Source organism: Mycobacterium sp. NPDC050853, assembly GCF_040653875.1.
Taxonomy (GTDB): Bacteria; Actinomycetota; Actinomycetes; order Mycobacteriales; family Mycobacteriaceae; genus Mycobacterium.
In genome coordinates this window covers 743,877-795,810 of record NZ_JBFAGW010000001.1, presented here as the reverse complement: position 1 = coordinate 795,810, position 51,934 = coordinate 743,877, and the positions used below count along the sequence as shown (strand labels likewise).

General features: G+C 63.2%; 76 protein-coding genes (2 of these 76 only partly in view). 64 read left to right on the top strand and 12 right to left on the bottom strand.

The genetic code is table 11. The annotated features are described in order from the left end of the window. Positions 1–3,354, top strand: the 3' portion of a protein-coding gene (locus AB0H22_RS03960) for an SDR family NAD(P)-dependent oxidoreductase (protein ID WP_358144932.1). It extends 3,114 nt beyond the left edge of the window; only the last 3,354 of its 6,468 coding nucleotides appear in the window; the start codon falls outside the window, past its left edge; it ends in the stop codon at positions 3,352–3,354. A gap of 9 nt (positions 3,355–3,363) precedes the next feature. Continuing rightward, a complete protein-coding gene (locus AB0H22_RS03955) occupies positions 3,364–4,146 on the top strand; it encodes an alpha/beta fold hydrolase (RefSeq protein ID WP_180748783.1) in 783 nt (260 codons plus the stop codon). 20 nt (positions 4,147–4,166) lie between these two features. Here the strand turns inward: AB0H22_RS03955 and AB0H22_RS03950 are convergent, their stop codons facing one another. Then, positions 4,167–4,532 (bottom strand): hypothetical protein, encoded by a 366-nt coding sequence (locus AB0H22_RS03950; protein ID WP_180748782.1) that lies wholly within the window; start codon positions 4,530–4,532, stop codon positions 4,167–4,169. A 325-nt stretch (positions 4,533–4,857) separates the two neighbouring features. Between AB0H22_RS03950 and AB0H22_RS03945 the strand changes: the two genes are divergently transcribed. Together AB0H22_RS03945 and AB0H22_RS03940 are read left to right on the top strand one after the other, a co-directional pair. Beyond that, on the top strand, positions 4,858–5,667 hold the full coding sequence (locus AB0H22_RS03945) for an SAM-dependent methyltransferase (protein ID WP_180748781.1): 810 nt from the start codon (positions 4,858–4,860) through the stop codon (positions 5,665–5,667). Positions 5,668–5,756: 89 nt separating this feature from the next. Beyond that, the gene (locus AB0H22_RS03940; RefSeq protein WP_180748780.1) at positions 5,757–6,440 is read left to right on the top strand and encodes a demethylmenaquinone methyltransferase; all 684 of its coding nucleotides are present in this window, start codon (positions 5,757–5,759) and stop codon (positions 6,438–6,440) included. A 16-nt stretch (positions 6,441–6,456) separates the two neighbouring features. Here AB0H22_RS03940 and menJ read toward each other — a convergent pair whose 3' ends face one another. Further along, positions 6,457–7,686, bottom strand: a complete 1,230-nt coding sequence (menJ, locus tag AB0H22_RS03935) for a menaquinone reductase (RefSeq protein ID WP_358144929.1) — start codon at positions 7,684–7,686, stop codon at positions 6,457–6,459. A 38-nt stretch (positions 7,687–7,724) separates the two neighbouring features. Between menJ and AB0H22_RS03930 the strand changes: the two genes are divergently transcribed. After that, positions 7,725–8,711, top strand: a complete 987-nt coding sequence (locus tag AB0H22_RS03930; RefSeq protein ID WP_358146045.1) for a polyprenyl synthetase family protein — start codon at positions 7,725–7,727, stop codon at positions 8,709–8,711. Between the two features lie 68 nt (positions 8,712–8,779). Next, the gene (gene htpX / locus AB0H22_RS03925) at positions 8,780–9,652 is read left to right on the top strand and encodes a zinc metalloprotease HtpX (RefSeq protein WP_180748778.1); all 873 of its coding nucleotides are present in this window, start codon (positions 8,780–8,782) and stop codon (positions 9,650–9,652) included. Positions 9,653–9,724: 72 nt separating this feature from the next. Here the strand turns inward: htpX and AB0H22_RS03920 are convergent, their stop codons facing one another. Continuing rightward, entirely contained in the window at positions 9,725–10,270 is a 546-nt protein-coding gene (locus AB0H22_RS03920; RefSeq protein ID WP_358144927.1) for a TIGR03086 family metal-binding protein, read from the bottom strand. Continuing rightward, positions 10,270–10,710 carry a PaaI family thioesterase gene (locus AB0H22_RS03915; RefSeq protein WP_180748776.1) on the bottom strand — a complete coding sequence of 147 codons (441 nt, stop codon included), beginning with the start codon at positions 10,708–10,710 and terminating at the stop codon, positions 10,270–10,272. The genes AB0H22_RS03920 and AB0H22_RS03915 overlap by 1 nt, the downstream gene beginning before the upstream one ends. Positions 10,711–10,763: 53 nt before the next feature. On the opposite strand from AB0H22_RS03915, the gene AB0H22_RS03910 reads away from it, so the two are divergent. After that, a complete protein-coding gene (locus AB0H22_RS03910) occupies positions 10,764–11,360 on the top strand; it encodes a helix-turn-helix domain-containing protein (RefSeq protein ID WP_358146043.1) in 597 nt (198 codons plus the stop codon). A 12-nt stretch (positions 11,361–11,372) separates the two neighbouring features. Here the strand turns inward: AB0H22_RS03910 and AB0H22_RS03905 are convergent, their stop codons facing one another. After that, positions 11,373–11,738: a DUF4873 domain-containing protein gene (locus AB0H22_RS03905; protein ID WP_180748775.1), complete on the bottom strand. Its 366-nt coding sequence runs from the start codon at positions 11,736–11,738 to the stop codon at positions 11,373–11,375. 174 nt (positions 11,739–11,912) lie between these two features. On the opposite strand from AB0H22_RS03905, the gene AB0H22_RS03900 reads away from it, so the two are divergent. The 7 genes from AB0H22_RS03900 (at position 11,913) to AB0H22_RS03870 (ending at position 19,084) form a co-directional block, all read left to right on the top strand. Continuing rightward, the gene (locus AB0H22_RS03900; RefSeq protein ID WP_358144924.1) at positions 11,913–12,896 is read left to right on the top strand and encodes a diiron oxygenase; all 984 of its coding nucleotides are present in this window, start codon (positions 11,913–11,915) and stop codon (positions 12,894–12,896) included. A gap of 107 nt (positions 12,897–13,003) precedes the next feature. Next, on the top strand, positions 13,004–13,987 hold the full coding sequence (locus AB0H22_RS03895; RefSeq protein WP_358144922.1) for a diiron oxygenase: 984 nt from the start codon (positions 13,004–13,006) through the stop codon (positions 13,985–13,987). A gap of 123 nt (positions 13,988–14,110) precedes the next feature. Beyond that, positions 14,111–15,715, top strand: a complete 1,605-nt coding sequence (locus tag AB0H22_RS03890) for an NAD(P)/FAD-dependent oxidoreductase (RefSeq protein WP_358144920.1) — start codon at positions 14,111–14,113, stop codon at positions 15,713–15,715. Positions 15,716–15,748: 33 nt separating this feature from the next. Continuing rightward, on the top strand, positions 15,749–16,612 hold the full coding sequence (locus tag AB0H22_RS03885) for an SDR family NAD(P)-dependent oxidoreductase (RefSeq protein WP_358144918.1): 864 nt from the start codon (positions 15,749–15,751) through the stop codon (positions 16,610–16,612). 10 nt (positions 16,613–16,622) lie between these two features. Next, entirely contained in the window at positions 16,623–17,693 is a 1,071-nt protein-coding gene (locus tag AB0H22_RS03880) for a ferredoxin--NADP reductase (RefSeq protein WP_180748770.1), read from the top strand. A 37-nt stretch (positions 17,694–17,730) separates the two neighbouring features. Next, positions 17,731–18,234, top strand: a complete 504-nt coding sequence (locus tag AB0H22_RS03875; protein WP_358144914.1) for a hypothetical protein — start codon at positions 17,731–17,733, stop codon at positions 18,232–18,234. 31 nt (positions 18,235–18,265) lie between these two features. Then, positions 18,266–19,084 (top strand): DUF3298 domain-containing protein, encoded by an 819-nt coding sequence (locus AB0H22_RS03870; protein WP_358144912.1) that lies wholly within the window; start codon positions 18,266–18,268, stop codon positions 19,082–19,084. On the opposite strand, the gene AB0H22_RS03865 is transcribed toward AB0H22_RS03870, so the two are convergent. Next, positions 19,085–20,107: an NAD(P)H-dependent glycerol-3-phosphate dehydrogenase gene (locus AB0H22_RS03865; RefSeq protein WP_358144910.1), complete on the bottom strand. Its 1,023-nt coding sequence runs from the start codon at positions 20,105–20,107 to the stop codon at positions 19,085–19,087. A 34-nt stretch (positions 20,108–20,141) separates the two neighbouring features. Here AB0H22_RS03865 and AB0H22_RS03860 point away from each other — a divergent pair, with 34 nt between their 5' ends. Further along, positions 20,142–21,200 (top strand): TIGR03617 family F420-dependent LLM class oxidoreductase, encoded by a 1,059-nt coding sequence (locus tag AB0H22_RS03860; RefSeq protein ID WP_358146041.1) that lies wholly within the window; start codon positions 20,142–20,144, stop codon positions 21,198–21,200. On the opposite strand, the gene AB0H22_RS03855 is transcribed toward AB0H22_RS03860, so the two are convergent. After that, positions 21,197–21,835: a LysE family translocator gene (locus AB0H22_RS03855; RefSeq protein WP_180748766.1), complete on the bottom strand. Its 639-nt coding sequence runs from the start codon at positions 21,833–21,835 to the stop codon at positions 21,197–21,199. The two genes, AB0H22_RS03860 and AB0H22_RS03855, sit on opposite strands and share 4 nt — an antisense overlap. A 12-nt stretch (positions 21,836–21,847) precedes the next feature. Continuing rightward, positions 21,848–22,339, bottom strand: coding sequence for a YajQ family cyclic di-GMP-binding protein (locus AB0H22_RS03850; protein WP_180748765.1), 492 nt, complete (start codon positions 22,337–22,339; stop codon positions 21,848–21,850). A 268-nt stretch (positions 22,340–22,607) separates the two neighbouring features. Here AB0H22_RS03850 and AB0H22_RS03845 point away from each other — a divergent pair, with 268 nt between their 5' ends. After that, positions 22,608–23,744 (top strand): tyrosine-type recombinase/integrase, encoded by a 1,137-nt coding sequence (locus AB0H22_RS03845; protein WP_358144907.1) that lies wholly within the window; start codon positions 22,608–22,610, stop codon positions 23,742–23,744. Here the strand turns inward: AB0H22_RS03845 and AB0H22_RS03840 are convergent. After that, positions 23,741–24,289: a pentapeptide repeat-containing protein gene (locus tag AB0H22_RS03840; protein ID WP_358144905.1), complete on the bottom strand. Its 549-nt coding sequence runs from the start codon at positions 24,287–24,289 to the stop codon at positions 23,741–23,743. The genes AB0H22_RS03845 and AB0H22_RS03840 overlap by 4 nt on opposite strands. 551 nt (positions 24,290–24,840) lie before the next feature. On the opposite strand from AB0H22_RS03840, the gene AB0H22_RS03835 reads away from it, so the two are divergent. Continuing rightward, on the top strand, positions 24,841–25,617 hold the full coding sequence (locus AB0H22_RS03835) for an alpha/beta hydrolase (protein ID WP_358144903.1): 777 nt from the start codon (positions 24,841–24,843) through the stop codon (positions 25,615–25,617). Here the strand turns inward: AB0H22_RS03835 and AB0H22_RS03830 are convergent. Next, the gene (locus tag AB0H22_RS03830; RefSeq protein ID WP_358144901.1) at positions 25,595–26,308 is read right to left on the bottom strand and encodes a helix-turn-helix domain-containing protein; all 714 of its coding nucleotides are present in this window, start codon (positions 26,306–26,308) and stop codon (positions 25,595–25,597) included. The two genes, AB0H22_RS03835 and AB0H22_RS03830, sit on opposite strands and share 23 nt — an antisense overlap. A gap of 198 nt (positions 26,309–26,506) precedes the next feature. Here AB0H22_RS03830 and AB0H22_RS03825 point away from each other — a divergent pair, with 198 nt between their 5' ends. Next, the gene (locus AB0H22_RS03825; RefSeq protein WP_358146039.1) at positions 26,507–27,241 is read left to right on the top strand and encodes a hypothetical protein; all 735 of its coding nucleotides are present in this window, start codon (positions 26,507–26,509) and stop codon (positions 27,239–27,241) included. Here the strand turns inward: AB0H22_RS03825 and AB0H22_RS03820 are convergent. After that, positions 27,219–27,620, bottom strand: a complete 402-nt coding sequence (locus AB0H22_RS03820; protein ID WP_358144899.1) for a hypothetical protein — start codon at positions 27,618–27,620, stop codon at positions 27,219–27,221. The genes AB0H22_RS03825 and AB0H22_RS03820 overlap by 23 nt on opposite strands. Positions 27,621–27,756: 136 nt before the next feature. Between AB0H22_RS03820 and AB0H22_RS03815 the strand changes: the two genes are divergently transcribed. From AB0H22_RS03815 to AB0H22_RS03660, 32 genes are all read left to right on the top strand, one after another. Beyond that, positions 27,757–28,065, top strand: coding sequence for a Cro/Cl family transcriptional regulator (locus AB0H22_RS03815; RefSeq protein ID WP_358144897.1), 309 nt, complete (start codon positions 27,757–27,759; stop codon positions 28,063–28,065). Positions 28,066–28,255: 190 nt separating this feature from the next. Then, positions 28,256–29,017 carry a phage antirepressor KilAC domain-containing protein gene (locus tag AB0H22_RS03810; protein WP_358144895.1) on the top strand — a complete coding sequence of 254 codons (762 nt, stop codon included), beginning with the start codon at positions 28,256–28,258 and terminating at the stop codon, positions 29,015–29,017. Between the two features lie 104 nt (positions 29,018–29,121). Next, the gene (locus AB0H22_RS03805) at positions 29,122–29,394 is read left to right on the top strand and encodes a hypothetical protein (protein ID WP_358144893.1); all 273 of its coding nucleotides are present in this window, start codon (positions 29,122–29,124) and stop codon (positions 29,392–29,394) included. Next, positions 29,391–29,684 (top strand): hypothetical protein, encoded by a 294-nt coding sequence (locus AB0H22_RS03800; protein ID WP_358144891.1) that lies wholly within the window; start codon positions 29,391–29,393, stop codon positions 29,682–29,684. The genes AB0H22_RS03805 and AB0H22_RS03800 overlap by 4 nt, the downstream gene beginning before the upstream one ends. Beyond that, on the top strand, positions 29,684–30,007 hold the full coding sequence (locus tag AB0H22_RS03795) for a hypothetical protein (protein WP_358144889.1): 324 nt from the start codon (positions 29,684–29,686) through the stop codon (positions 30,005–30,007). Before AB0H22_RS03800 ends, AB0H22_RS03795 begins: the two co-directional genes overlap by 1 nt. Beyond that, complete coding sequence (locus tag AB0H22_RS03790) at positions 30,007–30,264, top strand: hypothetical protein (protein WP_358144887.1); 258 nt, start codon at positions 30,007–30,009, stop codon at positions 30,262–30,264. The genes AB0H22_RS03795 and AB0H22_RS03790 overlap by 1 nt, the downstream gene beginning before the upstream one ends. Then, positions 30,261–30,470, top strand: a complete 210-nt coding sequence (locus AB0H22_RS03785) for a hypothetical protein (protein WP_358144885.1) — start codon at positions 30,261–30,263, stop codon at positions 30,468–30,470. The genes AB0H22_RS03790 and AB0H22_RS03785 overlap by 4 nt, the downstream gene beginning before the upstream one ends. Continuing rightward, positions 30,467–30,616, top strand: coding sequence for a hypothetical protein (locus AB0H22_RS03780; protein WP_358144883.1), 150 nt, complete (start codon positions 30,467–30,469; stop codon positions 30,614–30,616). The genes AB0H22_RS03785 and AB0H22_RS03780 overlap by 4 nt, the downstream gene beginning before the upstream one ends. After that, entirely contained in the window at positions 30,613–31,506 is an 894-nt protein-coding gene (locus AB0H22_RS03775; protein ID WP_358144881.1) for a YqaJ viral recombinase family protein, read from the top strand. The genes AB0H22_RS03780 and AB0H22_RS03775 overlap by 4 nt, the downstream gene beginning before the upstream one ends. A gap of 13 nt (positions 31,507–31,519) precedes the next feature. Then, entirely contained in the window at positions 31,520–32,425 is a 906-nt protein-coding gene (locus tag AB0H22_RS03770; protein ID WP_358144879.1) for a hypothetical protein, read from the top strand. A gap of 28 nt (positions 32,426–32,453) precedes the next feature. Continuing rightward, positions 32,454–32,807, top strand: a complete 354-nt coding sequence (locus tag AB0H22_RS03765; protein ID WP_358144877.1) for a hypothetical protein — start codon at positions 32,454–32,456, stop codon at positions 32,805–32,807. Between the two features lie 27 nt (positions 32,808–32,834). After that, positions 32,835–33,671, top strand: a complete 837-nt coding sequence (locus AB0H22_RS03760; RefSeq protein ID WP_358144875.1) for a DUF2303 family protein — start codon at positions 32,835–32,837, stop codon at positions 33,669–33,671. Between the two features lie 323 nt (positions 33,672–33,994). Beyond that, entirely contained in the window at positions 33,995–34,732 is a 738-nt protein-coding gene (locus AB0H22_RS03755; RefSeq protein WP_358144872.1) for a DNA cytosine methyltransferase, read from the top strand. 169 nt (positions 34,733–34,901) lie between these two features. Then, a complete protein-coding gene (locus AB0H22_RS03750; protein WP_358144870.1) occupies positions 34,902–35,135 on the top strand; it encodes a hypothetical protein in 234 nt (77 codons plus the stop codon). Beyond that, the gene (locus AB0H22_RS03745; RefSeq protein ID WP_358144868.1) at positions 35,135–35,257 is read left to right on the top strand and encodes a hypothetical protein; all 123 of its coding nucleotides are present in this window, start codon (positions 35,135–35,137) and stop codon (positions 35,255–35,257) included. The genes AB0H22_RS03750 and AB0H22_RS03745 overlap by 1 nt, the downstream gene beginning before the upstream one ends. Beyond that, a complete protein-coding gene (locus AB0H22_RS03740) occupies positions 35,257–35,394 on the top strand; it encodes a hypothetical protein (protein ID WP_358144866.1) in 138 nt (45 codons plus the stop codon). Before AB0H22_RS03745 ends, AB0H22_RS03740 begins: the two co-directional genes overlap by 1 nt. Next, positions 35,394–35,585 (top strand): hypothetical protein, encoded by a 192-nt coding sequence (locus AB0H22_RS03735; RefSeq protein WP_358144864.1) that lies wholly within the window; start codon positions 35,394–35,396, stop codon positions 35,583–35,585. Before AB0H22_RS03740 ends, AB0H22_RS03735 begins: the two co-directional genes overlap by 1 nt. Next, positions 35,585–35,743: a hypothetical protein gene (locus AB0H22_RS03730; RefSeq protein ID WP_358144862.1), complete on the top strand. Its 159-nt coding sequence runs from the start codon at positions 35,585–35,587 to the stop codon at positions 35,741–35,743. The genes AB0H22_RS03735 and AB0H22_RS03730 overlap by 1 nt, the downstream gene beginning before the upstream one ends. Before the next feature lie 4 nt (positions 35,744–35,747). After that, positions 35,748–36,164, top strand: coding sequence for a DUF4326 domain-containing protein (locus AB0H22_RS03725; protein ID WP_358144860.1), 417 nt, complete (start codon positions 35,748–35,750; stop codon positions 36,162–36,164). Beyond that, on the top strand, positions 36,154–36,522 hold the full coding sequence (locus tag AB0H22_RS03720) for a hypothetical protein (RefSeq protein ID WP_358144858.1): 369 nt from the start codon (positions 36,154–36,156) through the stop codon (positions 36,520–36,522). Before AB0H22_RS03725 ends, AB0H22_RS03720 begins: the two co-directional genes overlap by 11 nt. After that, complete coding sequence (locus tag AB0H22_RS03715) at positions 36,522–37,343, top strand: hypothetical protein (RefSeq protein ID WP_358144856.1); 822 nt, start codon at positions 36,522–36,524, stop codon at positions 37,341–37,343. Before AB0H22_RS03720 ends, AB0H22_RS03715 begins: the two co-directional genes overlap by 1 nt. Further along, the gene (locus AB0H22_RS03710) at positions 37,336–37,605 is read left to right on the top strand and encodes a hypothetical protein (RefSeq protein WP_358144854.1); all 270 of its coding nucleotides are present in this window, start codon (positions 37,336–37,338) and stop codon (positions 37,603–37,605) included. The genes AB0H22_RS03715 and AB0H22_RS03710 overlap by 8 nt, the downstream gene beginning before the upstream one ends. Continuing rightward, a complete protein-coding gene (locus tag AB0H22_RS03705; RefSeq protein ID WP_358144852.1) occupies positions 37,605–37,796 on the top strand; it encodes a hypothetical protein in 192 nt (63 codons plus the stop codon). Before AB0H22_RS03710 ends, AB0H22_RS03705 begins: the two co-directional genes overlap by 1 nt. Beyond that, positions 37,796–38,077: a WhiB family transcriptional regulator gene (locus AB0H22_RS03700; protein WP_358144850.1), complete on the top strand. Its 282-nt coding sequence runs from the start codon at positions 37,796–37,798 to the stop codon at positions 38,075–38,077. Before AB0H22_RS03705 ends, AB0H22_RS03700 begins: the two co-directional genes overlap by 1 nt. 2 nt (positions 38,078–38,079) lie before the next feature. Next, entirely contained in the window at positions 38,080–38,736 is a 657-nt protein-coding gene (locus tag AB0H22_RS03695) for a hypothetical protein (protein WP_358144848.1), read from the top strand. Then, positions 38,733–38,864: a hypothetical protein gene (locus tag AB0H22_RS03690; protein ID WP_358144846.1), complete on the top strand. Its 132-nt coding sequence runs from the start codon at positions 38,733–38,735 to the stop codon at positions 38,862–38,864. The genes AB0H22_RS03695 and AB0H22_RS03690 overlap by 4 nt, the downstream gene beginning before the upstream one ends. A gap of 32 nt (positions 38,865–38,896) precedes the next feature. Then, positions 38,897–39,244 (top strand): hypothetical protein, encoded by a 348-nt coding sequence (locus AB0H22_RS03685; protein WP_358144844.1) that lies wholly within the window; start codon positions 38,897–38,899, stop codon positions 39,242–39,244. Between the two features lie 81 nt (positions 39,245–39,325). Beyond that, complete coding sequence (locus tag AB0H22_RS03680; RefSeq protein WP_358144842.1) at positions 39,326–39,586, top strand: hypothetical protein; 261 nt, start codon at positions 39,326–39,328, stop codon at positions 39,584–39,586. Between the two features lie 210 nt (positions 39,587–39,796). After that, on the top strand, positions 39,797–40,195 hold the full coding sequence (locus tag AB0H22_RS03675; RefSeq protein WP_358144840.1) for a hypothetical protein: 399 nt from the start codon (positions 39,797–39,799) through the stop codon (positions 40,193–40,195). A gap of 200 nt (positions 40,196–40,395) precedes the next feature. Next, the gene (locus AB0H22_RS03670) at positions 40,396–40,521 is read left to right on the top strand and encodes a hypothetical protein (RefSeq protein ID WP_358144838.1); all 126 of its coding nucleotides are present in this window, start codon (positions 40,396–40,398) and stop codon (positions 40,519–40,521) included. After that, positions 40,521–40,889 carry a hypothetical protein gene (locus AB0H22_RS03665; protein ID WP_358144836.1) on the top strand — a complete coding sequence of 123 codons (369 nt, stop codon included), beginning with the start codon at positions 40,521–40,523 and terminating at the stop codon, positions 40,887–40,889. The genes AB0H22_RS03670 and AB0H22_RS03665 overlap by 1 nt, the downstream gene beginning before the upstream one ends. Continuing rightward, the gene (locus tag AB0H22_RS03660) at positions 40,882–41,088 is read left to right on the top strand and encodes a hypothetical protein (protein WP_358144833.1); all 207 of its coding nucleotides are present in this window, start codon (positions 40,882–40,884) and stop codon (positions 41,086–41,088) included. The genes AB0H22_RS03665 and AB0H22_RS03660 overlap by 8 nt, the downstream gene beginning before the upstream one ends. A gap of 86 nt (positions 41,089–41,174) precedes the next feature. Here the strand turns inward: AB0H22_RS03660 and AB0H22_RS03655 are convergent, their stop codons facing one another. After that, positions 41,175–41,306, bottom strand: coding sequence for a hypothetical protein (locus AB0H22_RS03655; RefSeq protein ID WP_358144831.1), 132 nt, complete (start codon positions 41,304–41,306; stop codon positions 41,175–41,177). 294 nt (positions 41,307–41,600) lie between these two features. Between AB0H22_RS03655 and AB0H22_RS03650 the strand changes: the two genes are divergently transcribed. The 14 genes from AB0H22_RS03650 to AB0H22_RS03585 all read left to right on the top strand — a co-directional run. Next, entirely contained in the window at positions 41,601–41,855 is a 255-nt protein-coding gene (locus AB0H22_RS03650; RefSeq protein WP_358144829.1) for a hypothetical protein, read from the top strand. Further along, positions 41,791–43,338 carry a hypothetical protein gene (locus AB0H22_RS03645; protein ID WP_358144827.1) on the top strand — a complete coding sequence of 516 codons (1,548 nt, stop codon included), beginning with the start codon at positions 41,791–41,793 and terminating at the stop codon, positions 43,336–43,338. Before AB0H22_RS03650 ends, AB0H22_RS03645 begins: the two co-directional genes overlap by 65 nt. A 17-nt stretch (positions 43,339–43,355) precedes the next feature. Next, entirely contained in the window at positions 43,356–44,777 is a 1,422-nt protein-coding gene (locus AB0H22_RS03640; RefSeq protein WP_358144825.1) for a hypothetical protein, read from the top strand. After that, positions 44,771–46,012, top strand: a complete 1,242-nt coding sequence (locus AB0H22_RS03635; protein WP_358144822.1) for a head maturation protease, ClpP-related — start codon at positions 44,771–44,773, stop codon at positions 46,010–46,012. The genes AB0H22_RS03640 and AB0H22_RS03635 overlap by 7 nt, the downstream gene beginning before the upstream one ends. Positions 46,013–46,015: 3 nt before the next feature. Further along, positions 46,016–46,378: a capsid cement protein gene (locus AB0H22_RS03630; RefSeq protein ID WP_358144820.1), complete on the top strand. Its 363-nt coding sequence runs from the start codon at positions 46,016–46,018 to the stop codon at positions 46,376–46,378. A 34-nt stretch (positions 46,379–46,412) separates the two neighbouring features. Further along, a complete protein-coding gene (locus tag AB0H22_RS03625) occupies positions 46,413–47,369 on the top strand; it encodes a hypothetical protein (protein WP_358144818.1) in 957 nt (318 codons plus the stop codon). Further along, a complete protein-coding gene (locus AB0H22_RS03620) occupies positions 47,366–47,704 on the top strand; it encodes a hypothetical protein (RefSeq protein ID WP_358144816.1) in 339 nt (112 codons plus the stop codon). Before AB0H22_RS03625 ends, AB0H22_RS03620 begins: the two co-directional genes overlap by 4 nt. Positions 47,705–47,706: 2 nt before the next feature. Beyond that, on the top strand, positions 47,707–48,153 hold the full coding sequence (locus AB0H22_RS03615; protein ID WP_358144814.1) for a hypothetical protein: 447 nt from the start codon (positions 47,707–47,709) through the stop codon (positions 48,151–48,153). Further along, on the top strand, positions 48,153–48,542 hold the full coding sequence (locus AB0H22_RS03610) for a hypothetical protein (RefSeq protein WP_358144812.1): 390 nt from the start codon (positions 48,153–48,155) through the stop codon (positions 48,540–48,542). Before AB0H22_RS03615 ends, AB0H22_RS03610 begins: the two co-directional genes overlap by 1 nt. Then, on the top strand, positions 48,539–49,015 hold the full coding sequence (locus AB0H22_RS03605) for a hypothetical protein (RefSeq protein WP_358144810.1): 477 nt from the start codon (positions 48,539–48,541) through the stop codon (positions 49,013–49,015). Before AB0H22_RS03610 ends, AB0H22_RS03605 begins: the two co-directional genes overlap by 4 nt. Before the next feature lie 41 nt (positions 49,016–49,056). Beyond that, entirely contained in the window at positions 49,057–49,431 is a 375-nt protein-coding gene (locus AB0H22_RS03600; RefSeq protein ID WP_358144808.1) for a hypothetical protein, read from the top strand. A gap of 96 nt (positions 49,432–49,527) precedes the next feature. Then, positions 49,528–51,207: a hypothetical protein gene (locus AB0H22_RS03595; protein ID WP_358144806.1), complete on the top strand. Its 1,680-nt coding sequence runs from the start codon at positions 49,528–49,530 to the stop codon at positions 51,205–51,207. A gap of 98 nt (positions 51,208–51,305) precedes the next feature. Then, on the top strand, positions 51,306–51,743 hold the full coding sequence (locus AB0H22_RS03590; protein ID WP_358144804.1) for a hypothetical protein: 438 nt from the start codon (positions 51,306–51,308) through the stop codon (positions 51,741–51,743). A 97-nt stretch (positions 51,744–51,840) separates the two neighbouring features. Then, a protein-coding gene (locus AB0H22_RS03585; protein WP_358144802.1) for a hypothetical protein crosses the window boundary here: on the top strand, positions 51,841–51,934 show its beginning. The gene runs 227 nt beyond the window's last position; the window shows 94 of its 321 coding nt (coding positions 1–94); its start codon is at positions 51,841–51,843; its stop codon lies off the right edge, out of view.

Genomic DNA, 51,934 nt, shown 5'->3' with positions numbered 1-51,934 from the left:
TCCGAGCACGACAGGATCTTCGACGGTGTAGACGTCTATAAGGGGCTGGCCGCGGTCGGACTGTCCTATGGTCCCGCCTTTCAGCGAATCCAGAGCGTGCGGATCGGCTCGGCCGGCTGCGTGGCGCAGCTGGCGAGCCCGCTGAGCCGCAGCGCCGGCGACATTGCGTCCGAGTCGGGGGTCACACCCAGGCACGCTGTCCATCCCGCACTCGCTGACGCGGCCCTGCAGTGCATCGCGGTCCTCTTGGCAGCGCGTCCGGAGCTGGACATACCTCCGACGGCGCATATCCCGGCTTCGGTCGACAGGGTGCGGCTGTACGGCGAGGTTCCCGAGGACCCGATCGCGGTGGTCGAGATCACCAGCACGCTGCCGCTGCGGGCGAACGCCTATCTCGCTTCGCAGGATGGCGAAGTCGCGCTGGCTATGACCGGAGTGACGCTGCGACCGGTGGGAGCCGCATCTGACCCGCTGGCCGAGCTTGATCAGTACTTCTACGAGCCTCGTTGGGAGCCTCTGGAGGAGGAAACGGAGGGGCCAGAAGGACAACGCGCGCCTGTGCCCGCTGCCTCGGTGTCCGCGGCCCATCCGGCGAACGCGGTCGTCGAGATCGGGGATGTATCTGCCGCTGTCGCTGAGGGCGCCCGCCGCGCGGCCCGCGCCGGTGCCGCAGTCCTGAACGCCGAAGCCGAGCAGGCAACAGATCTCGCCGAGACGTTCGCGGCAGCGTTGCACACAGACACGTTCTTGCGTGTCCTGGTGACCGTCGGCTCCGGGAAGTCCTCGGTTGAGAACCTCCACCAACTTGTCACGGTCGCGCAGGCATTGCGGACGGTCTTGGAGGCCGAGACCGAGCGCGGCGTCGTGAATCCGGACGTGCAGGTTGTCGTCGTGAGCAACCGAGCCTTCCTCGCGCCCGGCGACCAGCTCAGAGAACATGGCCTGGTCCTCGACCAGGCCGCGCTCGTGGGGGCACGCCGTGTGTTGGCGAACGAGCAGCACCCCGCCAAATGGTCTCTGGTGGACCTGCCTGATTCAGTCACGGCCGACGAGGTGGCCGCAGAGATCAGCGCGATGAATCGAGCGGAAGAAGTCGCGGTACGCGCAGGGGAGCGGTGGACCCAGCGGATGCGCCGGTCACTGTCCGAACTCGTCGCGCCATGGGAAGAACCATTCGAGCCCACGGATTCGGAGGTGGCCTACGAGGTACAGATCCCGGATACGCGGACGCTCAAGGACATCGCGCTCCGAGCATGCGATCGCGTCGAGCCGGGACCTCGACAAGTGGAGGTCCGCGTCGAGACCGTCGGACTCAACTACAAGGACCCGCTGAAGGTCCTCGGAATCCTGACAGAGCGCGAGCTCGGCGAGACATATTTCAAGCTGGAGCCCGGTATGGAGGGTTTCGGCGTCGTCACGCGGGTGGGCTCCGCGGTCAACGAGCTCCGGATCGGCGAAAGCATCGCGGTCGCGGAGCGGGGTCTCCTGCGCCGCTACCTGACCTTCGACCTCGACGGTGGCGCGGCTTGGGAGCGGATAGAAGAAGAGCATCTCCAGCGTGAGGACTTCGATCCGCTCGCGGTGGGTTCCGGTGTCCCGTTCTTCACGGCGGGCTATGCCTTCTACAAGCTCGCCGATCTGCAGCCCGGCGAGACGGTCCTTATCCACGGCGCGGCGGGCGGCATGGGAATGGGCGCGGTGCAGATCGCGGTCAACATGGGCGCGGTCGTGTACGCGACGGCCGGTAGCGAGGAGCGCCGGCGTGCGGCGCTGGAGCTCGGCGCTGCCGCGGCCTTCGACTCGCGGTCGGTCGGGTTCGTCGACGACATACTGAGAGTGACGCAGGGACGTGGAGTAGACGTCATCTACAACTCGCTGCCCGGCGAGATGATCGCCCAGAACTTTGCGGTCGCCGGAGAGTTCTGCCGGATTATCGAAATCGGGAAGGCGGATATCTACTTCGGCGGAGCGATGGATCTCAAGCCGTTCAGCGGCAACCTGTCGTTCCACGCGATCGACATGGACCGCATGCTGCGGTTGCGTCCGGAAACATTCCGCGAGCTCCGGCGCGAGTGCACCGAGATGCTCACCTCGGGCAAGCTCACCCCGCTCCCGTTCACGAGGTTCCCGATCGAAGAGGTCGTGGGGGCGTTCGAGGCGGTGTTCCGGGCGGCGCACATGGGCCGGATCGTGCTGGATCTGCGCGATCAGACACCCAAGCTGCTGCCCCGCAAGCCAGATCCGGCTCCGGTGCGTCCCGGCCACTCCTACCTCATCAGCGGTGGATTCGGCGGATTCGGATTGGCCACTGCGCGCTCGCTGGCCAGGGCCGGGGCGACCCATCTCATCCTTGCGGGCCGCAGCGGCGCCACGACGGAGGTAGCGCGGGCGCAGATCGAGGCGCTGCGGGCCGCCGACGTCGACGTCTGGGAAGAGCGGATCGATATCAGCGACTACGACCAGGTCTCGGATCTGATCGGGAAGGTGGAAGCCTCAGGGCATCCACTGCGCGGCGTGTTCCATGCCGCCGCGGTGGCTCATGACGAGGTGGTCGCGGATATCAGCGCGGAGTCGCTGTACAAGGTTTTCGGGCCGAAGGTCGACGGTGCGCTGAACCTCGACAGGGCCACGCGCGAGCACAATGTGCCACTCGATCACTTCGTGCTGTACTCCTCCATCAGTGGCCTCATCGGCATTGTTCCGCAGCTGACGTATGCGGCGGCGAACAGCATGTTGGACGGCCTCGCTCAGTCGCGGCACGCGGCCGGGCTGCCCGCCCTGTCGGTGAGCTGGGGTGCGATGAGCGGTGGTGGCATGGCCGAGATAGAGGCCATCGTGAAGTTCCTCGACTCGGTCGGGTTGCGCCGCCTCAACATGGATCTCGGGGCGACGCTCATGCACGAGTGTTCCCGTTTCCAGCTTCCGCATGTCGCCATCGCGGGCGTCGATTGGGGGGTCCTGCGCACTCCGCTGCCCTCGACCGCCAAGAGCACACGTTTCGCGCATCTATCCGCAGAAGCTGCCGCAGTGTCGAACGAACAGGCCGCCTTCCGTGCGACGGTGTTGGCGCTGCCGGAGGAGGAGCGCGGCCCGATGGTCACCAAAGAGCTGGCCAAGGAGCTCGCCAATGTCCTCAAGGTCGACGTGGAGAGCATCGACCCCACCGGGCCGATCGCCGACCTGGGGATCGACTCCCTCATGGCGGTGGAGTTCGCCGCCCGCGCTGGCAAACAATTGAACATCCAGATAAGTGCCTTCCAGTTCACCCCGGACCTCACTCTCGAGGCGGTCGGTGCCCGAGTCGCACTACTCATTGCTCAAGGGGTCGGCGATCCCGAGCACGACGCGATATAGAGGATCTGAGTGACTGTTCCGTCTCCGCTTGAGTGCTGGTGGTGGCCCAGGGCCTATCAGCCGTCATTGCCCACCGTGCTGTTTTTCCCCGGCGCGGGGGCCAACCACGCCGGCGAGCAACACCTTGTCCCGTTCCTGGCGGGGGTGAACTTCGGGGTGTGGCGGATGCCGGGGCGCAGCACCCGGTCGAAGGAGCCGTCACCGGAGAATCTGCGCGCGCTCGCGGAGGACTGCGCGTCGGCGGTCATCGGACTCGGTTGCCGTCGGCCGGTCATCGCTGGGAAGAGTTTCGGCGGATTGTTCGGATACGCGGTGTGCCAGGCATTGGAGTCACGCGACTTCGCAGTGGGCCGGTTTGTTCCGGTGGTGAGTGGGCATCCGTCCCTTTGGCGAATGGACGCCGTCTACGCCAAGACCCGGGGCCACGACCCGAAGCAACACGCGCTCTGGAGGCTCACCAATGACGAGCAGCGCGGCGCCTGGCCGCCGCAGAAGATAGCGGATGAGTCGCTGCTGGAGCAGGCGCGTCTCAATGCGGTGACCGATTTCAGTCTTGGCCTGCAATCGATCTCGCGCCGCCGGATCAAGACTGCGATCACTGAGGTGAGTGCGAAGGACGACCAGGTGCTGCCGAGGTTCGCGCCGCCACGCCGATGGGCTCCGTACACGAAGGGGGATTTCACGAGCATTCTCGTGAAGGGCGGGCACTACTTCTACTGGTCGAATCCGCAGGCCTTGGCGACCATCTTGACGAACGAAGCAGAATTCGCCCTCAGCGGCTCCTACTCCTAGCCGCTGAGGTTGCCCCCTGATTAGGGGTTATCGCGCTGGCAGTCCGGGCCTGTGTACTGCCAGTTCGGGTTGCTTGAGTACTCGCAGCCAGGGCCGACGTACTTCCAGTTCGGGGCCGGGGCAGGTAGACGCCCGCCTTCGCCACGCCAGTCGCGGCCTCCGTACCGCCAGCCCCAGTTGTCGAACCAACTGTCGGGGTTGACGCAGCCGTCGACGGTTCCCGGTCCCCAGGGGGGCGGGGGAGATGGGTACGGTCCGTTGAAGCACACATCCGCGGGGGCGGGTGTCGGCTGCGCCGACGCTATCCCGGCGTTCATTACGGCGACCGGAGCGGCGATAAAGCCCGCCGCCAACACGGCCTGTCCAACCATGATGATCTTGTTCATGGGACAACCTCCGACGTTGGATGCTGCTGTGATTCCGCAAGATTAGCGCACTACATACCCGTTTTCCTTGAATTTCGGTAATTGCGCTAATCGGCATAACGTCGTACGAACCGACGTATATCGAGCCTCCAATATGTCGGAGATCAGCGGTCCGCTGACGGGACGGGCGTACCAATTTTTCGCCTTCGCTATCCGCGTCGAATCAATGGTGTTGGCTCCGCTGCCGCAATGGTCATGACACCCCGGCCGTGATCGTGAATGAATGAGCGGCAGATTGCCTCTAGTGCCAACCGCATCGCGGCGACGCCGACTACCATCACGCCTCGTGAACGCCATATCCAAGACAGCCTTCATCTGCTGCGGCATCCGCGCTGAAGATGCGAAGTCGCGGGGCCCGATCTGCGCAGACACCTATGCCGAAGATTTCATGACCGACGAAGGCAGATCCATTTGGCAGCGCTTCGCCAGTAGCGCTCGTGGCAGTGCTATCAACGTGGCGCGAGCGCGCATGGTTCAGGACGAGATCAGCAGACACATTAAGCAGAACAAAGACCTGCAAATCGTCAATATCGGCGCGGGCTTCGACAGTCGTGCCTACAGGCTGGCAGGCGGGCGGTGGTTTGAGTTCGATGAGCCCGCCATCATCGAGCATAAGAACGATCGCCTACCTGCCCGTCTCTGTCCAAATCCGTTGCAACGCATTGCGGTTGACTTCGAGGCTGGCGAGCTGGCGGCCGCATTGCGCCAGTGTGACCGCCAAGCCGAAACTGTCGTGGTTATTGAGGGTGTCTTCCAGTATCTCGATAAGGCGCAGATTCTCGGCCTGCTCGATACGCTGTCCGAGGGATTTCCCCGGCATACGTTGATCTGCGACTTGATGACCAAGACCTTCTTCGACAGATACATAGGGAAGAAGCACGACCAGATACGCGCCCTTGGTAGTGAGTTCAAGTTCTTCGAGGCAAAGCCCGAGCAGCTTTTCCTCAACCATGGTTATGCGCGGCAACACAAGCCACGTTCGATCGTGGGCCAAGCGCGCGACTTCAAGGCCATCTTCGTGCCGGCCATACTGTTCCACACCGCGCTGATGAGCCTCCGCGACGGATACCGCATACACAACTTCAGCAGATCGTAGTTTCGACGACCTGGGATCGGTAACCATCGATCCTCGGGGCCAGTCACGCCAGGTCGGTGTCGAAATGTACTCCCCTGTACCGTCACGGTATGAACCGCGCCACCCTGCAAAAGGACCCGCACGAGGTCGCGTCGATGTTCGACGGGGTGGCCCGCCGGTACGACATCACCAACACCGTGCTGTCCTTCGGCCAGGATCGCTTCTGGCGCCGCGCCACCCGCGAGTCGCTGAAGCTCAAGCCCGGAGACAAGGTGCTCGATATTGCCGCCGGGACAGCGGTATCGACGGTCGAGCTCACCCAATCCGGAGCATGGTGTGTGGCGGCGGATTTCTCGGTCGGCATGCTCAAGGCGGGTGCGCATCGCAATGTGCCGAAGGTTGCCGGGGATGCGACGCGGTTACCGTTCGCGGATCACTCGTTTGACGCGGTGACCATCAGCTTCGGGCTGCGCAATGTCGTCGATCACGTCGAAGGATTGCGAGAGATGGCCCGCGTCACCAAACCCGGTGGCCGCCTTGCGGTATGCGAATTCTCGACACCCGTCTACCGGCCCTTCCGCACGCTGTACATGGAGTACCTGATGAAGACGCTGCCGGAAGTGGCGCGGGCCGTCAGCAGTAATCCTGATGCCTATGTCTACCTGGCGGAGTCGATCCGGGCTTGGCCCGATCAGGAGGCGCTGGCTCAGCAAATCACCTCGGCCGGATGGTCGAATGTGCGGTGGCGCAACCTCACTGGCGGCGTCGTCGCCCTGCACGTGGCTTCCCTTTAGCCGCTCGCTGGTGAGGTCAGGAAAACGGCGGGCGCGCGTCGAGACGGCGTGAGCCGCCGCCGGCCACCCGCCAGGCGCGTGCGATCACGTCGTGGTCCTCATCGGTCACCAAATTTCCCATGAGCCGCACCGCGATTCGCATCATCACCTGCGAGCGCATGCCGACCGGCCCCATGGTGGGTAAGAAGCGCGGCAAGGTCAGCAGCGCCCCCAGTCGGCGTGCGATCGAGAACGATCGCCCGTAGCGTTCCCGCAACAGCTCCGGCCACAGCAGCGAGTAGTCATCGGCGTCGAGCACCTCGGCGGCCAGGTGGCCGGTCTCCAGTCCGTAGTCGATGCCCTCGCCGTTGAGTGGATTGACACATGCCGCCGCGTCGCCGATCAGCATCCAGTTGGGGCCCGCCACCCCGGACACCGCACCGCCCATGGGCAGCAATGCCGACGAGATGGACTGCAGCCGCCCGCTGAGCCCGAAGTCCTCGCGCCGCAGCTCGGTGTAGTAGTCGATGAGCGGCCGTAACGCCGCGTCGGCGGGACGTTTCGAGGTGGCGAGCGCGCCGACGCCGATGTTGATCTGCCCACCGCCCAACGGGAAGATCCAGCCGTACCCGGGTAGGACTGCACCCTCGGGGGAGCGCAGCTCCAGATGCGACGTCATCCATTCCTCGTCGCCGCGGTCCGAGTCGATGTAGGCACGCCCCGCGACGGCATACACGGTGTCCTTGTGCCATTCGCGCCCAAGAACCTTCCCGAGCGTGGAGCGCACTCCGTCGGCGACGATGACGGCCTTGCAAGTGATCTCGCCGGGCCCGCTGTTGTCGAGTACGCGGATGGAGGTGACGCGGCCCGCCGAGTCACGTTCCACGTCAACGGCCTTGGTGGATTCGGCCATCTTGGCACCGGACTCCACTGCAACCTGCCGGATCTTGTCGTCGAGCTCGGTGCGGCGTACTGCGCTTCCGGTGCCACCGAAAGACGGTCCGGGCCAAGGTACTTCGAGGTTGCCGCCAAATCCGTGGAGTCGCAGACCTTGGTATCGGATGTGCTCGTCGAGCCATGGTCCGAGACCGAGTAACTCAAGTTGTTCGACGGCTCGCGGGGTCAGTCCGTCACCGCAGGTCTTGTCGCGGGGAAACACCGCCGAATCGACCAGAACCACCTCACGCCCGGAGCGTGCCGCCCATGCCGCGGCCGCCGATCCGGCTGGTCCGGCACCGACGACGACCAGGTCCGCTGACGTTTGCACCTTCCCAGTATGTTGGACCGGTGAGTAACTCGACCACGGTGGCCGGAGTTGATATCGGTGATCCCGTATTCGCCGCAAAGGTGCGCGACCATTTGGCCGCCATCGAATCCCTCATCGTGACCGAGCTGGGGCAGGCCGACCCGCTGTTGACGGAGTCTGTGCTGCACCTTTTCCATGCCGGCGGTAAGCGCTTCCGCCCGCTGTTCACGGTGCTTTCCGCGCAGACCGGCCCGGATCCGGACAATGACGAGGTGATCCTCGCCGGCGCGGTTTGCGAGCTCATCCATCTGGCCACGCTGTACCACGACGACGTCATGGACGAGGCGCAGAAGCGCCGCGGAGTTCCCAGTGCCAATGCCCGGTGGGGTAACAACGTGGCGATCCTCGCGGGGGACTATCTGCTGGCCACGGCGTCACGGCTGGTGTCCCAGCTGGGTCCGGCGGCTGTGCGGATCGTCGCCGAGACCTTCGCCGAGCTGGTCACCGGTCAGATGCGGGAGACCGTCGGGGTGCCCGAGGGTGGCGACGAAACCGAGCACTACCTCAAGGTGATCCACGAGAAGACCGGCTCGCTCATCGCCGCAACCGGCCGGTTCGGCGCGATGATGTCCCGCTGCGATGACGAGCAGATCGAACGGATGAGCCGCCTCGGCGGGATCGTCGGAACCGCCTTCCAGATCTCCGACGACATCATCGATATCGAGAGCCTCACCGACGAGTCGGGCAAGACCCCCGGCACCGACCTGCGCGAGGGTGTGCACACCCTGCCCATGCTTTACGCATTGCGCGAAACCGGATCCGACGCCGACCGGCTGCGTACCCTGCTGGCAGCACCTATCACCGATGATGCCGAGGTGGAGGAGGCGTTGACGCTGCTGCGCGCCTCCCATGGGCTCGTACAGGCCAAGTCCGTCGTCATCGACTATGCCGACCGCGCCAAGGCCGAGCTGGTGGAGCTGCCACCGGGCGATGCCCGCGATGCGCTGGGTGTGCTCATCGAATACACCGTCCGTCGCCACGGGTAGGCGCCCGGAACCCGAGCGCGCCCTGCTTCGTTAGCTTGAGTGAACCCGAGTAGACGGAAGGGAAGCTCATGTCGACGGCAGGACCGAGCCACGTCAACGGTCTAAAGACAGTGCTGCTCCTGGGTGGTATGTCGGCGATGATCGTGTTCATCGGATCGCTATTCCACAGCAAGTCCATCTTGCTGCTGGCCGTTCTGTTCGCTGTCGGCATGAACGCGTTCGCGTACTTCAAGAGCGACACCCTGGCGTTGCGTGCGATGCACGCCCAGCCGGTGACAGAGCTGCAGCAGCCCGCCATGTACCGGATCGTCCGGGAGCTGGCGACCGTCGCGCGCCAGCCGATGCCACGGCTCTACATCAGCGACACCAATGCGCCTAATGCCTTTGCGACGGGTCGTAATCCGCGTAACGCGGCGGTCTGTTGCACGACCGGCATTCTCGACCTGCTCAGTGAGCGTGAGCTGCGCGCGGTGCTGGGCCACGAGCTCTCGCACGTCTACAACCGCGACATCCTGATCTCGAGTGTGGCGGGCACGCTGGCGGCCGTCATCTCGGGGCTGGCCAATATGGCGATGTTCATGAACTTCTTCGGTGGCGGCGGCGAGAACCGCCCGAACCCCTTTGCCCTGTTCCTGGTTTCGATGCTGGGGCCGATCGCCGCCACCGTGGTGAAGATGGCGGTGTCGCGTTCGCGCGAGTACCAGGCCGACAAGTCCGGTGCCGAGCTCACCGGCGACCCGCTGGCGCTGGCCTCGGCGTTGCGCAAGATCTCCGGCGGAGTACAGGCCGCGCCATTGCCGCCGGAACCGCAGCTGGCCAGCCAGTCGCATCTGATGATCGCCAACCCGTTCCGGGCCGGTGACAGAATGGCGTCGCTGTTCTCCACACACCCGCCGATGGCCGATCGCATTGCGCGCCTTGAGGATATGGCCCGATTCTGAGGTTCCGCCGAGCGTGAAGCTATGGCGAGAAATCGGCAGAATTTCCGCCATGGGTGCACGCTCGGCGGACAGCTAGCCGACCTGCCGCCCCGTCAGTGCCGCCAGCCGGTCGATGGCAGGGGCATCGCCCACGATGGGCTGCGGGGTGCCGAACTTTCCCGACCGCGCGAACGCCCCGGCGAGCTTCTCGACAAATGTCACGGCGTTTTCGACGAGATCGACTGGCAGATCAGCGGTACGGCCGGTGGCCTGCGCCAGATCCCAGCCGTGGGTCAACAGGTCGGCCATCCGGACCTGCAGCTGGTTATCCCCGGTTGTGGTGGCGAACGGACCTTGGTAGTTCGCGTCGAGTACGCCCGGTCGAGCCAGGGACTCCTGAAGGACCTGCGCTGATACGCGATAGGCCGCCAGCGGATCCCCGGCCGCCGGCTCGCTGGGGGCGCTGCCGCCGAAGCGCTCGGCGAGCGCGTAGTTCACCTCGACGAGGTGGTTCACCAACTGGCGCAGATTCCACTCGGTACATGGCGTCGGGGCGTCCCACTGGTCTGGACGCACGGCCGCGATCATTTCCTCGATGGCCGACGAAGCCCGCAGGAAGTCTTCGCGCAAGCGGCTCATCAGCGGTACACCATCACCGTGGTGGTCCCGTGTGCGACGAGCCGGCCCTGGGAGTCGACGACCTTGCCCTCGGCGGTCGCCACCCGCCGTCCCGGGTGCAAGACCGTGCCCGTCGCGATGAGCCGCTCGCCGTCGGTGGAGACGGTCCGGACATAGTTGACCTTGAGTTCGAGTGTCCCGTAACCGATTCCGGCCTCCAGCGTGGAGTGCACGGCGCAGCCCAGCACCGAGTCGAGCAGTGTCGCGCAGATGCCGCCGTGCAGAGTGCCCAGCGGGTTGGCGAATTCGGGCCGGGTCACCACGCTGAACGACACCGAGCCGAAGGTGATTTCCTCCAGCTGCATTCCGAGCAGCCGGGAGATGGGTGGCATCGCCTCTGGCGTTCCTCCCATGCTCTGCAGCAGTTCGAGCCCGGACAGGTTTTCGATTTCGGTGGTCATACCGCCCCTTCCGCGTAGACTGATTGGTCCATAACGACGGTAGCAGGCAATGGATCAATCGGTCCATTTCGAATGAGGAGGCTGACGTGACACCGGGCCCACGGCAACGGCTGATCGACAGCGCGATCGAGATGATGCGCGAACGCGGGGTGCACGCCACGGGGCTTGCTGACCTGCTTAAACGCAGCGGAGCCGCACGCAACTCCATCTACCAGCACTTCCCGGAGGGGAAGGCCGAGCTCATCGCCGCGGCGACGCGGGAGGCTTCCGCTCAATCGGTTGGGTTCTTCAATTCCTTGCGAGAACGGGGTGATGTCGAATACGTCATCACCCGGTTCACCCGGTGGTGGGTCAAGCAGCTCGAATCCCATGGCTACGACACCGGCTGCCCGCATGCCGCCGCGGCGCTGGCGGGGCCGGGGGAGGAGCAGATCCGGGAAGCGGCACACGAGGCGTTCCTGGGGATGCGTGCTCAGCTGGAGGGTTCTCTGCGGGACTCGGGCATAACAGTCGGGGCCAGAAGTCTGGCATCTCTCATCGTAAGCGCGATCGAGGGGGCGCTACTGCAAGCGCAGGCCGCTCACTCGGTGGAACCGCTGCGGGATGCCGAGCGTGAGCTCGTTGAACTCATCCGCTCGCGGAGGCGGTGAGGGCGAAAGCCCTTATTCCGCCTCGGCTTCCGCGAGATCGGTGGGCACGTGGAATGGCGGGGTGCTTTTCCCGATCACCCGATACCGGTTCCATGGGTCGGGATCGCCGATGAAAGCGTCGCGGGCGCTGTGGGTGGTGCGAATTGTGGCCTTCACGCGCGTCTCGTCACCGATGATTGCGGTGAGCTGATCGTTCGGCCTGATACGCCCTATCCAGCGGAAGACGCCGTCTATTGGCTCGCTGTACCCCTTCAGCTCCAGTTCGACGGGGATTTCGATACCGCGAACGGTCACCGTGGCCTCGCCGATGTAGTCCGAATCGTCATGGGGGCTGTGGTTGAAGACGCTATTGGTCTCGTCTTGTCGGGGAAGACTCATGACTCTCCTCGGGTCGCCGTGGATGCAGTGAGGGTGTAGTTCCGGCTCGGGCCTTCGCTACCTCTTGACAATCGGGACATCTCCCCGACAAACTCGCTGGCATATGCGTAACAAATAGTACCTCATACCTTGAGATACAGATATCTAAACCTTGGCTGACCAGAAGGCGATGGCGTGACTTCCAGCAGTTACAAAGACATCAACTACACCAACCATGAGTTCAGTCCGGCCACCACGGTCGATGGTGCGCTCCCCACGCGGCGGCGTCGGGTCGGCGATCGGATCAATACGGCCCGCCGCCTGCTCTTGGAGGCGGCCGAACTCAACTATGACCCAGATCTGGACATCGACTGGGACGCACCGCTGGATTCCGGGATGCATTGGTTGGCCGCAGATCACGTGTCTCTCTACGGCACTCCGGAATGGGATGCGCTCTCGGCCGGACGGCAAGGCGAGTTGGCGCGCCAGGAACTGGTCAGCCTACTGAGTTTCGTTCTGGATGCCCAGGGCGCGCTGGCCTCGATGATGTTCCGTGACGTCATCGAAGGCAACACCCTGACAGATGACTACACACGTTTTGTGCTGGCGAGTGTTCGCGATATCAGCCGCAACGCCACCATGGTGGGCCGGCTGATCAACAAGACGGGTCTCGAATTTCAGCCCGCTCCGGTGATCGTGCAGCGCCTCCAGCGGTTCCTGGTGCCGCTGATTCCCCATGGCCCACTAGGGCGTGGATTCATCTTCCTGCTCAACAGGTTGATCCATCAGTCCATGCGTGAACTCGAGGCCGACGAGCTGGTCGAGCCCGTAGGTCGGCAGGTCGCGAAGATCTCCGTCTTGGTCAGCCGTCGCCAGCTCGAGTTCGCCGAGGATGAGCTGTATCGCGCCGTGGATGCTCGTAGGTACCTGCCGCCGGCCTTGGCCGACGTCTCACTCGCGCTGCTGACGGTGTTGGTGACGTCATTGATCGTGCGTCCGCAGGCGTACCGCAGCGTGGCTATGGCGCCACGAGTCGGCCGCCGGGCGGCCCGGCGGAGTGGAAACAGCCGCCGGCGGAACGAAGTGCTGCTGCAGCGATACTTCGAGGTCGCTCAGGATGCGGGAATGTTCAGAACCGCTGTTGCGAGGGCGATTCTCAGAAGTGCCGACCTTCTCTGAAGGTCCTCGGTGGGATTGACAAACCGTGGCCCGAGGGCGAAACTCAGTTCATGGTATTCAAAGTAACGGATACTTATCGTATTGAATAAAACGGGAGGATGGGATCAATGACGACCATCGACCAGCCGACGGCTCTGCACGAGGCGGGTGCCTCGTCGGTACGGGGCAAATCCGTGGGTGATCGGCAGAAGACGGCTCAACGGCTCCTGCGTTCGGCCGCAGACCGGGCATACGACGGCGAGGTCGATATCGACTGGGACGCTCCGATCGTTCCCGGGCTGTACTGGACCACCCCGCGCCGGATATCCCTCTACGGCACCAAACTGTGGGACAAGCTCACCCAGGAGCAGCGCGTCGAGCTGACCAGGCATGAGTTTGCTTCCGTACTGAGCTTCGGCATATATGTCGAGACCGGGCTCAGCGCCATGCTGTGGCGACAGGTCGTCGAACAGAACGGGGGAGCGACCGATCACGGCCGCTATGCGCTGACCGAGGTCGGCGAGGAGGCTCGGCATTCCACCATGTTCGGCCGTCTGGTGAACAAGCTGGGAGTCAAGCCCTATACCTATCCCAAGTTCGCGACGCGCGTGATCCGGCTCCTCGGCCTGGCTCCGCTAGGGCCGTCGGGGATCGGCGTTCTCCTGCTGGTCGAGGAGGTGCTGGATCGGGCGCAGCGCGAGGCGATGATGGACGAGACGGTACAGCCGCATTCGCGTCAGCTGATGAAGATCCACGTGCTGGAGGAAGCCCGGCACATCACCTATGCGCGCGAGGAACTGGTGCGGCAGATCGCGGAACGTGGGCCGATCTCCAATGCGTTCCACCGGGCGGTTTTCGCCATCGCGGTGGTAGGTATCTACCCGGTGCTCGTCAATCCCACGGTCTACCGGTCGGTGGGTATCCACCCCGTCCGCGGCGCGCTTGCCTTCCTCACATCACCGCGGTATCGCGAGAATGCGACATGGGTCGCGGAGCCGCTGATGCGCTTCATGCACGAGATCGGTTTCCTGGACGGAAAATTCACGGGCCGACTGTTGCGGATGTCGCGGGCGATGCCGGAAGACATCTTGGCCGAGATCAAGGCTCGGTAGGGGCGACACTAAACCGCTTCGCCATCAAGAGTTTTCGCGGCTGAACTGGCTCGTTGCCGGTGGCAATGAGCCAGTTCAGTCGTGTCAAGGGTCCACCTGTGAAACAGAAAGAGATTGCGCCACATGACTGTTACCGATACGCCGCCCGACAGGCAGCGGCCCGACACTGTGGTCGATAGCGGCTCTTCGGATCCCATTCGTACCCGTGCGTTGATCGTCGGCACAGGGTTCTCGGGTATCGGCGCCGCTATCGCGTTGCAGAAGATGGGAGTGCCCTTCCATATCCTCGAAAAGGCCGGCGAGATGGGTGGTACGTGGCGTGACAACACCTACCCGGGTGCGGCATGTGACGTACCTACCCACCTGTACTCCTTCTCGTTCGAGCCGCGATCGAACTGGGAACAGCTCTTCTCCAGGCAGCCCGAGATCTTCGACTATCTCAAGGAGGTCGCCGCCAAATACGATCTCTACCGGCACGTCACCTTCAACACGAGGGTCACCCGCGGGTACTGGGATGAGGACGAATACCGCTGGCATGTGTTCACCGACAGCGGGCAGGAGTACATCTGCCAGTTCCTCATCTCCGGGGTCGGCGCCCTGCATATCCCGAGCATCCCGGGGATCGAGGGCCTCGAGCGCTTCGAGGGGCCGGTCTTTCATTCCGCGCAGTGGAACCACGACTTCGACCTGACCGGCAAGAAGGTCGCTGTGATCGGCACGGGCGCCAGTGCTATTCAGTTCGTCCCCGAGATCGTCGGGGACGTCGGCGAGCTGAAACTGTTCCAGCGCACCCCACCGTGGGTATTGCCGCGCGCCAACGTCGAGTTCAGCGCGGGGGTCAAACGGGCGTTCGCGACCATTCCGGGTTTGCGCGCGCTGTTCCGTAGCGGCATGTATTTCGGAGCGGAAGCCGGTGCGTACGCGATGAACCGGCGCCCGGCCTTGCTGAAAGGTGTTGAGCTCCTTGGCCGCGCGTACATCAAGAGCCAGATCTCCGATCCAGAGGTACGCCGGAAGGTGACTCCCGACTATCGAGCTGGATGCAAACGCCTCCTCGGGTCGGCGACCTACTACAAGGCCATCGAGAATCCCAAGACGGAGCTGGTCACCGAGTCCATCGTGCGGGCGACGGCGGACGGGGTCGTCACCAACGACGGGATAGAGCGGAAGGTCGATGCCATCATCTTCGGCACGGGCTTCCACGTCACCGACTCGTACAAGTACCTGGATCTGAAGGGCCAGAACGGTGAGGACCTCGGCGACCGCTGGTCGAGAGAGGGCGTCAACGCCCATCGCGGTATCACCATCGCCGGCATGCCCAATCTCTTCTTTCTCCTGGGCCCCAACACCGGTCTGGGCCACAACTCGATCGTGTTCATGATCGAATCGCAGATCCATTACGTCACCGAGGCGATCAAACAAGTGGACGAGTCGTCTGCCCAAGCGATGGTGCCCACCCGTGAGGCCCAGGATCGTTTCAACGCCGAGGTCCAGCGCAAGTTACAGGGGTCGGTATGGAACAGCGGCGGCTGCAAGAGCTGGTATTTGGACGAACAGGGCAACAACCGCACGCTGTGGTCCGGATTTACCTTCGAATACTGGTCTCAGACAAGGAAAGTCGACCCCGCCGAGTACGAGTTCGAGGGTGCGGTGCGTCCGACTGTGCGTAGGACCGTTCCCCTTGTGGGCGGTCCCCGCCAGACCTCGCCGAGTATGGCCGCAACCTAGATCACCCTCCCCGCCGAACAGAAGCGAGAAACGATGAAAGACTTCGATAACAAGGTCGCGGTGATCACCGGTGCCGGTTCAGGTATCGGCCGCAGTCTGGCGTTGGCGCTCGCGCAGCGTGGCGCACGGCTGGCGCTCTCCGACATCGACACTGCCGCAGTGGCGGACACCGCGGGGCGCTGCGAGAAGGCGGGTGGGACCGCCATCCCGTTTCACCTCGATGTCGCCGACCGTGCTGCCGTCTACGCCCACGCCGCCGACGTCAAGAACGAGTTCGGGCAGGTCAACCTGGTGTTCAACAATGCCGGGGTAGCGCTCTCGGCCGATGTGAAGGACATGGAATGGGATGACTTCGACTGGTTGATGAATATCAACTTCTGGGGTGTCGCACACGGCACCAAGGCCTTCCTGCCGCATCTGATCGAGTCGGGCGACGGTCATATCGTCAACGTGTCATCGGTGTTCGGATTTATGGGCATACCCTCCCAAAGTGCCTACAACGCAGCGAAATTCGCTGTTCGCGGCTTCACTGAAGCACTGCGTCAGGAGATCCGGGCGGCAAAGTACCCCGTCGGCGTTACCTGTGTGCACCCCGGCGGGATCAAGACCAACATCGCGTCGAGCGCCCGCGGTATCCCCGAAGGCGTGGACCGGGAGACCGTGCGAAAGGGGTTCCAGCTCGCGGCGATCACCCGCCCGGACTCGGCGGCCCGGATCATCCTGCGCGGGGTGGAGAAGAACCGACCACGTGTCCTGATCGGCCCCGATGCCCGGGTTTTCGACGCCATACCGCGCATCATCGGACCGCGTTACGGGGACCTGATGGCGCCGTTCTACGGAATCGGCAAGTACGGAATAGGCAAGAAGATTGCGGGCCGTTTCGGTATCGAGCTGTAGGCGGCTGTCGATGACGGACATTGCCGCACCCGATACGCGCACCGTGACGAGCAATCCCCATGTTCACTCGCTGGAGGTCGTCGAGATCATTAGGGAGACAGGAGATGCGGTCTCCCTGGTTTTCGAAGTGCCGGACGCGCTCAGCGGCGTCTTCCGCTACCGGCCGGGACAGTTCCTCACGCTGAAAGTCCCCAGTGAACAGACGGGCTCGGTCGCACGCTGCTACTCGTTGTCGAGCTCTCCTCACCTCGATGATGATCTCGTCGTCACCATCAAACGCACCGACGGGGGATATGCGTCGAACTGGCTGTGCGACAACGTCGGCGTCGGGGACCACATCACCGTGCTCACCCCTTCTGGGGTCTTCGTCCCGCGCTCCCTCGACGGCGACTTCTTGCTGATTGCGGCGGGCAGCGGCATCACCCCAATGCTGTCCATAGCCAAGTCGGTGCTACTCGGCGGGGCGGGAACGGTCTATCTCTTCTACGCCAACCGAGACGAGGGGAGCGTCATCTTCGGGGCCGAGATCAACGAGATCATGGTCGAGTTCCCGGACCGACTGCGAGTCGTGCACTGGATCGAGGCCGCACGTGGTCTGCCCAACCGTGAGGCTATGGCGGAGTTTTTCGCCGCCTACACCCGATACAGCACATACATTTGCGGTCCGGCGCCCTTCATGGACGAGGCCCGCGGCGCGCTGTCGGCGATCGGGATGCCCGCCAATCACATTCACGTCGAGCTCTACCAGTCGCTGACCGGCGACCCGTTCGCCGACATCGTGGTGCCGCAGGGCGATGCCGGAGATGCGGCCCAGGCGACCGTGGAACTCGACGGGGCACACGTGACCGTCGAGTGGCCCAGGAACACCCCGCTGCTCGATGTGTTGCTGGCCCAGGGGATCGATGCACCGTACTCATGTCGCGAAGGCGCGTGCAGCGCGTGTGCGTGCACGGTGCGCCAGGGCGAGGTGCGGATGCTCCGCAACGACACTCTCGTCGATGCGGATCTCGCGATCGGGCTTACCCTCGCCTGTCAGGCCATTCCGGTCACCGACAGCGTCGATATCGTCTTTGACCAGTAGACGCGAGATTGCCGGCGATCTTGGATAGGGTCACCGGATGCGTACCCTGCCTATTGCCGCCGCGCTGACCAGCGCCGTTGCCGCCGTGGTGCTCGGAGCGACCTTCGCCGGACCCGCATCCGCCGACCCGGACACCCCGAATCCCCTTGACCCGTCCGGGCTTCCGAACGTCAACGGGCTCACCCCGGTGTCGCCGCCGGAATACAGCACGATGGCAGACACGGCATACGGTTTCACCATTCCGGGTGGGATCTCGTGCCTGATCAAGCGTGCCGACGCCAGCTACGGCTGCAGTGGCGCGCTGCCCGGTGCGCCCAACGGGGCCAACCTCGTCAGCGGAAGTAACGCTCCCGGTTTCGCCAGCACCGACCGGCCGATTTACGGCTTCGGTGGCGAGCCGTTCAAACCTCTGCCACCAGGTTCTCGGCTGAGCTATAGGGAGGTCAGCTGCGGTCTGGACGGTGGCGGAACGCTGACCTGCGTCAACAACCGCTGGCAGAACGGTTTCGTGGTCGGACCGGGCGGCTCTTACACCACGTAGCGTCCAGTGGCGTCCGGATAGATTGGATTGCATGCGTCTCTGGTATCTGTTGTTGGCCGTCGCGTGCGGTGTCGTTCTCGTCGGTTGTGACAAGGGAGAAGCGCCCAGAGCGGCTCCCGCCCAAGAATCCACCTCCTTAGCCACCCCCACCTCCTCAGCCGTCCCCACCGCGACGGTCGACGCTGCCGCCGCCCAGTCCGCCTGCCCCAAACACGGCGGCCGCTGGGATGCCGAAGAGGGCTGTGTCATCGACGAGGTCACTCCGCAGGCCACCCAACACCTGCTCATCCCCGTCCAGTGGGATTCGTCGTTCCCTGAGCTGCAAAAGGCCGTTGACGCGATGGTGGCCGATATCCGCGCGAACTTCCGCGGGTCCCTTGAGCGGGCCGGGGCTCCGCCCGAGGGCAAGCCATGGGCACTCAAGGTCACCTTCGACGCGTATCAAGGCAAGGGTCTGCATCCGTCCGACGGGGTGAGGTTCACGGTCACCGAGGCATTGGGCGGATACCACCCGAGGTTCGCGTACCGCACCCTCGTGTTCGACCGCACCACCAAACAGGCTGTCAGCTTCGGTGCCCTGCTGATCGACCCGGCCACCGCGCTGCCCAAGATCTCCGCGCTGGTCCGTGCCGACCTGCGCGCGCGGCTCCGCGGCGTGGGAACCGAATTCGTGGACACCGGAACGGCTCCGGAGGAGGGCAACTTCCAGGACTTCGCGCTCGACGGCGATGAACTGGTGTTCTGGTTCGAGCCCTACCAGGTCGCTTCCTATGCGGACGGGCCGATAGAGAGCCGGTTACCGCTGTCCACACTGCGCGGTGTGGTGAAGCCCGAGTACCTGCCGGCCTGATCAGAATCCGGTGCCGTGCACCTCATGGCCCGGCGTCGCTGCCATCAGGCCACGGTAGGCCTGCTCCACCGTGGAGCCGTGGTTGATCACCCCGTCGACCTCGCGAGCGATCGGCATCTGGATGCCGTACTCATCGGCAAGGGTCATCACCACCGATGATGCCTTCACACCCTCGGCAACCTGGTTCATCGCCTGGATGATCTCGTCGATGGTCTTGCCCTTGCCGATCTCCTCACCCACGTGTCGGTTGCGGCTGCTGGCACTTGTACAGGTGACGATGAGGTCGCCCAGGCCCGCTAGGCCCGGGAATGTCTCGGGGTTACCGCCCATGGCCACACCGAGTTTCGTCATCTCCCGCAGTGCCCGCGCAATCACCATGGCGCGGGTGTTCTCGCCGATCCCGATCGCATAACCCATACCGGTGGCGATGGCGAAGACGTTCTTGAGCGCGCCCGCCATCTCCACGCCCACCACGTCGTTGGTGCTGTACACCCGAAAACGCGAAGTGCGGAAAAGCTCGCCCAGCCGGTCCGCCTGGCGCTGATCCGGCATCGCGACAACTCCGGCGGCCGCATATCCGCGGGCCACCTCCTTGGCGATATTGGGCCCGGCAAGGATGCCTGCCGGATGCCCGGGCAGCACTTCCTCGATGATCTGCGACATCCGCATCCGTGAACCTTGTTCGAGGCCCTTCACCAGCGAGACGATCGGCACCCAGGGACGCAGTGACTGCCCGATCTCCGCGAGTACCTCACGGAAGCTGTGCGAGGGAACCCCCATGATCACCACATCGGCCTGCTCGATGGCCTCGTGCAGATCAGAGGTGGCGCGCAGAGTTTCCGACAGCTCCACCTCGTCGGTGAGATACCGCGAATTGCGGTGGCGCTCATTGATATCGGCGACAGTCTCCGGCGAGCGGGCCCACTGCAGGGTAGGGGTTCGCCGCGCCACGATCGAGGCGACCGTGGTGCCCCACGATCCGCCACCGAGAACGACCACTTGCGGTTCACGACGTACTGCCATGCTCGCCAGGGTATGGGCCGCGTGCGTCTCGAATATGGACTTCGGCAATATGGGTGCGGTGCTGATCGATGTGACGCTCACGACCGGGTTGTCCACCATGGCTGCCGAAGCCGCCGAGGCCGAGGGGGCGGGATATGCAGGCATCTGGACATTCGAGGGTGCGCACGACCCGTTTCTGCCACTGCTGCTGGCCGCCGAGCACACCCGCGAGGTGACACTCGGGACATCGATTGCGGTGGCCTTCGCGCGGAATCCAATGCTGTTGGCCAATATTGGCTGGGACCTGCAGGCCTACTCGGGTGGCCGATTCATCCTCGGGCTCGGCACGCAGATCAAACCGCACATCACCCGACGGTTCGGCATGCCGTGGAGCAGTCCCGCCGCGCGGATGCGGGACATGGTGCTCGCGGTGCGCGCCATCTGGCAGTCGTGGCAGGAGCGTGGACGTCTGGACTATCGCGGCGAGTTCTACCAGAACACCCTTATGACGCCGATGTTCATGCCGGATCCGGCCGAGGTGAGCGCCTTTGGCCCCCCACCGATCTGGCTGGCCGGTGTGGGCGGCCAGATGACCGAGGTGGCCGGTGAGGTGGCCGACGGATTCATGTCCCACCCGTTCTGCACGCCCGAGTACCTTGCGCAGGTCACGCTGCCGGCACTGGGGCGGGGTCTCGAGAAGTCAGGGAAATCAGGAAAGACGCTCGCCGACATCCACATCCATCACTCGCCGATGGTTGTCATCGGGTGCGATGAAGCCGAGCTGGCCCGTGCACGTGCGGCGGTACGCAAACAGCTGGCCTTCTATGGGTCGACACCCGCCTACTGGCCGATCCTGGAATTGCACGGCAGGGGAGAGGTTGGCCCAAAACTGAAAGAGCTTTCCAAACAAGGCGAATGGGACGCCATGACCAATTTGATCGACGACGAGTTTCTCGACGCCGCCGCCGTCACCGTGACCGATGCCGATCAGGGCGCGCGCGAATTGCAGGAGCGCTACGGCGATCTGGTGCACCGGTTGGGCTTCAACACCCCGTACCGACCCGACCGTGGACTGCTGGCCGAGCTGCGCACTGCCTGCGTGCGGGCCCGCTAAGAGCGGGCGCCCGAGACCGCCACACCTGCGCCCAGGCCGACGATCATGAGGCCTCCCGCGCCGCCCACGGCCTCCAAGCGCCGGGGTGAACGGGCGAACCAGTTGCGCGCGGTGCTGGCGAGCAGCGCCCACAGACTGTCGGAGACAAGAGCCATCGCAACGAACACGATGCCGAAGACGAAGATCTGCATCGGCACCGAGCCCGCGGCCGGATCGGCGAACTGTGGCAGCACGGCGGCGAAGAACAGCGCAGTCTTCGGGTTGGTCATGCCAACGATGAAGCCCTGTCGGAAGACTCGCTGCCGTCCTACCGCGGGCTGGGTTGCGTTCAATGCCTCGATAAGTGACTTGCGGTCCCGGAATGCCTGCACACCGAGGTAGATCAGGTATGCCGCACCGGCTAGCTTCACGGCTGTCAGCGCCCATGAGGAGGCTGTCAGCAGGGCGCCCAGCCCGGCCGTCGCCAGCACCACGAAAACCGCAGTGCCCGCCGTATTGCCGAGGACGCTCATGAGGCCCGAGCGGCGGCCCAGGCTGAGTGAACGGCCGATGGAAAACAGCACGCTTGGGCCCGGAATCACGATGAGGGCGTACGCAACGATCACGAAGCCGATCAGGTGGCTTGTGGAAATCACCGGACCATCGTCTTACCGGTAGTTCACGAACTGCAAGGCAATATCCAGGTCGGAACCCTTCAGCAGCGCCTGAACGGCCTGCAGATCGTCACGCTTCTTGCTCGAGACCCGGATTTCCTCGCCCTGTACCTGCGACTTGACACCCTTGGGGCCCTCGTCGCGGATGAGCTTGTTGATCTTCTTGGCGTTCTCGGTATCGATGCCCTGCTTGAGGGTTCCGGTGAGCCGGTAGACCTTGCCGCTGGCCTGCGGGTCGCCCGCGTCGAAGGTCTTCATGCTGATATCCCGGCGGATCAGCTTCTCTTTGAAGACGTCGACGGCAGCCTTCAGGCGCTCCTCGGTGGAGCTGACCAGCTCGATGGCCTCGTCACCCTTCCACTCGATGGTGGTATCGGTGCCGCGGAAGTCGAATCGGGTGGCCAGCTCCTTGGCGGCCTGGTTCAGCGCGTTGTCGACCTCCTGACGTTCGAACTTGCTCACGATGTCGAATGATGAATCCGCCATGGCTGCTCCCTCTTTCTGGTCCTCGTATGTTCCGTATCCAGTCGGTTTGCGTTGGCACGACCCTATCGTTGTATCCTGCATCGTCTGATAAGGCGGGTTGCCCGAGCGGCCAATGGGAGCGGACTGTAAATCCGTCCGAATGGTAGCATGACCAGTAGGTTAAGCGCACTACCTGCGAAAACAAGATTCCAGCGGAAGTATGCATACGTATTCCTAGGCCAGCGTAGGCTACAGTTTAGGCTACAGTTCCGATTCAGAAAGTTTGCTGATGCAGCGAAGAACCCGCGGTGACGGCGGCCTCTACAAACGCGGTGACGGAATGTGGATCGGCGTCGTGGAAATCCCCACGCAAGACGGGCTCCGCAAACGAAAAACGGTCTCATCCAAGGACCGCGGCAAGGCCATGAATAAGCTGCGTGAACTGCGCCGTCTAGTCGAGGCCGGCCGCGTGCCGGTGGCCACCAACACCACAGTCGAGCAATGGGTCACTCACTGGCTCGAAACCATCCAGGGGCCACGCGTGCGCCCGAACACGCTGGAGTCCTACTACGAGCCCGTCGTGCGAATTCACCTGGTGCCCCACCTGGGACATGTGCGGCTGGACCGGCTCACCCCGGCGCAGGTACGGGCCATGCTCACCGCGATAGGACCGGTCTCGACCCGCAACGCACAGAAGGCGCATCAGGTGCTCGGCAAGGCGCTGGCTGACGCCGTCAAAGAGGGCATCCTCGCGCGCAACGTTGTCGATGTGGTCGACAAGCCCGATCACGTCGCAGGGGAAGTCGACCCGTTCACCGTTGACGAGGCCAAGCAGATCATCACCACCGCTTTCGCGATCGGTGACCGGCTCGCCACGATGTGGGTGATGCTGTTCTTCACCACCGCGCGCCAAGGTGAGGCGATCGGCATGGAGCTCGACCGCTGCGACATCGAGGACGGCGTCTTTCGTATCACCTGGCAGCTCCAAGACCGGCCCAAGAAGATCAAGCCGGGGTTCGAGTACCGCGACTGCACCGAGGGCTTGATCTGGACCCGGCCTAAGTCCAAGCGTCGGAACCCGCCCATGACCGAGCCAGTGTGGAAGATGATGCGCCAGCACGTCGACAACATGACGGGGCCGAACCCTCACGGGTTGGTGTGGCACCACCCTGACGGGCGCCCCATCTCGCCGCACGATGCCGATAACGCCTGGCGCGCACTCATCGACGCGTCAGGGGTGCGGTACCTCTCGATGCACGCCACACGGCACACCTCTATCACCCTGCTCAACAATGCGCGCGTCACTCAGGAGACGCGCATGTCGATATCCGGTCACTCCACAGTGAAGGCGCAGGAGGGGTACGTGCATTCGGATATCGAGGCTGAGCGCGCCGCGCTGTCGAACCTCAATGAGCTGTTGGGCTAACGATCAGAGTCTGAAGAATCGACTTCGATCGTTGCCGTTTGAGGCACCATGCGTGCGATCCTGTCGCTGCCCATTTCCGCGACGAACCCTTCTGGCCACGTGGTGTTGTTGTCGGCGACAGTTCCGTCGACAATCGTGTTGTGCATTGACGCTTTAGTGAAGTCAGCAAGTCGTACATCTGCGCGGGATAGGTTCGCCGCGTCGAGAAGCGCGCCTTTGAATTCGGTGCTGTATAGGTTCGCATCCTTCAATACGGCGCCGGTGAAATCGACTCCAGCCAAGAGTGATTCGGACAGATCGGCCCCACGCAGGTCGAGGCGTAACCTGCCTGCCCACGCACCTGTTTTACCGTGTGGCCCTCCGCGTTGGCACGCGACCTGCAATCGGCTGATTATGGCATCGTTGACGGCCGCTTCCTCTTCCTGTTGAGACTTGGTGAGGGTTTGATCAAGGTGGCTCGTCTTCTTGAGCTGTGCGCAGAGGATGCTGACGATCGTGTCGCACTCGTCGTGTTTGTCGCGGCCGATCTCGCCTAGCTGGGCCATGCGTTCGTGGTGTCGAATCCACTCGCTAGCGAGTCCAGCAAGCGCGTTCACACCGGCAAGACGAACAGCGAAACCCTGATCCGACCCGAGTTGCCCCGCTGCCTCGTTGTATCGCTTCCACAGCGCGGCTTCGATATCTTCACGCCGATTCCGTTCGGTGAGTTCACCCTGTGCCTGAAGCGTCCGCGCGGCGCCGGCAGACGCCATAGTCGCCACGACAATGGCACCCAATGCAGTCGGGACCGACCCCACCCGATCCCCGACCCATCCCCATACCAGCGAGGCGGTGACGAGACCAATTGTCCCGCCGCCAGCGACAACTGCGACGCCGATCGAGCTCCAGAACCACGCCCGGAGCCCAGGCAACGCCTCTGACTTTGGGCTACTGGACGTTTTCGATTTTCCCGCCATGTATCCCGCTCCCATGGTCATGTGGTGAGGGGAATGTACGCCTTGGGTACGGACTACCGCTCGGGATTGCGGCGACGTGCCGGCGCGCGCCGACCGCGATTTCGCACCACGGAACGCGACCAGTGGGGCAGACTTGGCGCGTGCCGAACATCGAGGTCAATGGCCAATCGATCCATTACACCGATAGCGGGGGAGACGGCCCTGTAATCCTGGCGACGCATGCGACCCTGATGGACGTCGTTTCGTTGGACAAGCTGACCCGGCGCCTGCCGGGCAGAGTGATCGCGTTCGACCTGCGCGGCCATGGCCAAACCGTCTACGACCAGCAGCCCTATGACTACCTCGATGTGGCGCAAGACGTCCTCGGGTTGATGGATCATCTTGGCGTAGAACGCTTCACGTTCCTCGGTGAGGGGCAGGGCGCCGTGGTTGCGCTACGCACCGCGCTCGCCGCGCCCGATCGGGTTGAGCGGCTGATTCTGATCGGACCCACCGCCGATGCGGCATCGATCAGCGAGAACGCTGCACTTGATGCGTCGATGGACGTGTGGTGCACGCTCGGCCCGGACCCGGAGGTGTACTTTCTGGTGGCCGAATACGCGACTGGGACACCCGAGGACGCTGCGGACCTGCTCGACCGTTGGCAGGCTTCGGCTTGGCGCGACTACCGTCCCGCCGCGACGGCACTGGCCACGCGCCCACGATTCGTCGACGAGCTCCACGCCATTGCCTGCCCGACGCTGATCGTCCATGGCAATGGCGACTTTTATGTGCCCATTGAATTCGGGAAAGAGGTTGCCGAAAATCTCGGTGGCCCAGTGGCGTTCGTCGAGCTGCCCACCGAGCGTCAGGCCATCACGGTCGCGTTCGACCCGCGGGTCGGTGATGCGGTGATCAGCTGGCTTGGCGATCGATAACCACGCCGAACAACAGAAGGCCGTCGTGCATCGCGGATCGCCATGCCCGCATGTCTACCGTGACGATGTCCTCGGTGTCGAGGTCGCGCAGTACCCATGGGCGTGTTGCGGGGTCGATCGGGATTATCTGTGAATCCCATTGCCGCTTAAACACTTTGATCGGCATGAGGCTGCGAACAACCGACTGTAGACCGAGGTCGGTCGGTGCCGTGGCCAGGCCGAATCGCAGCAGGCCGACGCACCACTCGGATGTTTCGTCCCAGTTCTGGATGACGTCGAGCGCCTTTGTGGAGTGGTAGTGCCAGTGCACCAGGTTGGGCGTGATCCACACGCCTTTGAACAGCCGCATGAATTCGTCGTTCGCCTCTTCGACGGTCCACGCTGCGCTCATCCAGGCGGCCGGGTGGGGGTTGACGGCCTGCAGGTATTTGCGCATGTCTGGCATTGGCGTCGCGGTCTCTGCGGTCATCTTGCCCCCGAGTGCATAGAGGTAGTGCGTTTCCCATGACGATAGTCCCAGCGTGTGCGCGATGGCTGTGAGTGCCGTGGCTGGCGGTGTGTGGCTGTTGGTCTCAACCTGTCGCATCCACGATGCCGAGTAGCCGGTCAGGGTCGCAAGTTCCCGTTGGCTTGTACCACGTCGGGCGCGCGCTGCACGCAGGAATGACCCAAGATCATTGCCCGTGAACACGCAAGAAACGTAAACACTTTTGGCCTTGACCAGCAACACGGCGCGGTGATTTGCTGTTGTTCCCCAGTTGTTCACGGGAGGGACTGAGAGGTATTGAGCACCTGGGCAATTGGCGATCACTTAGCCATGGACCCTGTGTTGTTCTTGACTTCTGATTTCGTCAGCCCTTGCTTGTCCGCTCCGCCAGGAGGTTTGTCGATGCATGCTGCTCTCATCACGTTCACGGTCGTCACTATCTGCTGGTCGCTGTGGATACGGCGGGTGACGTGGACGCGGCGGATGGAAGTTGCTGCGACGCTCAATATTGCTTTGCAGGGCGCTGCGGTATTGCTAATGTCGCCGCTGGCCTCGCGCACGGTAGGTGTCAGACTGCACGCGCTCACCGGCTGCTGGAACCTCGAAGACTTGTTTGCACACGATCTCTACGTCGTGGCCGCCTCGGCGATCGTCTATCACATGCTCCTGCGCCTGGATCAACACCAGCTGATGCGCCGTTTCAAGCTGCACGTCGAGCTTCCCGCGACGATAAGCCTGCCAATCATGATGGCGCTGTTCACGTCCGGGCATGGGGTGCAGGTCTATCGTGCCGACTTTTTTCGGACTCCTACCGATTGGTCGCTCAGCGTGTATTGGTGGCTCACGTGCGGCACCCTGATCTACCTGCTTGGGTACAGCATCTGCGCCCTGATACCGATATGGCGGGAGCCATCGATCCGCGGACTGTGCGTCGCCTACATGCTGTCGGCCGGCGCGGGGGTGCTGGCATGCGTCGCGCGCATGGTGACAGCGCTTCTGCCTGCAGCGATGCAAGACACCGCGGCGGCGTCGCTGGTCGTATGGGCGCTGGCCTGCGCATGCGGTGCCGGGTTCGCAGCAATCGCGGCGCACTCATGGCTGACCAAGGATCGAGTTACGGAGCCGGTGTCGTCTTAATGTCGAAGGTGTCCCGATGAACGGGCGTGCTCTTACGTGACCGCGTTTTAGTCATGGTGCGGCTCTGCGCTTTTGGGCCATCCTCTGCACCTCTGGTGAATCCTGGGAAGCCTGGTTGTGGTCCGATGATGCCGAACTCAACCTGCAAATTGATATACCCATCGTCGCCGAGCTGGAAGTGGGCGGCGATCTGCCTCAGTTCCTCTGCATTGGGGAAGTCGTCGGCGTCCCTGCGACCCGTCGTCCGGTTGTCTCCGCGATATTGAAATGGGCTGAGTCCAGCGGCTTCATGGACCTCGGTCACGCGGACATCGGCCCCGACAATCTCAGCTTGCAAGAACGTCTTGAGGTCGCGCCCTCTGCGATCGGTTCTCGGCACGCCCGAATGATATCCCGGATTTCCGGAACTCGTCAATTGAGCTGACGTGCGGAAACGCGGGACACGCCCCGTCAACAAGAGTGACTTTCCGGGAAATAATGCTGGAATTCCGTAAGTCAGTGCTAGTGTTCCAAGTGTGAGTTACGGACTCGAATGGCTCCCCCAGGGAGTCCAAAACACCTTGGCTGTCAACGGAATTGAGACAGTCGCCCAACTTTCCCGAGAGATCAAAGTCAGCAGCTCTGTCGTGTATGAAGCCTTCGACAAAGACTGGAAAGGGCGAGCCACACCGACCCTGATCGACGCCATGTGCCAGACCTTCGGTGTTCCCATGCACCAGCTCGTCGTCGAACCCATGACCAAGGTCAAGCGTCGGCCCGCCATCACCAGTGGCCGGAAGCGGCGAGCTTCGGTCAGCGGGACAATCTCGGGCGGCGTCCGATGAATGAGTCGACACGCCCTGTTGGGGCACTCGATAGTGTCAATGCCGCTGCCTACCTGGGCGTCTCCCGAGACACCATCGACCGCGAAAAGAATGCCGGCCGCATCTGCCCGAGGTACGTCGGGCGCAAGCCGATCTATCCGATCGAAGAGTTACAGCGCTATTTGGCGGATCTCCCATCGGAGCCGAGGTCATGAGCGCGGTCGTCTCGTCATTCGACACTGGCCGCAGGCCGTGCCCCCAAGGTGGCGAGGATCGCTGGTCGGCCCGCTGGCTCATGGATCAGATGGGGTACGACAAATGGCAGAACTTCGAGCAGGTCATCGAGCGTGCCAAGGTCGCATCTCATAACCAGGGCTTCAACGTGCGCACCCTTTTTACTGCCGTCAGTAAGAAGGGTGACGGCAGGCCGCAGACCGACTACCTCGTGACCCGATTCGCCGCATACCTGATCGCCATGAACGGAGACCCCCGTAAATCGGAGGTTTCCGCGGCGCAGCACTATTTCGCGGTCAAGGCGCGCGAGGCTGAGGTGGCAGTCCCGCTCACCGACGACGAGTTGATCCATCGGGCGCTGTCCATCACCGCGCGCCGCGTCGAGGCATTGACCGAACGTGTGGCCGAGCTGGAGCCCAAGGCCGAGGTCGCCGACAAGCTGCTGGACGCCGCCGGGGATCTGTCGGTGCGCGACGCCGCCCAAGCGCTCACCCGCGCCGGGATAGAGGTCGGTGCCACGCGTCTGTTCGCGGAACTGGAGCGCCGCGGATGGATCAGGCGCTCTGGTGAGGACGGCCGATACCGGGTGCTCCAGTCAGCCATCGAAACCGGATACATGTCGGTGCTCCCGCAATCGCACGAACACCCGAAAACCGGCGTGCGCGTGCTCGATCCGCCGCAACCGCGCGTCAGGCCGAAAGGCATACAACGGCTACTTGCCGACTACGCCTGGAGCTGAAAGTCGTTCTACCACAACTAAATATGAAGGGCGGTGCCGATGGTCCAACCGCCAAGTCATTCCATCGGCACCGCTTCCAACACCAGCCTACAAGGAGGCCGGGCATGTCCCACCGTATATCCACTCCCGACGCCATCGTGCGACACGCATTCTGGACCGTCGCATTCCTCGCCCTGATCTACGCGTTGGTGGCGCTCTCCGCGCATCGGTACGGCCAATTCGCTGTCGTCATGGCGCTGTTCGTCGCCGCGACGCTCATTGACCTCCGCGTGCACCGTCGCGGCCGGTACCGCGACCGCTCGGCGGTGCTGCTGTTCGTCGCCGTCCCGGCCATCGTGGTCTCCGCACTGTTCGCACAGGTCGGGGTGACTGCATGAGGATCAACGTCTACAGCCAAGAGCTGCTACTCGGAGACGATGACGACTCTCGGGATGAGCCCACCGTCGAACTCGTTGAACAGGACTCGAACACCGGAATCCTTTACAGCGCAGTGCGTTTGTTCCTCCACAGCTCACATCGTTTGCATCATCCTCCCGAAGACGACGACCGCAGCGCCATCACGTTCTGGTTGCCGAAGTCACCTGTACGTCGGGAGCGACTTGCGAGACAGTTCGAAGCCCTCGCCGAGATTGCGCGCAACTCTCACCCCGAATCGGGGTTGGACTGATGAACGAGATCAAGGTAATGCAGATCGTCATCGATCCCGAGACGGTCATCGGAATGCGCGAGCAGCTGGACTTGATCACCCAAGCCGACAGGCTCACAACCAAGTTGCTCGACAAGGGCGCCGAGCCGGTCGACATCATCGACGCTCATGTGGACGCGTGGATCGGTGCCGCCATCAAGACAGGGCTTGATCCGTCGACGCTCTTGCCAGTGGCCGGCTGGGAGCCAGGGTTCGGCATTGAGGCGGAGCATGCGCTCGTCGACTTCTTCACCGACCGTGACTCGCGGGAAGCATCCAGCGCCGTGCTCAAGGGCGGTGCGTGATGCAGATTCCACTACCGCCCGCGCGGGTCAACGTTCCCTTGGTGGCCGAGACTCTGGACGCTCAAGTAGAGGCGATCCGCTGCGACAAGATCAGGTGGCAGTCCTCGCAGGGAACCGATTTCGTGCTCACGCACGGCGACGTTCTGCTGATGGCGCAAGGTCTCTGGGTCGACGGTGATACCGGCTGGCTTGTGCACGTGCTGACCATGCACGCCATCGCAGTATGCCGCCTGGCTGGAGTCGAGGTGCAGGCATGACGTGGCGGCAGATATCCAAGGCCGAGAAAGCTCGCATTGATCGGGAGGCCATCGGCGACATGCGCCAAGCCGCCCGGCTGTTACAGAAAATCTCCCGAACCTACGGGGAAGACCCAGTTCATTTCTCGTGGAACGCGTTCGAGCTGCTGGTCACTGCTGGCATCAAAGAGGCGGAACTCGCGGGAGAGATCAAGGTGCCCGCATGACCGTCCTGTCATTGCCCACCTCTAGATCAGATGAGCTGCTGCTCAAGGAAATTGCCGAGCGGATCGACAAGACGCATCCGTTCTCGGCGATCCAACTACGTGCAGTCGCCGAACGGGTGCAGAGAGAATTGAGGTCACGTCGATGATCGAGCCCGGATCGCTCGAGTGGCTGAGCGTGATCACCCCAAGCAAGGTGCCGTCAATCCTGCTGGACCAGAACGGGAACACCATTTCGCGCTGGAAATCGCAATACACCCTGTGGCACGAAATGGCCGGCATCATCGTCCCCGCGCCGATCTCCAAAGCACGCCAGGACGATTTCGACTACGGCCACGCCTGCGAGTTGGCCGCCCGCGAGTACTGGAAGTTCAAGAATCCAGGCTGGCGTATCTCGCAGGGTGAGGTGCAGATCTCGAATCCCGATCTGCCGTTTCCGAACCTGGCGACGATCGACCTACGTGGCTCACGCGGTGCTACACGCCGCGTCGTCGAGGTGAAAACGGCGCGTGATCTCGGGGAGTTCGGGGACGACGGCAGTGGGGAGATCCCACGCGACTATGCCGCTCAGATCCTCATGCAGATGTTGATCACCGGATGGCATGAGACCGCCGATCTCGTGTGCTGGGCACAGTACGGGAAGCCGCGGATCTATCACGTCGAATGGGACGCCGAGATCGCGCAGATAGTGATACAGCGTTGTGTCGAGTGGATGGAATCGCTTGCTGCTGGGAAGAAACCGGCACTCGATAACACGATATCTACGTACGAGACCGTTCGGGCAATGCACCCGGACATCGACAAGGGCGATGAGGCTCAGCTCGATATCGACGATGCGATCGAGATCTTGGCAGCCAATGTCGATCACAAGGCCAGCGAGGAGCGGTTGCGCGGCCTTAAGACTCGGTTGCTCGACCACATGGGCCAATCCCAGTACGCCATGGTCGACGACATAAAGATCGCCGACCGGCGACCGGCCGCGCGTGGGTCTGTCGCGCTCGTGCTCGCAACCAAGAACCTCGAACAACTCACCGACTAGTAAGGACTATCGCATGACCGTCGAAATCACCACCGATACCGATATCGAGATCCTGCCGCCACGCCGGCCATCGGCAGCCGATGCCCTCGGCGCGCTGGCCGCTCACGTCGAGGCCATGAACAACGCCAAGGTGCTCGGCGACGCGCTCGCCGACACCGAGCTGGTACCGGAGACATATCGCGGCAAGCCCGGCAATGCCGGTGCCGCAATCCTGTTCGGCGCCGAGATCGGGTTGAACCCGATTCAATCACTGCAACAGATCTTCGTTGTCAAGGGCAAGCCCGCCATCTACGCGCGCACAGCGGTCGCATTACTCAAGCGGCACGGCATCGTCGTGCAGACGCTCGAAACATCCGACACGAGCGTGACCGTCACCGCCACTGATCCGCGCACGGGTCAAGTGGAAACGTCCACATGGGATATCGGACGGGCGACCAAGGCGAAGTACACGTCCAACGCGCTGTACACCACCGACCCGCAGGCGATGTTGTACGCGAAGGCGGCCATGGAGGTGTGCCGCAAGATCGCCCCGGACATCCTGCTCGGTATCCCATACTCGCGTGAGGAATTGGAGATGGAGCAACAGCCGGTCCGGGTCCGTGCTGATCGTGCCGACCGGGGCATTAAGGGATTGCGGGCCGCGGTCGAGGCATCGGCCACCGAGCAGCCCGAACCGGTGGCCTCCGTGACTGAAACAGCTCCCGTCGAGCCGTCGCCGGATGCGCCCGAGGTCGAGCTGATCACGTCGGCTCAGTCCCGCAAGCTCTACGCACTCCTGCGGGAGAACGAGCTCGAAGACAAGGCGGCTGCGCTGGCGTGGATCTCGGCTGCCTTGGGACGCCCGATCGTCAGCACCAAAGACGTGACCAAGGCAGAGGCGTGCACGTTGATTGACAACCTCGACGGTCCAGAGAAGTAACCCACCCACCAGAAAGGAATGAGTAACCATGTCCGACAACGAAACCGACAACGAAACCAGCGAGGCCAAGGCGAGTACCGAGGTCGGTCCCGGTGAGGTCACCGACTTCATCGTCGTCCTGGCCGCTCATGACAAGGGCCGCGCTCAGCTCAAGGCGTCCAAACTCTTAGCCCAATGCGTCGAGGCCGCTCACGTGACCGGCAAGAAGGGCGGAACGATCACGGTCAAGGCGACCGTGACAGCGCTCGAATCCGGCGCAGTCGGAATCGAAATCGACGTTGACGGCAAGCCGGTCGAGGAATCGGTCAAGTCCATCTGGTTTGACGACGGCGAAGGGAACCTATCCCGCGACAACGCCGGAATGTTCTACGGAAACAAGTAACCCAACAACCGCCAAGGAGTAAAAGCTATGTCCGAAAACGTTATTGCATTCCCTGATCACACCGTCGAGCCGATCAACGACCCCGACGTGGACGGCCCCGTCTACCTCGTCAGCGCCAACAGTGATAGCGGCCTGCAAACCGAGGTCATCGACGTACGTAGCAAGGCGCCGCATGCGTTCCCACCACGCACCGTCCCACCACGCACCGTGACTGACGCGGCCTCATTACTGGCCGAGGTTAAGCGGCGCCCGTTGTTGAACGGCATGTCCACAGTGTGGGGAAACCGCAACGTCGGTGAAATCACTGTTGTGTACGACGAATTAGAGTCCGACGCCACCATTGATTACACCAACCGCGCCGACCAGCTCCGACTCAAGTTCGTGCGCGACCCCGATTGGGACACCCTGTTCAGGGCCGCAGACGGCAGATTCCACACTCAGGTCGAATTCGGTGACCTCATCGAGTCGGCGGGCCACCTGATCACCAGCCACCCCGCGGCCGAGATCGTGGAGATTGTCGACAGCGTCCGTGCGTCGAGCAAGGGATCTTTCGAGTCGAATATCAAGCGCGCCACCGGGAGCGTGAATCTGACCTACAGCGAGGAAGTCTCTGCCAAGGCCGGCACCGCTACGAGGCAACTCGAAGTTCCGCGCGAGATCACCCTGTCGGCGAGGCCATTCGAGGACTACCCAGTCATTGAGATCACGTGCTGGCTACGACTGAACATCTCCCAAGGGCAACTGGGGCTCGCTCTGGTCCCGCAGCCCTACGAGCACCTGGTGCGCGACGCCTGGACGCAGAAGACCACAGAGGTCGCCGACGAGCTCGGAGTGCCCATCTACGCGTCGAACCTCGGGAAGTAGGCCGTGAGCGCCCCGGTGATCACCGTTCGCAGCCCCGCGGTACGCCGGGGTGCTCACCCCACCAGAGGTATCCACATCACGCTCCATTGCGCGCGTTGCGCAGAGGAATTTGTGACGGAGCAGATCCGTGACCACTGCGATCACTGCCAGCTCGCACAGCAAGCCGCGTGGCCCCATGCAACCCACCAACGAATCGGAGAGGCGAGCGGATGCTGACCCCTACGGCAACCATCCGCAACCACGCAATTGACGACGGCTGGCGGTGGTCCCCGGCTGGGCTGCTCCTGCCCCCCAATGTCAGTAAACGACGAAATGATCGTCCCATGGGTCTCGATCTGTTCTCTGGCGCAGGCGGTTTCAGCTGCGGTTTCCACCAGGCCGGGTGGCACGTGGCTGCCGCCGTCGAGCACGACGTGCCTGCCTCCATGACGTACCTGACCAACCTTGCCCGCCCAGGAGTCAAGATTCACATCGACCCCGACCACCCGGTACTCGGCCCCAATGCCGCCCAACCCAAGAAGTCAAAGAGCAAGGACGCAGTGCCATTCGACGCTCACATTGGCTCCGGCTGGATCTCCACCCGACCCGACGATGCCGGCTGTGAGCACTTCTATGTGTACGACGTCAAGAACCTGACCGGCGAGCGCATCCTCGGCGACCTCGGCCTGGAAGTCGGCGAGCTGGATTGCGTGTTCGGGGGGCCGCCCTGCCAAGGATTCTCGATCGCTGGCCGTCGTGACGTGATGGACCCGCGCAACTCGCTGGTGTTCGAGTTCGCGCGGTTGGTGTGCGAGATCCGGCCCAAGACGTTCGTGATGGAAAACGTGACCGGCATCTTGAACATGCGCACACCCGAGGGTATGCCGGTACTCGACGCCGTCGCTGCCTACATGTCCGGACGTGGGTACAGCGACTATGAAGCGCTCCGGCAGGCGCTCGGCGGTGCGCCCAACGCCAAGGCCGGTGTTCGCGATTCCATGTCCGGCAAGCGCTCCAAGAAGGCCGAGGACCGCGAGCCGTCCGGCGACGGTCAGGACGCACTGTTCGAGGTCGACCCGTGAGCACCCCCGCGCCCGCGCCATCCGAGACTCCCGAGCCGGTCTACACGTTCACGAGCATCGTCCGTGGCACCTGCACAGGCGGTTGCGGCATGGAGTACCAACCCGGTGATCCAGTCACCAAGTACCGAGACGAAATCCGTTGCGTGTCATGCGCTGAGAGGTGGAGAAGGTGAGCCAAGAACCATCGACCGAGATCGAACCGCCCTCCCGTACGTGGCAGCACTCCCGGAAGGGGCGTATTCGGGGTGTTGTGGTCCGTGAAGATGACACGTGGATATGGGTTCGACTGGAGGGCGACCACCAGCTGGCCTATGCATCAGCGGGGAACCACGGCCGGATTGATACCGACGGCACCGCTATGTGCCTGCGCAAATCGCTCATGGTTGAAGTCGGGGCGCACTGATGATCGCCTGGATTCTCATCGACTGGCACTGGCTGATGATCCTGATTGCCCTTGTGCTGCTGGCACTTACCGGGTGGGTCGTCGTGGTTGTCGAGGACGACGGCGACTGGTGGGTGTTCTGATGGCCGACCCAGACGAAGACGACGAGTTCGTGATGTGCCGTTGCTTTGGCGAGCTGACCCCCGCCGACAAGGCGCGACGGCTCGGATGTGACCAGCGCGGCGGATGCTCCGAACTACGTGACGCGATGGAGTTCTGATGGCATTCGAGGCAAACTACTGGGGTACATGCCAAGTCTGCGGAAAGCGTTTCAGCATTGGCGATCTCATCGAACGGCACATCGACGGGTACCGGCACGAGGACTGCCACGGCGACGCTGAGGACGTGCTCGGCGATCGAGCCGACGCGTGCACGCGCTGCTTTCTGATTCACGCAGGGGAGTGCTACTGATGAACTGGGCTGCATTCGCGCTCCCGCTCACCGTGATCGCTACGTGGTCGTCTTGGCACGCCTTCGGGCAGGCGCTCCGCTACAGCTGGGGCGAGATCGTCGGCTTGCTGCAACAGCCGCGCTCGTGCTGGTCGATGCGGCACTCGTGGGTGTGGTGATCTGATGCCCGAGCGGATCCAGTTGCGGCGCACCAAGGGCTGGCGCAAGCCAGAGGGGGCGATCGTTGTGTCGCGGCCGAGTCGATGGGGCAACCCGATCCGGATCACGCCCGAGCGCGGCCGGTTCTGCACGATGTACCGCGTTCACGGCTCACCGCTGGATCGAAACGGTGGGCCCTCGTACGCGGACATTGGGACAGCGCGCTACTTCGCCGCCAAGGCGTTCGAGTGGGACCTACTCAACGGTCGCTATCCGAACTACCCGAGCGTGGATGAGATCTGCCGGGAGCTGGCTGGCCATGACCTCGCTTGCTGGTGTCCACCACGCCGAGTGAACCGAAACGGCTCCCTCGGTGATATCAGCTGCCATGCAGACGTACTGCTCGAAATCGCCAATCAGGAGGCCCACTGTGGCACGTAAGAGCCGAGGCCGGATCACCATCGAGATCCCCGATGACGTGCTAGTCGTCCATGCCCAAGACTCGGCCGCCTGGCGGCGCCTTGACAAGGCCGAGGGTTGGTTCGTCTACAGCATGTACGAGGCCAACCGACGCATCGTGCCGCCGCTCTACGTCGGTGTCACAGGACACCTCTATCAACGGCTCTCAGCGCACAGACGCCAGCAGGCGTGGTGGCCCATCGTGGGCGACATCGTCATCGAGCACTTCACAGACAGGTCCGACGCTTATGACGCCGAGGACCGCCGGATCTACGTGCTGCAGCCGTTATTCAACACGGTCTGCAATATCCACACCCCGCGATCGGAGGCGACAGCGTAATGCCGTGGTTCAACGTCGATGACGGGTTCGCCAATAGCAAACCGGTGATGCGGATTCCGCGCCGCTACCGGACGGCTGCGATCGGGCTGTGGACGCTCACCGGCTCATGGTCAGCCAAGGAACTCACCGACGGCTTGATCCCCGCCGAGGTGGTCGAAGAGTTCGGCGGAACACCCAAACTCGTGGAACTTCTGATCGTCGCCGAGCTATGGGATTCGGCAGAAAGCGGCGTCCAGTTTCGGAATTGGCCGAAGTGGCAACGCACTAAAGCGCAAGTTCTGGATTTCCGTGCGGGAGAGGCGGAACGGAAGCGGAAACAGCGGGAGCGGAAAGTCAGGCCGTCTGATCAGGAGGAACGCAAAGTGTCCCAGCCCTGTCCCGGTGGGACACCAACGGGACTCCGGCCGGAGTCCTCCCAGGTGTCCGGACTACCTAAACCATTACCTAAACCATTACCAACAAGTACTTACGTAGGTAGGGATGTTGCGTTGGTAGACGCGAGCGACCCCAACGACCCCCCACCCACTCATTGCCCGAAGCATCCCGACGGCACGAGCGAGCCATGCCGAGGCTGCGAGGCAGCCCGGCGCAGCCGCGAGGACATCGAGCGGGCTAACCGCGAACAGCAACGGGCACAACGCGAAGCCGAGCAGCAGGACGCGCTGGAGGCCAAGCTCGCCACGATCGTCGTCTGCGAGTTGTGCGACGAGGACGGGTACCGCGGTGGCCAGGTCTGCGATCACGTCGACCGAACCCAGACGGCGGCCAAGGGCGCAGCGATGGCCCGTGCCGCACTCGCGAAGGCGGCTGGCGATGAGTGATTTGGACCCCGGATTCGAGGCCCGTACCCGTGAGCGCCTTGGCGCGCTCTCAGAGGCCGTAGACGCCCCGCCGCGCGAGTTCGGTCGCCCCAGCCTCAATCCGGCTCAGCAGCGGCCAGAGCGCGCCGTCAGGTGTCCGCACCCGGCATGCAGGGCCGAAGTCGGCAAGCCGTGCTGGAACTCGGCGACCCGGACTGAGCGCGAGGACTTCCACCCGTCGCGTACCAACGCCGCGTACGCGCAATCGAAAGCGGAGGCGTGATGAGCGAACTCGTAGACCGCGCCCGCTATGCCTACGAGTGGGGTAACGGAGACGAACTACATGTCCAGCTTGCCGCCGAAGTGGAGCGGCTAGAGGCCGAGGTGGAACGGCTGCGCGGCCAGGTCGGGAACCGCGGCAAGTGGGATCCGAGCTGGGGCAGCCCATATGACGCGATGGGGGACGTGCCGTGATGAAGAAACTCCTTGCCCTGCTCGACACGCCAAGCCTGCCCGGTGCGCTCTGTAGGGGTCAATCGGCGCTGTTCGACGAGCGCCGCGACCATGAGGGACCGCGCCAGCTCGAACGGCGACACGCGCAGGCGCAGCACCTCTGCCGCCAGTGCCCACAGTTCAGGCCGTGCCACGCGTGGGTCACGTCGATACCGGGAAGTCTGCGCCCGGAAGGTGTTGTAGCCGGGCTGGTTCCACGGGAAGTGGGCAAGGTAGGACGACCGAAAAAGGGTGAGAAGTGACGATGGATTTCTTTCTTGACCGTCGCCATCAAGCGAAGCTGCGCGACGAACTCGCAACGATCCCCGCCCTTGTCGATGATCTCGCCGTCACCGTCACGCGTCAGGCGCGCATCCAGAAGGCCAACCTTGGCCGGCCAAAACGGCAGCGGCCCGGACCGCGACCGCCAGTGCACCTCGGCGCGTGGACTGCGGCAGACGAGCTGCACAACGCCCTGACGACGTGGGTGCGGCTGGTCTGCGAACAGCGGTGCATTTACTACCGCGAGTCGAACGACATGCTCACGCTGGCGCGCTGGCTGCGCAAAAACATGGTGGCCCTTGCTCTTACAGAGGGAGCCCATGAGGCGTACGAAGATCTGTCGCCCAAGATCGCCGAGTGCTGGCGGCACGTCGACTTGCCACCCGACGACGAGATCATGATCGACCACATACGCGTCAATGAGGCCGGCGGAAGCGTCGTCACGCTGGACACCATCACCGCGGTCGCCAATCGGATTGGCCCAATGGCGAAGGGGCTGAATCGTGACCGGCTGCGCTACCTGGTCAAGGGTGACAGGGTCAAGGCGTGTGGGCAGGATCCGGACACGGGCACGAAGTTCTATCGGTTGTTCGATGTCATGCACGCACACAACGACAAGACGAAACGGCGGCGAGCATGACGGAGGCGAAGGGCTTGCGCATCAAGCTCAGCCTGCGGCAGGCGCGTCAACGGCGATGGAAAGTCGAGAACGTGCGCGAGGCCAAAGTCAATGCAATTCAGGCTAATGGCGACGGTGGGGCTGGTTGAGGCTCGGGTTCTTCAATGGGGGCTAACGATCCATGGCGGCCGATGAGACCCCTCAGATCGGCGCTCTCGTTGCTGTAGCCATATTCGGCGAGTACCCGTTCAGCGTCTGCCAGTGCGGCGCGGTCATCGTCGGAAAACGGCGTGTATTCGATCATTATCGGCTGCGCCACGTCATACCGGCGCCGGAAGGCGGCATTGGAATAATGAGGGCCGTCAACCTCTTTCGGCGCGTCTTCCGCGATTACGGTGACGTGCAGGGCTTGGGACTGATCAGGAAACCAAGATATTCGATCCACTCGGAAACGTCGGCCTCCCGCAATGAGGCGACCGTCAGCCTCGAACCGGTCAAATTCGGAGATGATCACATGACCTTTGCGTAGGCCATGCCCCCTGATGAATGCCTTTCCCATAATCGAATCCTGCCATCCGCGGTTGTATCCCGCATGCGATACGTTCATCCCATGAGCTTCACCGTGAAATTCGTCAAGAGCGAGTGGACCGAAGAGACCCAGCACTATGCCGATGCGGACGCGTACCTGTTCATGCATGGCGGTGTGCTCGGCGTACTCGTAGAGAAAGACAAACGGGTGTCGTTTTACCCACAAGGTTCCTGGCTGCACGTCAGCGGCAAGGACCATCAGCCTGGCTACAAATTTCTGCCAGGCGGAATACCCGAGGTCGCTTTTGACCTGTTCCAGCCCGAAGTGCCGCCGATTCGGTAGCCGACTACCCCGCCTCGCACCGACGCTCGGCGTGCTCGGTGAGGGTCGGGTGCGAATCGGGAGGCACACCCAACCAGCGGCTACGTGTTTTTCCCATACCGCTGCGGTACGCTCATCGCTAGTCGCAGTGGTGCGTCTGCCGAACATCCCCGACCAGCTCATTTGGCCGGGGTTTTCTCATATGTCGGACCCTCGGCGTAAAACTGGCCAATGGACGCCTTGAGGGCCATTCGCGAGGTCATCGAGCAGATGCCGAACTTCTTTAGCCTGACTCGCAATACGACGATCGGCGCCGAGGGTCAGACCGAGACCAGGGTCTACACCCAGGACGAAATCGCCGCACACGTCGCGGCGAAGCTCATCGCCAAGATCCACACCAAACGCTGCTTAGTCGTCGAGCTGCCACCCGTCGAGACCGACGAGTACGGAAGCCAGACGGTCCGCGTTCCGATCACCGGCCAGGCATGGGCATACGGGGAAGTGCGCATAGACGACCGCGGCAACCGGCTGAACATCGTGGACATCCCTTCACGGCTGCCCATCGATGACGCACCCGCGTTCGCCGAGGCGGTGCTCGCCGCCTACAACGCTGCACGCCCACGTCGGTAGGGCGAGTCCACCGGGAGCGCCACCAAGGGGCACGCGATGGCCTGGTCCGAACTTGATCAGCAGATTGCCAACGCGTGGATCAGCCTTCGTCGCGCTATCCGCCAACTCGACTATGGCCGCGCACTGCGCGTCATGAGTCACATCGACGCACTGCTTGACCTACACCCGTTCGAGCCACGTCGAGAGGGAGACAAAAACCCATGAGGCACAACATCGCTCGCGCACTGCGCAAGATCGCCAACCGTGTTGATCCGGCCGTTCCTGGCGATGCCACTGCCGAGGGTCTGCGGATCGCCAACGCCGCGGTCAGGGCGGCGATGCGCTGATGCCGCGTCCTGATGTCGCCAAGCTGTTCGCCGATAACCTCGGCAATCTGCCACATCCCAAGGGTGACATGCGATTTATGCATCACAGCATGTTTGGACTACCGGATGATCAGAAGCAACGCATGCAGTCGATCGCCAACCGCACAGGCGAGGCGTTCGTCAATCTGTTGGAGTCCAACGGCTACACCATCAGCCACCCATCCGACCCGGCGCCTGCTGACCCGATCAACAAGACGGTCACCATCGGCTGTGCCGCGTGCAAGCAAGTGCTGCTGACGTTTACGGCCGACGAAAACCATCAAGTCTGGCTGAATCCATCCAGCCTGGAGGCCCTGACCACCCCGGCCGCGTGGTGCCCACATGAGTAACCCCATCATCATTCCCAAGCAGGCAAGGGAACTACTGACGGGGACTCGTCGTCTGCTGGCCACGCGCCAGGCGTTCGCGTTCGTCGAGCAGTTCGCGACAATGCTGGCCAAGCGCCCCGAGCTCGCCATGCTCGCCTTCAAGGTCACGCGTGACGAACAGGGCATCACCATCCGCGCCACGCCCACACAACCGCGCTGATGCCCTCGCCGCGACCAGGCCAGCGCAACTACCGCACGACCACCCAGCGCGGACTAGGCGCGGCCCACAGGAGGGACCGGGAGCGCCTACTCGGAGACCACATAGAAGGCACGCCGTGCTGGTGGTGCGGCGAACCGATGCACACCGCGCAAGGCCTTGGCGCAGACCATGAGCAACCCCGATCCCTGGGCGGCACACGCGCGAACCGGCTGCTGCATTCGTGGTGCAACTCAGAGCGCGGCGACGGTCGAGGCGACGCCGAACGGCCCGCGCTGACCGGCCTCAAGATCAACGGCCACACACAACCCGCCATCGGTGATCGCGTCATGCGATGGGCACCGTAAGCGACGACGAGCGAGCGCTAGCAAACACAGGGCACCCTACCCCCAAAATTATACGGGGAGGGGGTACTCCTCGGCGACGTGTGGGTCACCGCTTCCCCCCTCTCCGGGGGTATCAGCATTCAGCGGCCGGTATTGACCACCCGTAGCAAACAGAGGCGGTGGTGACCCATGGACCAGTTATCGCTGGCCGAGGCAGTAAAACAGGGCCAAGTCCAGGGCTTGACAGCTCTGCGCGACCTCCTCGCAACCGAGATCGACGGATGCGACGACCCGAAGACGCTCCCCGCACTGTCCAAACAGTTCACCGACGTGCTTGCAGCGCTGGCCGCGCTGGCGCCAGCGAAGAAGTCGAGGATCGATGAACTTGCCGAGCAGCGACGTAAGCGACGCGCCGGTACTGGGCGCGCAGCGTCCTCGGATTGAGTGCCTTCCGGCCGGTGTCGTCTATTCCGCCGGCGCCGACGCGGTGGCGCTCTGCGACGAGATGGGGTTCGAGCTCGACCCGTGGCAGCAGTACGTCCTCGAGCACGCGCTCGGCGAGCGCGAAGACGGCCGGTGGGCAGCGTTCGAGGTCGGCTTGCCGGTACCTCGGCAGAACGGCAAGTCCGGGATCATCGAGGCCCGGATCCTGGCGGGCCTGTTTCTCTTCGATGAAGAACTGATCGTCTATTCGGCGCACGAGTTCAAGACGGCCATCGAGATCATGCGCCGCGTCGAGTACCACCTGCACAATTCGGGCAAGCAGTTCAAGCCGAGTCGGTCGCACGGCCAGGAGGGCTTCGAGCTTCCGGCCGACGACGACCATCCTCGTGCCCGGCGCGTCATCTTCCAGTCGCGCACCAAGGCTGGCGGCCGCGGCCTCTCTGGTGACTGCGTGATCCTCGATGAGGCGATGATCATCAAGCCGGAAGCAATCGGCACGCTGATGCCGACGATGGCGGCACGTCCGAATCCGCAGATCTGGTACGCGGGTTCGGCGGTTGATCAGGAGATTCACCCGCACGGGTTCATCTTCTCGGCCATCCGGCACCGCGGCGTCGAGGGCGGCAAGGTTCCCGGCTCGGAGCCGCGGTTGTGCTTCATGGAGTGGTCGGCCGAGAAGGGCGCCAAACGCTCGGACCCGCATGTACAGGCGCAGGCCAACCCCGCGGTCGGATTCCGTATCACGTTGGAGTACATCGCCGACGAGCTGCGCGCGATGCAGCACACCCCGCACATCTTCGACGTTGAACGTCTCGGTATCGGGGACTGGCCGGAGATGACCGACGCCGCGTTGCGGCCGATCGGCACGCAGGTATGGACCGATCAGGCCGACGCCGCGCCGACACTGCAGAGCCCGTATCCACTGGTGCTCGCGGTGCATCGCGAGGGCAACATGTGGTCGATCGGTGGTGCGCAGTGGACCGCGGCCGGTACCGGCCATGTCGAGATCGGCTGGTCCGGGCACGGTGGGCCCACGGTGATCGCCGAACGGCTGGTACGGATTGTGGCCGACGCAGATCCGTCTGCGCTGGTCATTGATCCGCGCGGCCCGGCGAACATACTGCTGCCTCACCTGGCGCAGCTGGGCATCGAAGCGTCTCAGGTGAATGCCGGTGAAGTGGCGATCGCGTGCGATGGGTTCCTGACGGCGCTCGGCGATGGCCAGGTGACGCACTCGGGGCAGCCGATTTTGGACGGTTCGGCGCTTCCGGCGCTCAAAAAGGACCTTCCGGGCAAGCGATTCGTCTGGGATGCGCCTCCCGGCGGCTCAGTTCTACACCTGACGGCGGTGACGTTGGCGCATTGGGGGCTGTTGACCTACGGCGCGCCGGCCAAACGGTCTGCCGGACCCTCGTTCGCTTCCGAATCCACATCTGATCACCACTCGACGGGCGCCCTCGATGTCCTCGGGGCCGCTTTCTGACCCGAAGGGAGGGTTCCATGGCGAAAACCGCCGCGCCGATAAGCGAAATCGGCTTTGTGAACCCGTATTCGGGTCTGCTCTCGGCATGGGCGGCATGGGATACCTACGAGCAGGTGCCAGAGCTGTTATGGCCCAACTCGATTCGGACATATACCCGGATGTCGCGCGAGGATGGCCGCATTGCGTCGGTTCTGGCGGCAATCGCACTGCCGGTTCGCCGTACCACGTGGCGGATCGCGCAGAACGGCGCCAGCGACGAGGTAACCCAGTTCGTTGCCACCAATCTTGGGTTGCCGATACTCGGCGACAACGACATTGAGGCCCCGACACAGCGCACCAAGGACCGCTTTTCATGGTCCGAGCATCTTCGTGTCGCTCTGCTCATGAATGTGTTTGGGCACAGCGTATTCGAGCAGGTTTACCGGCCTGACAACGGCAAAATGATGCTGCGCAAGCTCGCCCCGCGTCCTGCTCAGACCATCGCCTACTGGGATGTGGCCCGCGACGGCGGCCTGATCGGGGTGCAGCAGTATCCCGAGGGCAGTGTCGGCGGCGGTGGTGGCGTCATCTATAGCGGCGGGGCCTTCGACAACCTGATCCCAGTGAATCGGCTGGTTGTGTACACACGCGACCCCGATCCTGGTGTCTGGGTGGGTAATTCAATACTTCGGCCCGCCTATAAGCATTGGCTACTCAAGGATGAGTTGATCCGCATTCAGGCCGCTACGGCACGCCGCAACGGTATGGGTGTGCCAGTGGCCACGTCGAGCGAGGCTGAAGCAATCGATCCAGTGGCCATCGAGAAATATCAGCAACTCGCCTCTCAGTATCGCGGCGGGAACAGCGCCGGGGTCGGGTTGCCGTTCGGCGCTAAGCTCGAATTGCTTGGTGTCGCAGGCAACTTGCCCGATATGCAGCTGGCCATCGAATACCACGATAAGCAGATGGCGCTTGCCGGGCTGGCGCACTTCCTCAATCTCGACAAGGGCGGCTCATACGCACTCGCGAGTGTTCAGGCCGACACGTTCACGCAATCCGTGCAGACTGTGGCCGACACAATCCGCGACACCGCGCAGGCGCACATCGTAGAAGACCTGGTAGACCTCAACTTTGGGGTTGATGAGCCGGCCCCGCTGCTGGTTTGCGACGAGATTGGTTCGCGCCAGGACGCCACCGCCGCAGCGTTGGGAATGCTGGTAATGGCCGGCATACTCACCCCTGACCCGCGCCTAGAGGCGTTCGAGCGCCAGACGCTCGGCCTGCCGAGTTCTGACCCGGACGCTGAAACCACCGAAGCGCCAGCAGAAACCGACCCGCCCGAGACGGCCCTGCCGCCCATTCCCGAGACCAACGTGAGTAACGCTCGGATCCTGCGTGAGCACACACCGCGCCGAACTCGAGTAACCATCGATCCGAACGGAGCGTTGACACTGTGGTAGAACGCAATCCGCAGGGCATCCCGAATGCCGGCGACCAGGGCAATCGAAAGTCGTGGTACGCCCTGGCTACGCCGGATGACGGCCCGGCCGAGGTAATGATCTACGACGATATCGGGATGTTCGGCGTCACCGCAGCCGATTTCGTACGCGACATCGCCACAATCAAGGCCGACGCGGTCACCGTGCGGATCAATTCCTATGGCGGTGAGGTGTTCGAGGGCATCGCGATTCTCAACGCGATTCGAGGCCTGGATGCCACGACAACCGTTGTCGTTGACGGTATTGCGGCCTCAATCGCAAGCGTGATTGCGATGGGCGGCGATCACGTGGTGATGAATCAAAACGCGCAGTTGATGATTCACAACGCGTGGAACTTTGCCTCTGGCAACGCCGACGAGTTGCAACGCGTTGCGGACGGTCTGCGGTCAATGTCAGGAAATATTGCAACGGTCTATGCCGCAAAGGCTGGGGGCACCGCCGAAGAGTGGCAAGCCCGGATGAATGACGAAACTTGGTACACCGCAGACGAAGCGGTGGCCGCAGGGCTCGCCGATGAGGTCATTCAGGGAGCCAAGAGCGACCAGCTCGCCTTTGCGCATGCCCGCGCAGCCGCATCACTGCGCCACTTCAAGTACCGCGGCCGTGAAACCGCACCCGCGCCGCAGATCGTGCCGCGCGCCCAAGCCCCTCTGCCGTCCGAGGCTGAGGTTACGAAAGGAAAGGAGGCCATCATGGCCACCCTTAGCGAAAGCCTCGTGGATAAGCTCGGTCTTGATGCCGGTGCCGACGAGGAGACCATCTTGGCGGCATTCGAGGCGAGGATCGCCGAAGTTCCCGCCGGGACCGCTGCCCCGGAGCCGACGACCGAGCAGATCACTGCCGCCGCAGCCAAACTGGGTGTGTGCCTGGTCGATAAGGCGCAATACGAGTCGACTACCGCCGCTGTTGCGCAGATGCAGGTTGAGCGTGCCGCCCAGGCTAAGGCCGATGACGAGCGCCTGCTCGACAGCGCCATTGCGGTTGGAAAGTTGACCCCCGCCAACAAGTCCAACTGGCTCGCGTTGATGGAACACGACCGGGTTGGTATCCGCGCCACGTTGGCGCAGCTGCCGGCCGGACTGATCCCGGTGGCCGAGATGGGCCACGGAGTCGGAAGCGAAGAGGACCACCTCGACGCCGAAATGGCTCACGCCTACGCCAAGATCACCGGCCACGAGCTCGGAAAGGGCAACTAGACCATGGGTATTTACGCACCGAACTACTTCCCGGCCGAACGGCTAGATTTCACTGCAGGCGCGGCCATTACGGCTGGACAGCTGGTGTATATCTCGGCACCGAACACGGTTCTGCCAACCTCGGCGGCCACCATCGCATGGGTTGGCGCAGCGGCCCACGATGCCGCTAGTGGCACGTTGGTGACGGTTCTGGCCGTGGGCGTGCACACCCTGGCCGCGTCTGGCGCGATCACCGCTGGCGCGAACGTCGTCGCAGCTGCGGCAGGCGCGGTTGCGGACCTCGCAGCAGGAACCAACTACGCCCAGGTCGTCGGCGTGGCACTGACCACCGCCGCCGGAAACCTCGTGACCGTCCTCTTCCGATAATCAGCTTTCAAAATAACGAAAGGCTAAGGCACTCATGCCCATTGAATTCCCTCCGGTAGCTCCCACGCTATCGGGTGACATCCTCAGTATTTCCCGGTTTCTGAACAACCCGCCGCTGGTGCTGCGGGCGCTTCGCACGGTCACTGACCAGATGTTCATCGCCGACAAGATCCTGACAGGCAACATTCCCACCGAGTCGGGTTCTGCGGTCTACGAACAGAATGAGTCGATCTTTGCCGATCGTGCTCCGCAGCCCGTTGCACCGATGTCCGAATATCCCGTCACTTCGATCGGCACGGGACCGGCACTTACCGCAAACACGGTCAACTGGGGCAACGATGCCGAGATCAGCGATTTCGCGATCAGCCGCCAGAAGTATCCCGTCGTCAATCGCGCATTCCGAAAGCTCGCGAACTCTCATGTGCAGCAGATCGACTCGGTGGCCCTGTCGGCTGTTGCGTCGGCCGTCACCCAGAACACGAGCGCAATCAGCTCGTGGGCGGGCACGGGTGCTGCACCGCTCATCCTGCGAGACCTGATGCGCGCCTTGGCGAACATCTTGAACCTGAAGCAGGGCTACATGCCCGATACGGTGCTGTGCAGCCTCACCACGTTTGCGAACGTGGTGAGTGACGAAAAGCTCGCGCAATTGTTGCCACGCGAGTATCCGGGTACCGAGACAACCCCTGTCGCACAGGGCTTGTCGTCAACGTTCATGCGCCGGATCGGCGGGTTCACCTTCATTACGAGCCCGAACCTGCCGACCACGGGTGTGGCGACGCTGCTGGACTCCACGGTGCTCGGATCGTTCGTTGATGAGACCGTACCCGCACCCGGCTACGTGAGTGGTCCGGATGACGCGAATCGTCTGCAGGTCAAGACGATCCGCGAGGACAAGATCGATGGTTGGCGCATCCGCGCCCGCCGAATCGTCGTGCCGATCGTTCAGGAATCGGCGGCGGCCTGGAAGATCACAGGGGTGGACGCATGACTTACCGAGTGCTGGCTCCGCTGGTCATTGTCAAGCCCCATGGCGGCTATCACTATGCGGGGTCGGTTATTCCACACTTGACACCTGCGCAGGAGGCTCACCTCCTGAGTGAGGGTCTTGTCGAGCGGATCGACGCCGGGGAAGCAAACGCCGTCGATGTCGATCCCTCGGAATCGGCCGTAGCAGAGGCGGATGCGTCTCAGGGCGGCGCGACGAAGCCCCCTGCGAAGGTAGCGCCGGTTGAAGACTGGATTGCCTATGCGGTGTCACGCGGCGCGGATCCGGCCGAGGCTGGCGCGCTGGACAAGCAGGAACTTCAGGAGTTGTACGGCTGATAATGGTCACGCCATTCCTGTCCGATACCGAGTTCGCAGGTATGTACCCACGCGCCTTGAGTACCGCTGAAACGAACGTGGTACCGCTGCTGCTGCAGGTTGCGGCCAACTGGATAGTGACCAATACTCCCGGCACGCCCGATGATTCGGCAGCCAAGTACGTCACCTACGAGGTGGTGTCAAACTCGCTGACGTTCGGCAAGTATCGAGGGTTGGCGTCGTTCCACAACATGACCGGGCACCGCGTGCAATCCGGGACGTTCATCAAGAATCCGGCGACAGCGCTGGATTTCACCGATGAGCACCGGCAATTGCTGGGAATTCCTATGCGCGCGGGGCCTGCGTCATCGTTCTTTGTTGACGATTTCGCGTTGCCGTCCGAAGCCGGTTTGAACTCGCACGATTCGTATGACTACCCGCGTGGGTTCGGCTCGATGGACAACTTCTGATGTTTGATATCGGCGCCGACACCCTGCAAGTCATCGACTACGGTGCCGCGCTCGACGGCCACGGCAATCCCGTGCTGGACGAGCAGAATCAGCCGATCAAGGCGCGCACGATCGTCGCAACGATCTACGGATGCATGTTTGAGGCTGAACATATTTCGGAACATCAGTCCGACGTGATCACCTCGACCGAGCGGGCATGGGCGTTCCTGCCGGTGACACCGGATAGCCGCGCCATTGCCAACAGGCACTACCTATGCCCGGTGCGGCCTGCTGGCGACGAGTCTGGCCGCGACTACAAGGTGCATGGCCTGCCCGCGCTGCAGTACGACATCGAGGGACAGCCAGATCACGTGTGGATCTTCTGCGAATGGCAGCCGGGTAAGCCATGAAAAATCCGTTGCGAGACTTGGGGGTATCCGACAGGGCGCTGCTGTCGGGCATCGCAGGTGACGCCAAAGCTCATCGAGAGCTCAAGCGTGCGGGCGATGAGGTTGCCGACGACTGGAAAAACCGCGCACCAGTATTCGGCGACAAGGATCCGCGCCGCGCTGACCCGCCGTACGGCGGCGAGCCGGGGGAGTACCGGGACGGCATCACGCCCGGAAAGGTTCACCTGACCAAGGATGGCGAACTCGAGCTCTTAGTGGAGTCCGACGACTATAAGGCGATCGAGATCGAATTCGGATCCAAGCACATGCCGGTGTATGCGCCGGCCACCGCGACGATGCAAGAGTTCGGAAGCCTAGACCCTCCGATCATCACGAACAGCACCAACCGGCCCGAGGTCGAGCAGTTGTTCCGCAAGAATCGGCGCGACAAGGCGGGCGGCAAGTACGGCGCACGAAAGCGCAAGGGCTCATGACTCTGGAATGGGGACAACCGAAGTCGCCGTCAGGGTACGTAATGGCGGTGCTCAAGCCGTTCGGTCTGCTGGTGACCCCCGAGTACGCGGACGGTGACGCGCCCTGTTACAAGATCACCGATCTACCAGGCGGCAAGTCGGACCGAATTACGTTGAACGCGTTGGTACAGGTCGAATCCTTGGCCACCGACAGCGCTACGGCCAACGGCCGGGCGACAGCCTTTCGCATGGCGTGGGACGCCGATCACGCCCTCATGTCGATGAACGACTGGGACATGGTCACCCTGCCTGATGGGAGCCCGGCGTGCGCCACCGTGGATCCGAATATGGCCCCGGCCTTTCATGAATTCCGAGATCCGCTCATCAAGGCGTATGTAGCCCGCTACGCGATCGACATCCGTTTCACTCAAACCTAATTCGCTCATCTACCCCGCCCCGCGACTGTCCTGGTCGCGGGGTTTTTGCTGCCCGCGCACACAGTGCGGCGGTTACATCAAGGAAGGAAATCCGCTATGGCACTGCCTCCCGTTGGCGCTTCGTACGCGAGCACCATTCAGCCGACCTTGCAGCCGCTCGCTGCGATCAAGGCTCGCGTCACCAATATCCTGGTGCGCGACTACCACAATCTCGACGGCAGCGTGTTCAGCCTCGCTGATCCGTCGGCAGGTCTCAACCCGAATGGCGTGTTCACCCCGTTCGCGGCCGACGGCGCGCTGCGCCCCGATCTGCTCATCACCTCGCCTGGTCCGAACCTTGGTTTCTACTCGGTGGGCCACCTCAAGGGCGACGGCGTCAAGGGCACCACCATGTACGCGGTCGACGAAACAGACTCGGCGCAAACGCTGTACCCGATCCGACTGGACAGCAACAAGGACGGCATCAGCCTCACATTCACCCCGCGTGAGGTCAACCCGGTCAGCCTGTACCTGACCATGGACCGGGCGCTCAACAGCAACCCGAACGGTGTGGTTCCGATCGGTCAGTCGCAGTTCTCCATGGGGCCAGACCCGGATGCTCCGATTGTCGAGCGCGTCATCATTGCGATCTGCTTGGACGGCAACGGCAAGCGGTTCTCCGTCACGCTGCCCCGGGGCGCGGTCAAGAAGAAGGGCGGATTCCAGCTCAACCGCAAGGACACCGTCCTCGGGGAGCTGGAATACGAAAGCTTGCTCGACCCGAATACAGGCCTTCCCTACATCTGGTCTGAGGATGGCGCCGACTGGCGCGGGCTCGGCGGCGTTCCGAAGTTCTCGGGTGCACTGTCGGCGACCGCGCAGGCGGGCAAGCTGGCCGCACTGCTGTTCTCCACCCCGGTTGCCACCGACCTGCCCCTGGCCTACACGGTCAACCAGATCACCCCGGCGGCGCTCCCGGCACTGGTGAACACTGCCACCATCCCCGCACCGTCGGCACCGACCGTCACCACCTCGGGTGCCGCGGGTACGACGAACTACTTCTACAAGGCCGTGGCGCACACCGCCAACGGCACCGTCACCTCTGCGGAGGGCACGACCGCCACCGGCAATGCCACGCTGTCCAGCTCGAACTACAACGTGGTGGCCTTCACGCTGCCCGCTGGCGCTGTGACATGGGATCTATACCGGGGTAGCACGACCGGCGCAGAGAACACCCTGATTGCGTCGGGGCTGACCGCTGGCACCTTCAACGACCAGGGCGGCGCGGGTACCGCGGGTACACCACCGGTCACCAACACGGCCACCCTGTCGGCACCTACCGGTGTCTCGGCCACCCCGTCGACCACCGGTGGTGTGTTCCCGGCCGCGCAGACCGCGTTCTACGTGGTGTCGGCGATCACGGCAGCGGGTGAGACCGTGCCATCGGCGGAGTTCTCCGCGGTGGCGATCGGTACCACCGGCTCGGTCACCGCGGCGTGGGGTCAGGTGCCCGGCGCAACCGGGTACCGCCTCTACCGCGGCACCGTCTCGGGTCAGGAGATCGCCCTCGTACAGGCGGTGTCGTCCGGGTCGACCGTCAGTTATGTGGATACCGGCGCCATTCAGGCGGCACCGGCCACCGTCACCGCGGGTCCGACCGTGGCCGGGGCCAACACCCAGGAGACCGTCGGCTCGCTGACCGCGGGATCGAACTACGCCTTCCAGGTCGCGGCCACCGGATCGAACAACCGGACCGGCACCTCGGCCTGGTCGAACGTGATCACCGCCGTGAGTTAAGCGCTCTACTCCCGTCCGGGTGGCTGGCATGTGGCTGCCCGGCCACCCGGACGGGGCATAGCAGCCACAGCAGCCACAGAAAACGAAAGTAGCCCCACATGTCTCAAGAAGAACGCAACGCTGAAGCCATCGAGGACGCGCGCAAGCAGGCCGCCGAATACCTCGGTTTCACACAATCGCGAACGGTGACCGTCGCTGGTCGCCAGTTCGTCATCCCGAACCCGTCACTGCTGTCCTATGACCAGCAGGAGCGGTACGACGAACTGCAGATGTCGTTGGAGGATCTGGACCGATACCCCGATGTCGAGGGCGATGACGGAAAGGTGTTGCGCCGGGGCGCAATCAAGGAGCCTCACCGCAAGGACAAGGTGCGTCTGGAGAACTACGACGCCAGGCTTGCCCGCGCCATCCTCGGCGACGAGGACTTCACCCTGTTCGTTGCGGGTGATGGTCGGCCATCCGATGTGTCCCTGTTCTGGGCTGAGATGCAAAAGCGACTCACCGATAAGAGGGCAGAAGACTCCAAAAGTCTTTGACGCCATAGCAATATGGCGTCGGTTCCCGACGCAGATCGAGTCCGATTTCCGAAGGTATTGCCATGGCGTCACGATCGCTGACTGGCACCAGGGACGCATGAGCTCGCGCGAATTCCTGGTTCTGGCGGGCGGTCTGCCCGACGAGTCTGAATACAAGCGGTATCGGGCTGGCGCGAAATACGGTGTGCGGG

Bases quoted from the DNA above. Each gene is read 5' to 3' on its own strand.
- AB0H22_RS03950 (WP_180748782.1), bottom strand. From the start codon at position 4,532: ATGAACAAGATCATCATGGTTGGACAGGCCGTGTTGGCGGCGGGCTTT.
- AB0H22_RS03940 (WP_180748780.1), top strand. From the start codon at position 5,757: ATGAACCGCGCCACCCTGCAAAAGGACCCGCACGAGGTCGCGTCGATG.
- htpX (WP_180748778.1), top strand. From the start codon at position 8,780: ATGTCGACGGCAGGACCGAGCCACGTCAACGGTCTAAAGACAGTGCTG.
- AB0H22_RS03920 (WP_358144927.1), bottom strand. From the start codon at position 10,270: ATGAGCCGCTTGCGCGAAGACTTCCTGCGGGCTTCGTCGGCCATCGAG.
- AB0H22_RS03915 (WP_180748776.1), bottom strand. From the start codon at position 10,710: ATGACCACCGAAATCGAAAACCTGTCCGGGCTCGAACTGCTGCAGAGC.
- AB0H22_RS03905 (WP_180748775.1), bottom strand. From the start codon at position 11,738: ATGAGTCTTCCCCGACAAGACGAGACCAATAGCGTCTTCAACCACAGC.
- AB0H22_RS03895 (WP_358144922.1), top strand. From the start codon at position 13,004: ATGACGACCATCGACCAGCCGACGGCTCTGCACGAGGCGGGTGCCTCG.
- AB0H22_RS03890 (WP_358144920.1), top strand. From the start codon at position 14,111: ATGACTGTTACCGATACGCCGCCCGACAGGCAGCGGCCCGACACTGTG.
- AB0H22_RS03885 (WP_358144918.1), top strand. From the start codon at position 15,749: ATGAAAGACTTCGATAACAAGGTCGCGGTGATCACCGGTGCCGGTTCA.
- AB0H22_RS03880 (WP_180748770.1), top strand. From the start codon at position 16,623: ATGACGGACATTGCCGCACCCGATACGCGCACCGTGACGAGCAATCCC.
- AB0H22_RS03875 (WP_358144914.1), top strand. From the start codon at position 17,731: ATGCGTACCCTGCCTATTGCCGCCGCGCTGACCAGCGCCGTTGCCGCC.
- AB0H22_RS03870 (WP_358144912.1), top strand. From the start codon at position 18,266: ATGCGTCTCTGGTATCTGTTGTTGGCCGTCGCGTGCGGTGTCGTTCTC.
- AB0H22_RS03865 (WP_358144910.1), bottom strand. From the start codon at position 20,107: ATGGCAGTACGTCGTGAACCGCAAGTGGTCGTTCTCGGTGGCGGATCG.
- AB0H22_RS03860 (WP_358146041.1), top strand. From the start codon at position 20,142: ATGGACTTCGGCAATATGGGTGCGGTGCTGATCGATGTGACGCTCACG.
- AB0H22_RS03850 (WP_180748765.1), bottom strand. From the start codon at position 22,339: ATGGCGGATTCATCATTCGACATCGTGAGCAAGTTCGAACGTCAGGAG.
- AB0H22_RS03845 (WP_358144907.1), top strand. From the start codon at position 22,608: ATGCAGCGAAGAACCCGCGGTGACGGCGGCCTCTACAAACGCGGTGAC.
- AB0H22_RS03840 (WP_358144905.1), bottom strand. From the start codon at position 24,289: ATGGCCCAGCTAGGCGAGATCGGCCGCGACAAACACGACGAGTGCGAC.
- AB0H22_RS03825 (WP_358146039.1), top strand. From the start codon at position 26,507: ATGCATGCTGCTCTCATCACGTTCACGGTCGTCACTATCTGCTGGTCG.
- AB0H22_RS03810 (WP_358144895.1), top strand. From the start codon at position 28,256: ATGAGCGCGGTCGTCTCGTCATTCGACACTGGCCGCAGGCCGTGCCCC.
- AB0H22_RS03805 (WP_358144893.1), top strand. From the start codon at position 29,122: ATGTCCCACCGTATATCCACTCCCGACGCCATCGTGCGACACGCATTC.
- AB0H22_RS03800 (WP_358144891.1), top strand. From the start codon at position 29,391: ATGAGGATCAACGTCTACAGCCAAGAGCTGCTACTCGGAGACGATGAC.
- AB0H22_RS03795 (WP_358144889.1), top strand. From the start codon at position 29,684: ATGAACGAGATCAAGGTAATGCAGATCGTCATCGATCCCGAGACGGTC.
- AB0H22_RS03790 (WP_358144887.1), top strand. From the start codon at position 30,007: ATGCAGATTCCACTACCGCCCGCGCGGGTCAACGTTCCCTTGGTGGCC.
- AB0H22_RS03785 (WP_358144885.1), top strand. From the start codon at position 30,261: ATGACGTGGCGGCAGATATCCAAGGCCGAGAAAGCTCGCATTGATCGG.
- AB0H22_RS03780 (WP_358144883.1), top strand. From the start codon at position 30,467: ATGACCGTCCTGTCATTGCCCACCTCTAGATCAGATGAGCTGCTGCTC.
- AB0H22_RS03775 (WP_358144881.1), top strand. From the start codon at position 30,613: ATGATCGAGCCCGGATCGCTCGAGTGGCTGAGCGTGATCACCCCAAGC.
- AB0H22_RS03770 (WP_358144879.1), top strand. From the start codon at position 31,520: ATGACCGTCGAAATCACCACCGATACCGATATCGAGATCCTGCCGCCA.
- AB0H22_RS03765 (WP_358144877.1), top strand. From the start codon at position 32,454: ATGTCCGACAACGAAACCGACAACGAAACCAGCGAGGCCAAGGCGAGT.
- AB0H22_RS03760 (WP_358144875.1), top strand. From the start codon at position 32,835: ATGTCCGAAAACGTTATTGCATTCCCTGATCACACCGTCGAGCCGATC.
- AB0H22_RS03755 (WP_358144872.1), top strand. From the start codon at position 33,995: ATGGGTCTCGATCTGTTCTCTGGCGCAGGCGGTTTCAGCTGCGGTTTC.
- AB0H22_RS03745 (WP_358144868.1), top strand. From the start codon at position 35,135: ATGATCGCCTGGATTCTCATCGACTGGCACTGGCTGATGATCCTGATT.
- AB0H22_RS03740 (WP_358144866.1), top strand. From the start codon at position 35,257: ATGGCCGACCCAGACGAAGACGACGAGTTCGTGATGTGCCGTTGCTTT.
- AB0H22_RS03735 (WP_358144864.1), top strand. From the start codon at position 35,394: ATGGCATTCGAGGCAAACTACTGGGGTACATGCCAAGTCTGCGGAAAG.
- AB0H22_RS03730 (WP_358144862.1), top strand. From the start codon at position 35,585: ATGAACTGGGCTGCATTCGCGCTCCCGCTCACCGTGATCGCTACGTGG.
- AB0H22_RS03725 (WP_358144860.1), top strand. From the start codon at position 35,748: ATGCCCGAGCGGATCCAGTTGCGGCGCACCAAGGGCTGGCGCAAGCCA.
- AB0H22_RS03715 (WP_358144856.1), top strand. From the start codon at position 36,522: ATGCCGTGGTTCAACGTCGATGACGGGTTCGCCAATAGCAAACCGGTG.
- AB0H22_RS03710 (WP_358144854.1), top strand. From the start codon at position 37,336: ATGAGTGATTTGGACCCCGGATTCGAGGCCCGTACCCGTGAGCGCCTT.
- AB0H22_RS03705 (WP_358144852.1), top strand. From the start codon at position 37,605: ATGAGCGAACTCGTAGACCGCGCCCGCTATGCCTACGAGTGGGGTAAC.
- AB0H22_RS03700 (WP_358144850.1), top strand. From the start codon at position 37,796: ATGAAGAAACTCCTTGCCCTGCTCGACACGCCAAGCCTGCCCGGTGCG.
- AB0H22_RS03695 (WP_358144848.1), top strand. From the start codon at position 38,080: ATGGATTTCTTTCTTGACCGTCGCCATCAAGCGAAGCTGCGCGACGAA.
- AB0H22_RS03690 (WP_358144846.1), top strand. From the start codon at position 38,733: ATGACGGAGGCGAAGGGCTTGCGCATCAAGCTCAGCCTGCGGCAGGCG.
- AB0H22_RS03685 (WP_358144844.1), top strand. From the start codon at position 38,897: ATGGCGGCCGATGAGACCCCTCAGATCGGCGCTCTCGTTGCTGTAGCC.
- AB0H22_RS03680 (WP_358144842.1), top strand. From the start codon at position 39,326: ATGAGCTTCACCGTGAAATTCGTCAAGAGCGAGTGGACCGAAGAGACC.
- AB0H22_RS03675 (WP_358144840.1), top strand. From the start codon at position 39,797: ATGGACGCCTTGAGGGCCATTCGCGAGGTCATCGAGCAGATGCCGAAC.
- AB0H22_RS03670 (WP_358144838.1), top strand. From the start codon at position 40,396: ATGAGGCACAACATCGCTCGCGCACTGCGCAAGATCGCCAACCGTGTT.
- AB0H22_RS03665 (WP_358144836.1), top strand. From the start codon at position 40,521: ATGCCGCGTCCTGATGTCGCCAAGCTGTTCGCCGATAACCTCGGCAAT.
- AB0H22_RS03660 (WP_358144833.1), top strand. From the start codon at position 40,882: ATGAGTAACCCCATCATCATTCCCAAGCAGGCAAGGGAACTACTGACG.
- AB0H22_RS03655 (WP_358144831.1), bottom strand. From the start codon at position 41,306: ATGCAGCAGCCGGTTCGCGCGTGTGCCGCCCAGGGATCGGGGTTGCTC.
- AB0H22_RS03650 (WP_358144829.1), top strand. From the start codon at position 41,601: ATGGACCAGTTATCGCTGGCCGAGGCAGTAAAACAGGGCCAAGTCCAG.
- AB0H22_RS03645 (WP_358144827.1), top strand. From the start codon at position 41,791: ATGAACTTGCCGAGCAGCGACGTAAGCGACGCGCCGGTACTGGGCGCG.
- AB0H22_RS03640 (WP_358144825.1), top strand. From the start codon at position 43,356: ATGGCGAAAACCGCCGCGCCGATAAGCGAAATCGGCTTTGTGAACCCG.
- AB0H22_RS03630 (WP_358144820.1), top strand. From the start codon at position 46,016: ATGGGTATTTACGCACCGAACTACTTCCCGGCCGAACGGCTAGATTTC.
- AB0H22_RS03625 (WP_358144818.1), top strand. From the start codon at position 46,413: ATGCCCATTGAATTCCCTCCGGTAGCTCCCACGCTATCGGGTGACATC.
- AB0H22_RS03620 (WP_358144816.1), top strand. From the start codon at position 47,366: ATGACTTACCGAGTGCTGGCTCCGCTGGTCATTGTCAAGCCCCATGGC.
- AB0H22_RS03615 (WP_358144814.1), top strand. From the start codon at position 47,707: ATGGTCACGCCATTCCTGTCCGATACCGAGTTCGCAGGTATGTACCCA.
- AB0H22_RS03610 (WP_358144812.1), top strand. From the start codon at position 48,153: ATGTTTGATATCGGCGCCGACACCCTGCAAGTCATCGACTACGGTGCC.
- AB0H22_RS03605 (WP_358144810.1), top strand. From the start codon at position 48,539: ATGAAAAATCCGTTGCGAGACTTGGGGGTATCCGACAGGGCGCTGCTG.
- AB0H22_RS03600 (WP_358144808.1), top strand. From the start codon at position 49,057: ATGGCGGTGCTCAAGCCGTTCGGTCTGCTGGTGACCCCCGAGTACGCG.
- AB0H22_RS03595 (WP_358144806.1), top strand. From the start codon at position 49,528: ATGGCACTGCCTCCCGTTGGCGCTTCGTACGCGAGCACCATTCAGCCG.
- AB0H22_RS03590 (WP_358144804.1), top strand. From the start codon at position 51,306: ATGTCTCAAGAAGAACGCAACGCTGAAGCCATCGAGGACGCGCGCAAG.